We start from the raw sequence: 56,242 nt of genomic DNA, 5'->3' as shown, positions 1-56,242 counted from the left end.
TGGTAGTGTGGGGTTTCCCCATGTGAGAGTAGGTCATCGTCAAGATTCATTTCGCAAAACCCCTATCTGCGCGAGCAGGTAGGGGTTTTGTCTTTAAGTAGGAACCATAGAGATTCGCGGGTACGTCCACAGGACGGACCGGCACACAGAATTTCTTGACGACCATAGAGCATTGGAACCACCTGATCCCATCCCGAACTCAGCAGTGAAACGATGCATCGCCGATGGTAGTGTGGGGTTTCCCCATGTGAGAGTAGGTCATCGTCAAGATTCAAATCCAAAGCCCCTGTCTGCGCTGCAGACAGGGGCTTTGTCTTTTCCGGGTATGCGCGTAGCTTCGCCATGCGTCGTGCCTGCAACCGCTGGGCAGCCACATAATCAGCCTGCTGCGATAGTCGCTACAGCCTGTTGGCAAACGTCATGTGCAAGCCCTGCTTACTGAGCTGCCTGCTTGTCCAGGTAATTCCTGATAACCCGCGCGCCATTGTTCAGATGCTGCTCCAACACCCTCACGGCCTCATCGACCAGCTTGTCGTTGGCGGCATCCGCCAGCGCGTTGTGATCGTCCTGGGTCAACTTGCCCAGGCCCATCGACGACAGATGAAAACGCAAGAAGCGCTCCTCCTCGTTGAGCTCGTTCTCGATCAGCTGTAGGAGTTTCTGGTTCTGAGCCTTGCAGTACAAGGCCATGTGGAATAGCCGGTTAAGGCGGCCGATCTCGGCGTGGCGGGTCTCGCTTTCCAATTGCCGGATGTAACCACGTGCGCGGGCGATATCATCGGCATCTAGCAGGGGAATGGATTGGCGCAGCGCCTCGGACTCAAGCAGAACCCGCAATGCATAACTGTCGACCGCATCTTCGCCAATCAAGGGTGCCACAACCGCACCCTTGTGCATCTCCACCTTGAGCAGTGATTGCGCTTCCAGCTGGCGCAGCGCCTCACGCACAGGCATGCGGCTGACGCCATACAGGGTAGCCAGTTCTTGTTGACGCACGGCGGTACCAGGCGGCAGGCGGCCATCGAGTATGGCACTGCGTAAGCGTTCTTCGATCACGCCACGAGCCAGGTTTGCCGGTAGCTGTTCGCTCGCCAGCACATTGCTGAGTTTGATTTTCTCGGCCACGCGAAGTCTGCCTCGACGCCTAAAGTTGGATCCAATGACACTAGTAACACCCAAGGCCCCTTGTCAAACCAGCGCCCTCGGTGGGGCGAGCGAAAACAAGGCCTTGAGATATGGTGGAGGAAGACGCCTGGCAAAGGAAGCGACATATACAAAGCATTAACTGGAAAGTCTTGGGTACCCGACCACCGGAGGGATGATTGCAGGATGCCATTGTTTTTTATGCTGACAGGCCGCACCATCGCTGCTTTCGACTGGTCTGAGCAGGTCTTCGCAGTGGCGATACCCTCGGTAATCAAAACCGCCGCGCGACGTATCGGCCTTGCCGTTTTGCTGGGCAGCTTGCTGCTGGGCGGTTTGCGTGCGGATTGGGATTTTTCCGAGATCAGTCGCAAGTCGCAGACCCTGTATGGCCCACTGGGCGCTGGCAAAGGTCGCATCGATGCCTGGCAGAGGATGATGGCCACTCAAAACCAAGGCTCCGAGCTACAACGCTTGCAGGCAGCCAACCAGTTTTTCAACCAGCAGTTGCGCTATGTCGAAGACATCGACCTATGGCATGAAGTCGACTATTGGGCCACGCCCATTCAGGCCTTGATCAAGGGCGCTGGCGATTGTGAAGACTATGCTATCGCCAAATATTTCAGCCTGCGACGCATGGGCATTCCAAGTGAAAAGCTGCGCATCACCTACGTCAAGGCCTTGCGCCAGAATCGCGCACACATGGTGCTGACCTATTATTCAAGCCCACAAGCCCAGCCGCTGGTACTCGATAGCCTGATGGACGCGATCAAGCCGGCCAGCCAGCGTACTGACCTCTTGCCGGTCTACGCCTTCAATGGTGAAGGCCTCTGGTTGACCGGGGCTGCGGGTAACAAGAAAGTCGGTGACACCAAGCGTTTGTCCCGCTGGCAGGACTTGCTAAAGAAAATGCAGGCCGAAGGGTTCCCGGCCGAACCGGTTTACTGAAGGAGCACAGATGTCACTGTTCAAACAATTGCTGTTGGCCATTTGCCTGTTCCTGGTGGTCGCGTTCAGCGGCAGCTTCATGGTCAGCCTGGAGAGTTCACGCAGCCAGTACGTCAACCAGCTGCGCTCACATGCCCAGGATGCTGCCACGGCGCTGGCGCTTTCGTTGACGCCGAACATCGATGACCCGGCGATGGTAGAGCTGATGGTCAGCTCGATCTTTGACAGTGGCTATTATTCGAGCATCAAGGTCGTCGACCTAGGCTCGAATGCGGTGCTGGTGGAGCGTCACGCCGAGCCGGACCCTGGTGGTGTTCCAGCGTGGTTCATCCACTTGATCGGCCTCGAAGCCGCCGGCGGTGATGCCATCGTCAGCCGAGGTTGGCAACAAGCTGCGCGTGTCGAAGTCATCAGCCACCCGATGTTCGCCATCTCCAAACTTTGGCAGAGCGCTTTGGGCAGCCTGGGCTGGCTGCTGCTCTGCGGCGCAGCCAGCGCGGTACTCGGAGCCTTCCTGTTACGTCGCCAATTGCGGCCGCTGGACTACATGGTCGAGCAGTCCCACGCCATTGCCCGCCGCGAGTTCCTCAGCCTGCCTGAGCTGCCGCGCACGCCCGAGTTGCGTCGTGTGGTGCAAGCCATGAACCAGATGGTCGAGAAGCTCAAGGCCTTGTTCAACGAGCAGGCTGAGCGCAGCGAGCGGCTACGTACCGAGTCGTATCAGGACAGCCTGACCGGGCTTTCCAACCGCCGGTATTTTGAAATGCAGCTCAATACCCGAGTCAGCAACCTTGAAGAGGCGAGGGCCGGTTACCTGCTGTTGTTGCGTGTTCAGGACCTCACAGGCCTCAACGCCCGCTTGGGTGGCCAACGAACCGACCAGCTGTTGCAGGCGGTCGGCGTACAGCTGCAGCGTACCTGTGCCAAGTTCCCGGAGACCAACGACCTGATTTCCCGCAGCCGTGGCGGTGAGTTCGCTGTGCTTGCCCCAGGCATGGTGCACGAAGAGGCAGTACAGCTTGCCCAGGCCCTGGAGGCGACGCTACAGAGCCTGCACGAGACCGGCGCCACCGATGTCGACCCGGTAGCTTGTATCGGCCTTGCGCCATTCAGCCCGGGCGATGCGCCGCAAGCGCTGTTGAAACTTGCCGATGAGGCCCTGGCCCGGGCTGAAAACCAGCCGACACCCGGCTGGGTTTGCCTTGAGCAAGGTGCCGCGGCTATTGCTGGCGATAGCCATCACGACTGGCACACGCGGCTTGAGCAAGCCTTCGTCAACGGCCAGTTCGAACTGTTCTTCCAACCGGTTGTGGATTGCAAGGACGTGCAGTGCGTACTGCACTACAAAGTCATTTCCCGGCTGCACGATGATGACGGCGAGGCAGTCCCGGCCGGCCGCTTTCTGCCGTGGCTGGAGCGCTTTGGCTGGATGCCGCGGCTGGATGTTCTGGTGCTTGAAAAAGTGCTGGCGCACCTGCGTAGCCATGATCAGGTGCTTGCGCTCAACCTGTCGGCTGCGACCTTGGCCGACCCCAACGCTCTGCAGCGGGTATACGATCTGCTTGGGCAATACACTGCACTGGGGTCGCGCCTGGTCCTGGAAATCGGTGAGGAGCAATTGCCTGCGCAAGCCGTGCTCGAGCAGTTGACTCGACGCTTGCACGGGCTTGGTTTCGGGCTGGCGCTGCAGCGTTTTGGTGGCCGCTTCAGCATGATCGGCAACCTGGCGCACTTGGGCCTGGCGTACCTGAAGATCGACGGAAGCTACATCCGCAATATCGACCATGAGCAACACAAGCGTTTGTTCATCGAAGCCATTCAGCGGGCAGCGCACAGTATTGATCTGCCGCTGATTGCCGAACGGGTCGAGACCGAAGGAGAGCGACAGGTACTACTGGAAATGGAGGTTCAAGGTATTCAGGGGCAGTTGGTGGGTGAGCCCGCCCCGTGGCGCTGACTGCGCCAGAGAGAGCACGTGCAGCACCCACCTCAGGTGCTGCACGTGTGACAGTCAGCGTTCGCGCAGGGCTTCAGAGCGGGCCTTCATGATCGGTTTTAGCAGGTAGCTCATGATGGTCTTCTTGCCGGTCATGATATCCACCGTCGCTACCATTCCCGGGATGATCAGCAAAGGTTTCTCGTCGGTGCCCAAGTGGCTTTTTTCCGTGCGCAGCTTGATCAGATAGTACGTGGTCTTCTTGTCTTCATCGGTGATGGTGTCGGCACCGATCTGCTCCAGCGTGGCCTTCAAACCGCCGTATATGGTGTAGTCGTAGGCTGTGAACTTGACCGTCGCTTCTTGGCCGGGGTGCAAGAATGCGATGTCCTTGGGCAGGATCTTCGCCTCGACTACGAGGCTGTCATCCAGCGGCACGATCTCGACGATATCGCTGCCCGGCTGGATCACGCCACCGACAGTGTTCACCAGCAGCTGCTTGACGATGCCGCGTACCGGTGAGCTGACCATTGTGCGGTTGACCCGGTCATCCAGCGCCTTGCCCGTGGCGGTGGCCTTGTTCAACTCGGTACGTGCCTCGTTGAGCTGGGTCAGCGCCTCGCTGCGAAACTTGCCGCGGGTTTCTTCAATCTTGCTCTGCACTTCCTTGATAGCCGCTTCGGCGCGTGGAATCGCCAGTGCGGTGGAGTCCATCTGCCCGCGGTTTTCAACTTCTGCGCGGCGCAAACGTAGCACTTCCACCTGGGAGATAGCGCCTTGGGCTACCAGGGGCTCGGACATGGCAATTTCCTGGCGCAGCAACTGCAGGCTGTTGGCGTACTGTGCCCGCTTGGAGGTGAACTCGCGCAGTTCCTGCTGTTTCTGCACCAGTTGCTGTTCCAGGCCGCTGATCTCATCATGCAGCTGCTGACGCCGGCTCTGATACAGCGACTGCTCGCTGGCGGCCTGGTTCGGTGCGGCCTTGCGCAGCTCTTCATCGATTTGCAGCGGCTTGTCGTCCACTTCTGCGCTCAGGCGCTGCACCCGCAGGGCCATCGCCAGACGATCGGCTTCGGTTTCACCAACGTTGGACGCGAAGCGTGTTTCGTCCAGCCGCAGCAATGGCTCACCGACTTCGACGATCTGCCCCTCCTTGGCATAGATCTGCGCGACGATGCCCCCTTCCAGGTTCTGAATTTTCTGCACTTTGGAGGATGGAATGGCCTTGCCTTCACCGCGGGTAACTTCATCGATGGGAGCCACGCTGGCCCAGACGATCATGACCAGGAAGAAGGCGATGATGCCCCAGATGGTCAGGCGCACGATGCGCGGTGCGTCTTCGATCAGCGCTTTGTTGACCTCGGGCAGCGGTTGCCCGGCAAGGGATTCCGAGCCTTTGAAGTAACGGCGCAGGCTGTCCTTGAAACGCCCTATATCCAGCTTATGCAACACTGATCTGCCCCTTTTTCAGCGCATCCATGACGGCGGCTTTCGGGCCATCCGCAACAATCTGTCCTCGGTCGATGACGATCAACCGGTCCACCAGCGACAGCAAGGACGCCCGGTGGGTGACCAGCAAAACGGTCTTGCCTTCGATGACGGCAGCCAGGCGCTGCTTGAGGCGTTCTTCACCGGTGTTGTCCATGGCACTGGTGGGCTCGTCCAACAGCAGGATCTGCGGGTTGAGCAGCAGCGCCCGGGCGAGGGCGACGTTCTGCCGCTGCCCACCGGAAAGGTTCTGGCCGCGTTCGCCAACCTGCAGTTCGTAACCGTCGGGGTGCAGGCGAGCGAATTCATGCACGCCGGCCAGCTCGGCAGCTTGCAGGATCAGTTCGTCTTCAATGTAGCGGGCACCGCTGACAAGATTGTCGCGCAAGGTGCCTGCCAGCAATTGAATGTCTTGCGGGACATAGCCGACGTTATGGCGCAACTCACTGACGTCGATCTGGCGGATATCCACGCCATCGACCAGCAAGGAGCCATTGTCTGCCTCGTACAGGCCGACGATCAGCTTTGCCAGCGAGCTTTTGCCCGAGCCGCTGCGACCGATGATGCCGACCTTCTCCCCCGGGCGGATGTTCAGGTTGATACCTTTGAGCGCCATGTTCTGCTGATTGGGGTAGGTGAAATCTACCCCCCGGAATTCGACCGCGCCCTGCAGCACCTGACGGCTCAGCGGACGCTCTTCGAAATTGCGCTCCTGCGGTAGCTCCATCATCTGGTCGGTGGCCACCATGGTCACCTTGGCCTGCTGGTAGCGGGCCAGCAAACCGTTGAGCGAGCTCAGCGGGCCGAGGGCGCGCCCGCTGAGCATGTAGCAGGCGACCAGGCCGCCCATGCTCAGGTTGCCGTCGATGATCAGGTAAACCCCAACGCAGATCATCGCCACGCCCGCCAGCTGCTGGATGAGCAAGGTGATGTTCATGGCCAGGCTCGACAGCACCTTGACGCGCAGTTCGAGGCGGCTGAGGGTGCCAAGTGTCTGCTCCCACATGTACTGGCGTTCGCTCTCGGCGTTGTTGACCTTGACTGCGTCCAGGCCGGCCAGCGTTTCGATCAGGCTGGACTGGCGCTCCGATGCCAGCGCCATGGTGCGCTCCATGGTCGCCATCAGCGGCTTCTGCAGTGCATAGCCGATGCCCAATGCAAGCGGGAAGGCCAGGATCGGGATCCATACCAGATGCCCGCCGATGATGGCGATGACAAGCAGGATCAGCAGGGTGAACGGCAGATCGATCAGGGTGGTCAATGTGAGCGAAGCGAGGAAGTCGCGCAGGCCTTGGAATTCATGGATGTTCTGGGCAAAGCTGCCGACCCGCGCAGGGCGATACTTCATCGACATCCCGACGATCCGCTCGAACAGCGTCGCTGAAATGATCAGATCGGTCTTCTTGCCCGCAAGATCCAGACAGAGGCCGCGCAAGCCTTTGAGAATCAGATCGAATATGTAGGCAAAGCCGATGCCCACCGCCAGCACCCATAGCGTCGACGTGGCCTGGTTGGGAACCACGCGGTCGTACACATTCATCACGAACAAAGGCGCAGCCAGCGCAATCAGGTTGATCACCAGGCTGGCAGCGATGGCGTCGATGTACAGCCACTTGCTCCGCATCAGCGTGTCGCGGAACCACGAGCGGGCGCGCGGGATGAGATTGCCGTGGTTCACATCGAATTTGTGCTGCGGCTGGGCGAAGAACACTTTGCCGCTGTAGTCGCCCTGCAGCGCCTCGCGGCTCACGAGCATCTCACCGCCGTCGCTTTCACTGAGCAGCAAGCGGGCGGTGTCTTCGTTTTCCCAGCCCACCAGCACAGCGCTGCGGCCTTCTTTGAGCAGCAACATGGCCGGCATGGCGATGCTCGGGATCTGCTCGAGCTTGCGCTGAAGTAACCGCCCTTGCAGCCCGGCACGGGCAGCGGCGCGAGGCAGCAGATCGGGGCTCAGGCGCTGGGCCGGCAAGGGCAGGCCGGTAGTCAGCATGGCCCTGCTTGCAGGCTTCTGATGCAGAACACACAGGGTCAGCAGACTATCCAGCAACGGATCATCGTGCTGACTGCGTGGATCGTGGCTGAGGTTCACTCGACTGACTTCGGATTCCACGCGGCGCTCTCTTCATCCTTGCGGGTAGATGATGCGAGTGCGGCTCAGTTCATGCCTGGCAGGTTCACTCGCGGTTTCACGTCATTCTGCACAACGGTGGCCATCGGTGCTACGACACCCTGGCTCTTGAGCAGTTGGCCAATGGTCGCCTTGATTCGGTATTGAGTAAACAATTGTATGTTCTTCACCTCAACCAGACGGCGCTGAGCAGTGAAGGTTTCATTTTCACTGTCGAGCAAGTCGAGCAGCGTGCGTTCGCCAAGGCTGAACTGCTGCTGGTAAGCGCTGCGTACGCGGTTGCTGTGATCGACGTATTGCTGGGCGATTGGCAGCTGGGCGTTGGCGTTCTCTTGCGCATTCCATGCCAGGCCCAGTTCTTCGTTGAGCTGGCGCAGGGCGTTATTGCGAATATCCAGCGCCTGGTTGGCCAAGTATGACTTGGACTCCAGGTCAGCCTTGTTGCTGCCGCCGGCGTACAGGTTGAAGTTCATGCGCAGCATGGCCTGCCACTCATTGTTATGGCCGACAGTGCCATCGATGTTGTTATCGGCCGTTCGTCCGAGTTCTGCATCGAAGCGCGGATAGAAGCTCGACTTCGCTGCGTCGTACTGTTTTTCTGCCGCGGCGATGTCCGACTCTGCCGAGCGCAGTACTGGGCTGCTTTCTACCATCTGCGCGCGCGCTTCTTCCAGAGTCGCCGGCAGCAGGTCGATGAAAGGCGCCGGGGCGCTCAGCTCATCCGGCATCTGGCCTACCACGCTGAGGAAGTTGGTGTTGGCATCGGCAAGGTTGGTCTGCTCGGTGATCAAGTTGTTGCGCGCTTGAGCCAAACGGGCTTCGGCCTGATCAAGGTCTGCCAGACGGCCGACACCACGGCTGGTACGCAGCTTGATCTGGTCCAGGATGCGTTCGTGGTTGCGCAGGTTTTCCTCAGCAAGGCGGACCATCTCGCGGCGCGACAACACGTCCAGATAAACTTGGGCCACGTCGAGCGCGGTGCGCTCCGAGGTGTCCATCAGCGAGTAGGCGCGTGCATTAACGGTGGCTTGTTGACGGCCTACTTCACTGGAAGTGGCAAAACCGTCAAAAACCATTTGGCGAAGACGGATTGCTGACTCACCGCGATTGAGGGTTTCCCAACGGTTGCCGGTACTAGGGCTGTCAGTCCCCTCACGTCCGTAACCAGCGGTTACGTCTACCCGCGGCAAATAGCCGCCCTGGGCTGCACGCAACTGGTAATCGGCTGCCACCCGGGCGTTGACACCCGCCTGGATCTCCGGATGAACCTCGAGGGCTTTCTGCATGGCTTCGGGCAAGGTTTGTGCTTGTACGAAAGTGGCGGCAAAGGCGAATGGAAGAGCGGTAAACAGTGACGCACGCATTTTTACTGATCCCCGAGGGCGCTGTTGTCCTGAATCACGGTCGAAGCGGTTCAGGTCTGGAAAATGACAACCTGATTTGACCGATGAGCAACTTCCGACGGGGCACTGGTATTAGTACTAAAGGAAGGGATAGCAACCGTTCAAATATCAATGTGACATTACATTGCCAATTGTTTAGGATGACGACCAGAAGGTCAATACTTTGGCATAAAGTTAATAGCCGGCAGTTATAGACGATATTTTGACGTCAAGCATGCCGGAAACAGTTATCGACACACTTGCGTCTGCAGTGGCACGTAAACGCTGCTCGGAGCATGGAACCAGATCACATCGGGTAACCCGGAGAGTCCAATGAGCAGCGTTGTAGCCATCGTAAAAAGTATTGTTGGCCAAGTCATCGCAGTATCCCCAGAAGGCATCCGGCGTGTACTCATTGAAGGTGATCGCCTGTTGGCCGGTGAAGAAGTGCTCACCGGCCCGGGTGGTGCCGTCACCCTCGAACTGGCCGATGGTCGCTTGCTCGATCTGGGGCGTGATACCCAGTGGAGCGCTGATGCACCCGACAGCAGCACCGACTTGGGTCAGGCCACCGCGCAGGCCGCGCCGTCGGTGGAAGAGCTGCAACAAGCGATCGCTGCGGGCGTGGACCCTACCACCGAACTGGAAGCGCCGGCAGCAGGTCCTGCAGCGGCAGGTGGCGGTTCGGTTGGCGGAGGGCACAGTTTTGTGCTGTTGGAAGAAACAGCAGGCTCGGTGGACCCGACCATCGGTTTCCCGACTGACCCTCTGAGCTTCGCCGCCGACCTTGATGACGAGGAGGTCGGCGGGCTGGATACTGATGCCAACGACACCACCGCCGATACTCCGGCAACAGTCGCCACTGGCCTGACCCTCACCGCCACCCCTTCGATCTCCGAAGCGGGTGGCGTTATCGTTTATACCGCGACGGTCGGCCAGGCACCTACTTCCAATCTGACCGTAACACTGTCCAATGGGGCAGTGATCGTCATTCAGGCGGGCCAGACCAGCGGCACCGTGAACGTGACGATCCCGGCTAACGATACCCCATACGTCGATGGCGGCCAGATATCCGCCACCGTGACGGGAACCAGTGGCGGTACTGGCATCACCGTGACCTTGCCGCAGACGCCTGCGGTGACTCAGGTTACCGATACAGTAGACAACACGACTGCGACCCTTACCGCTTCGCCAAGCGTCACCGAAGGTGGCGTGATCACTTACACCGTAACCCTGAGCAACCCCGCCCAGACCCCGGTGACCGTGACGCTGTCGAACGGCCAGACCATTACCGTTGGCGCGGGCAATACCACGGGCAGCGTGGACTTCCAGACGCCGGCCAATGATGTTTACAACAATGGCTCGACAGTCACCGCCACCATCACCGGCGCCACCGGTGGCAATTTTGAGCAGTTGTCGATCAATCCCCAGGGCGCTGTAACCACTATCAGCGACAGCATTGACACGTCGACGGTCACCCTGACTGCAACCCCAAGCGTGGTCGAGGGCGGCACCGTGGTGTACACCGCCTCGGTGTCGGCGCCTGTTACTGGTTCGCCGCTGGTCGTGACCCTGGCCAATGGTCAGAGCATCACCATCGGTGTCGGCGAGTCGTCCGGTTCGGTCAACTTTGTTGCGCCGAACAACATTTACAACACCAATGCACCGCTGACCAACAGCATTACCAAAGTCGAGGGCGGGAATTACGAGAAGTTGGATACCGCAGGTACTCCAACCACCACGGTTACTGACAGCCCGGCTACCCAGGCGACCACCAATCTGGTGCTGAGCGCAACTGGCGATGTCGCTGAAGGCGGTCAGATCGTTTACACCGCGACCTTGAGCAACCCAGCGGGCACGGCGATGACCGTCACGCTGAGCAACGGTGCGACCATCAATATCGCGGCCGGCCAGACCTCCGGTACGGTCTCTGTTCCGGCACCGGCCGATGACGTGTACAAAGACGCCGGTCAGGTCAAAGTCACCGTCACCGGCACCACCGGTGGCGACTTCGAGAATCTTGCGGTCAATCCGGCTGAGGCCGTGACCAACGTCAGCGATACGCTCGACACGTCGACCGTCACGTTGACCGCTACACCAAGCGTGGTCGAGGGCGGCACCGTGGTGTACACCGCGTCCGTATCGGCCCCTGTCACCGGCAGCCCACTGGTGGTCACCCTGGCCAATGGTCAGAGCATCACTATCGGTGTCGGTGAGTCGTCCGGTTCGGTCAACTTCACCGCGCCGAACAACGTCTACAACACTAATGCACCGCTGACCAACAGCATCACCAAGGTTGAAGGCGGCAATTACGAACAGCTCGAAACCGCGGGCACCCCGACCACGACGGTCACCGACAGCACGGCTACCCAGGCGACTACCAACCTGGTGCTGAGCGCCACCGGCGATGTCGCCGAGGGCGGTCAGATCGTCTACACCGCCACGCTGAGCAACCCAGCCGGCACGGCAATGACCGTGACCCTGAGCAACGGCGCGACCATCAATATCGCGGCCGGCCAGACCACTGGCCAAGTGACCGTCGCTGCCCCGGCGGATGACGTCTACAAAGACGCTGGTCAGGTCAAAGCCACCGTCACCGGTACCACCGGTGGCGACTTCGAGAATCTTGCGGTCAATCCGGCTGAGGCCGTAACCAACGTCAGCGATACGCTCGATACGTCGACCGTGACCCTGACGGCCAATGCTTCGGTAATCGAGGGTGGCGTGGTGACCTACACCGCCTCGGTGTCGGCGCCTGTTACAGGTTCGCCACTGGTGGTCACCCTGGCCAATGGTCAAACCATCACCATCGGCGTTGGCGAGTCCTCCGGTTCGGTCGACTTTGTTGCACCGAATAACGTCTACAACACCAATGCGCCGTTGACCAACAGCATCACTAAGGTTGAAGGCGGCAATTACGAACAGCTCGAAACCGCGGGCACCCCGACCACGACGGTCACCGACAGTCCGGCTACTCAGGCAACTACCAACCTGGTGCTGAGCGCGACTGGCGATGTCGCTGAAGGCGGCCAGATCGTTTACACCGCGACCTTGAGCAACCCAGCCGGCACGGCGATGACCGTGACCCTGAGCAACGGCGCGACCATCAACATCGCGGCCGGTCAGACCACTGGCACGGTCTCTGTTCCGGCCCCGGCCGATGACGTCTACATAGACGCCGGGCAGGTCAAAGCCACCGTCACCGGCACCACCGGTGGTGACTTTGAAAACCTTGCGGTCAATCCGGCTGAGGCCGTGACCAACGTCAGCGATACGCTCGACACGTCGACCGTCACGTTGACCGCCACTCCAAGCGTGGTCGAGGGCGGTACTGTGGTGTACACCGCGTCCGTATCGGCCCCAGTCACCGGCAGCCCGCTCGTGGTGACCCTGGCTAACGGCCAAACCATCACCATCGGCGTTGGCGAGTCCTCCGGTTCGGTCGACTTTGTTGCGCCCAATAACGTCTACAACACCAATGCACCGCTGACCAACAGCATCACCAAGGTCGACGGCGGGAATTACGAGAAGTTGGATGCTGTGGGCACTCCAACCACCACGGTCACCGACAGCTCCGCTACCCAGGCGACCACCAACCTGGTGCTGAGCGCCACCGGCGATGTCGCTGAAGGTGGTCAGATCGTTTACACCGCGACCTTGAGTAACCCAGCGGGCACGGCGATGACCGTGACCCTGAGCAATGGCGCGACCATCAACATCGCGGCAGGCCAGACCACTGGCCAAGTGACCGTCGCAGCACCGGCCGATGACGTTTACAAAGACGCGGGCCAGGTCAAAGTCAGCGTTACTGGTACCACCGGTGGTGACTTCGAGAACCTTGCGGTCAATCCAGCTGAGGCCGTGACCAATGTCAGCGATACCCTCGATACGTCGACCGTGACCCTGACTGCCAATGCCTCGGTTGTCGAAGGCGGGGTGGTCACCTACACGGCGTCGGTTAGCGCTCCGGTCACCGGTTCGCCGCTGGTCGTAACCCTGGCCAACGGCCAGAGCATCACCATCGGTGTCGGCGAATCGTCCGGCTCGGTCGACTTCACTGCACCGAACAACGTCTACAACACCAATGCACCGCTGACCAACAGCATCACCAAGGTTGACGGCGGTAACTACGAGAAGCTGGATACCGCGGGTACTCCAACTACGACGGTCACCGACAGCCCGGCTACGCAGGCGACTACCAACCTGGTGCTGAGCGCCACCGGCGATGTCGCCGAAGGCGGCCAGATCGTTTACACCGCCACGCTGAGCAACCCAGCCGGCACGGCGATGACCGTGACCCTGAGCAATGGTGCGACCATCAATATCGCGGCCGGCCAGACCTCTGGCCAAGTGACCGTCGCTGCACCGGCTGATGACGTGTACAAAGACGCCGGCCAGGTCAAAGCGACCGTCACTGGCACTACCGGTGGCGACTTCGAGAACCTCGCAGTCAATCCGGCTGAAGCCGTGACCAATGTCAGCGACACGCTCGATACCAGCACGGTGACCCTGACCGCCACTCCAAGCGTGGTCGAGGGCGGTACCGTGGTGTACACCGCGTCCGTGTCGGCCCCAGTCACCGGCAGCCCACTGGTGGTCACCCTGGCCAACGGCCAGAGCATCACCATCGGTGTCGGTGAGTCGTCCGGCTCGGTCAACTTCACCGCACCGAACAACGTCTACAACACCAATGCACCGTTGACCAACAGCATCACCAAGGTTGACGGCGGTAACTACGAGAAGCTGGACACCGCCGGTACTCCAACCACGACGGTTACCGACAGTCCGGCTACCCAGGCGACTACCAGCCTGGTGCTGAGCGCCACCGGCGATGTCGCTGAAGGCGGTCAGATCGTCTACACCGCGACCTTGAGCAACCCAGCCGGCACGGCGATGACTGTCACCCTGAGCAATGGCGCGACCATCAATATCGCGGCCGGCCAGACCTCCGGTACGGTCTCTGTTCCGGCCCCGGCCGATGACGTCTACAAAGACGCCGGCCAGGTCAAAGTCAGCGTTACTGGTACCACCGGTGGTGACTTCGAGAACCTCGCGATCAATCCGGCTGAAGCCGTAACTAACGTCAGCGACACGCTCGATACCAGCACGGTGACCCTGACCGCCACTCCAAGCGTGGTCGAGGGCGGTACCGTGGTGTACACCGCCTCGGTGTCGGCGCCTGTCACTGGCAGCCCGCTGGTCGTGACCCTGGCCAATGGTCAAACCATCACCATCGGCGTTGGCGAGTCGTCCGGCTCGGTCGACTTCGTTGCGCCCAATAACGTCTACAACACCAATGCGCCGTTGACCAACAGCATCACTAAGGTTGAAGGCGGCAATTACGAACAGCTCGAAACCGCGGGCACCCCGACCACGACGGTCACCGACAGCACGGCTACCCAGGCGACTACCAACCTGGTGCTGAGCGCCACCGGCGATGTCGCCGAGGGCGGTCAGATCGTCTACACCGCCACGCTGAGCAACCCAGCCGGCACGGCAATGACCGTGACCCTGAGCAACGGCGCGACCATCAATATCGCGGCCGGGCAGACCACTGGCCAAGTGACCGTCGCTGCCCCGGCTGACGATGTTTACAAAGACGCCGGCCAGGTCAAAGCGACCGTCACTGGTACCTCCGGTGGTGACTTCGAGAACCTCGCAGTGAATCCGGCTGAAGCCGTAACCAATGTCAGCGATACGCTCGATACGTCGACCGTGACCCTGACGGCGAATGCTTCGGTAATCGAAGGTGGCGTGGTGACCTACACCGCCTCGGTGTCGGCGCCTGTTACTGGTTCGCCACTGGTCGTAACCCTGGCCAATGGTCAAACCATCACCATCGGCGTCGGCGAATCGTCCGGCTCGGTCGACTTCGTTGCGCCGAATAACGTCTACAACACTAACGCACCGCTGACCAACAGCATCACCAAGGTCGACGGCGGTAATTACGAGAAGCTGGATACTTCCGGTACTCCAACCACCACGGTTACCGACAGCCCGGCTACCCAGGCGACTACCAGCCTGGTGCTGAGCGCCACTGGCGATGTCGCCGAAGGCGGTCAGATCGTTTACACCGCCACGCTGAGCAACCCGGCAGGCACGGCGATGACCGTGACCCTGAGCAACGGCGCGACCATCAATATCGCGGCTGGCCAAACCACCGGCACGGTCTCTGTTCCAGCCCCGGCTGACGATGTTTACAAAGACGCCGGTCAGGTCAAAGCCAGCGTTACTGGTACCACCGGTGGCGACTTTGAGAACCTCGCAGTCAATCCGGCTGAGGCCGTAACCAATGTCAGCGACACCCTCGATACCAGCACGGTGACCCTGACGGCCAATGCCTCGGTTGTCGAAGGCGGGGTGGTGACCTACACCGCCTCGGTGTCGGCGCCTGTTACAGGTTCGCCACTGGTGGTCACCCTGGCCAATGGTCAAACCATCACCATCGGCGTTGGCGAGTCCTCCGGTTCGGTCGACTTTGTTGCACCGAACAACGTCTACAACACCAATGCACCGCTGACCAACAGCATCACCAAGGTTGAAGGCGGTAATTACGAACAGCTCGAAACCGCGGGCACCCCGACCACGACGGTCACCGACAGTCCGGCTACCCAGGCGACTACCAACCTGGTGATGAGCGCCACCGGCGATGTCGCCGAAGGCGGCCAGATCGTCTACACCGCCACGCTGAGCAACCCAGCGGGTACGGCAATGACCGTGACCCTGAGCAATGGCGCGACCATCAATATCGCGGCCGGTCAGACCACTGGCACGGTCTCTGTTCCGGCCCCGGCCGATGACGTCTACATAGACGCCGGGCAGGTCAAAGCCACCGTCACCGGCACCACCGGTGGTGACTTTGAAAACCTTGCGGTCAATCCAGCTGAGGCCGTGACCAACGTCAGCGATACGCTCGACACGTCGACCGTGACCCTGACGGCGAATGCTTCGGTAATCGAAGGTGGCGTGGTGACCTACACCGCCTCGGTGTCGGCGCCAGTCACCGGCAGCCCGCTCGTGGTGACCCTGGCCAACGGCCAAACCATCACCATCGGCGTTGGCGAGTCGTCCGCTTCGGTCAACTTCACCGCGCCAAACAACGTCTACAACACCAATGCACCGCTGACCAACAGCATCACCAAGGTCGACGGTGGTAATTACGAGAAGCTGGACACTGCCGGTACTCCAACCACCACAGTCACCGACAGCTCCGCTACCCAGGCGACCACCAACCTGGTGCTGAGCGCCACTGGCGATGTCGCCGAGGGCGGTCAGATCGTCTACACCGCTACGCTGAGCAACCCAGCGGGCACGGCGATGACCGTGACCTTGAGCAACGGCGCAACTATCAATATCGCAGCCGGCCAGACCTCTGGCACGGTCTCTGTTCCGGCCCCGGCCGATGACGTCTACAAAGACGCCGGCCAGGTCAAAGTCAGCGTTACTGGTACCACCGGTGGTGACTTCGAGAACCTCGCAGTCAATCCGGCTGAAGCCGTAACCAATGTCAGCGATACGCTCGATACGTCGACCGTGACCCTGACGGCGAATGCTTCGGTAATCGAAGGTGGCGTGGTCACCTACACCGCGTCGGTTAGCGCTCCGGTCACCGGTTCGCCGCTGGTCGTAACCCTGGCTAACGGCCAAACCATCACCATCGGCGTTGGCGAGTCCTCCGGTTCGGTCGACTTTGTTGCGCCCAATAACGTCTACAACACCAATGCACCGCTGACCAACAGCATCACCAAGGTTGAAGGCGGTAATTACGAACAGCTCGACACCGCGGGCACCCCGACCACCACGGTCACCGACAGTCCGGCTACCCAGGCGACCACCAACCTGGTGCTGAGCGCGACTGGCGAAGTCGCCGAGGGCGGTCAGATCGTCTACACCGCGACCTTAAGCAACCCTGCCGGCACGGCGATGACCGTGACCCTGAGCAACGGCGCGACCATCAATATCGCCGCCGGCCAGACCTCCGGTACGGTCTCTGTTCCGGCCCCGGCCGATGACGTCTACAAAGACGCCGGTCAGGTCAAAGTCACCGTTACTGGTACCACCGGTGGCGACTTCGAGAATCTTGCGGTCAATCCGGCTGAGGCCGTGACCAACGTCAGCGATACGCTCGATACCAGCACGGTGACCCTGACCGCCACTCCAAGCGTGGTCGAGGGCGGTACTGTGGTGTACACCGCCTCGGTGTCGGCCCCAGTCACCGGTAGCCCGTTGGTCGTGACCCTGGCCAACGGCCAGAGCATTACCATCGGCGTCGGTGAGTCGTCCGCTTCGGTCAATTTCACCGCGCCGAATAACGTCTACAACACCAATGCACCGCTGACTAACAGCATTACCAAGGTCGACGGTGGTAATTACGAGAAGCTGGACACTGCCGGTACTCCAACCACCACAGTCACCGACAGCTCCGCTACCCAGGCGACCACCAACCTGGTGCTGAGCGCCACTGGCGATGTCGCCGAGGGCGGTCAGATCGTCTACACCGCTACGCTGAGCAACCCAGCGGGCACGGCGATGACCGTGACCTTGAGCAACGGCGCAACTATCAATATCGCAGCCGGCCAGACCTCTGGCCAAGTGACCGTCGCCGCACCAGCTGATGACGTTTACAAAGACGCTGGCCAGGTCAAAGTCAGCGTTACTGGTACCACCGGTGGCGACTTCGAGAACCTCGCAGTCAATCCGGCTGAAGCCGTAACCAATGTCAGCGATACGCTCGATACGTCGACCGTGACCCTGACGGCGAATGCTTCGGTAATCGAAGGTGGCGTGGTGACCTACACCGCCTCGGTGTCGGCGCCTGTTACAGGTTCGCCACTGGTGGTCACCCTGGCCAATGGTCAAACCATCACCATCGGCGTTGGCGAGTCCTCCGGTTCGGTCGACTTTGTTGCGCCGAATAACGTCTACAACACCAATGCACCGCTGACCAACAGCATCACCAAGGTTGACGGCGGTAACTACGAGAAGCTGGATACCGCGGGTACTCCAACTACGACGGTCACCGACAGCCCGGCTACGCAGGCGACTACCAACCTGGTGCTGAGCGCCACCGGCGATGTCGCCGAAGGCGGCCAGATCGTTTACACCGCGACCTTGAGCAACCCAGCCGGCACGGCGATGACCGTGACCCTGAGCAATGGCGCGACCATCAATATCGCGGCCGGCCAGACCTCTGGCACGGTCTCTGTTCCAGCCCCGGCGGATGACGTTTACAAAGACGCCGGCCAGGTCAAAGTCAGCGTTACTGGTACCACCGGTGGTGACTTCGAGAACCTTGCGGTCAATCCAGCTGAGGCCGTAACCAATGTCAGCGATACCCTCGATACGTCGACCGTGACCCTGACTGCCAATGCCTCGGTTGTCGAAGGCGGGGTGGTGACCTACACGGCGTCGGTTAGCGCTCCGGTCACCGGTTCGCCGCTGGTCGTAACCCTGGCCAATGGTCAAACCATCACCATCGGCGTTGGCGAGTCCTCCGGTTCGGTCGACTTTGTTGCACCAAACAACGTCTACAACACCAATGCACCGCTGACCAACAGCATCACCAAGGTCGACGGCGGTAATTACGAACAGCTCGACACCGCCGGTACTCCAACCACGACGGTCACCGACAGTCCGGCTACTCAGGCAACCACCAACCTGGTGCTGAGCGCGACTGGCGATGTCGCTGAAGGCGGTCAGATCGTCTACACCGCCACGCTGAGCAACCCAGCGGGCACGGCAATGACCGTGACGCTGAGCAACGGCGCAACTATCACCATCGCGGCAGGCCAGACCTCTGGCCAAGTGACCGTCGCTGCACCGGCTGATGACGTCTACAAAGACGCCGGTCAGGTCAAAGCCACCATCACTGGCACCACCGGTGGCGACTTCGAGAAGCTGGCGGTCAACCCGGCTGAAGCCGTGACCAATGTCAGCGACACGCTCGATACCAGCACGGTGACCCTGACCGCCACTCCAAGCGTGGTCGAGGGCGGGGTGGTCACCTACACGGCGTCGGTTAGCGCTCCGGTCACCGGTAGCCCACTGGTGGTCACCCTGGCCAATGGTCAGAGCATCACCATCGGCGTCGGTGAGTCGTCCGGCTCGGTCGACTTCGTTGCGCCGAATAACGTCTACAACACCAATGCGCCGCTGACTAACAGCATTACCAAGGTCGACGGTGGTAATTACGAGAAGCTGGACACTGCCGGTACTCCAACCACCACAGTCACCGACAGCTCCGCTACCCAGGCGACCACCAACCTGGTGCTGAGCGCGACTGGCGATGTCGCTGAAGGCGGTCAGATCGTCTACACCGCCACGCTGAGCAACCCGGCGGGCACGGCGATGACCGTGACCTTGAGCAACGGCGCAACTATCAATATCGCGGCCGGCCAGACCTCCGGCACGGTCTCTGTTCCGGCCCCGGCGGATGACGTCTACAAAGACGCCGGGCAGGTCAAAGCCACCATCACCGGTACCACGGGTGGTGACTTTGAAAATCTTGCGGTCAATCCGGCTGAGGCCGTGACCAATGTCAGCGACACGCTCGATACCAGCACGGTGACCCTGACCGCCACTCCAAGCGTGGTCGAGGGCGGTACCGTGGTGTACACCGCGTCCGTGTCGGCCCCAGTCACCGGCAGCCCACTGGTGGTCACCCTGGCCAACGGCCAGAGCATCACCATCGGCGTCGGTGAGTCGTCCGGTTCGGTCAATTTCACCGCGCCGAACAACGTCTACAACACCAATGCACCGTTGACCAACAGCATCACCAAGGTTGACGGCGGTAACTACGAGAAGCTGGATACCGCGGGTACTCCAACCACGACGGTTACCGACAGTCCTGCTACGCAGGCGACTACCAGCCTGGTGCTGAGCGCCACCGGCGATGTCGCTGAAGGCGGTCAGATCGTCTACACCGCGACCTTGAGCAACCCAGCCGGCACGGCGATGACCGTGACCCTGAGCAATGGCGCGACCATCAATATCGCGGCTGGCCAGACCTCTGGCACGGTCTCTGTTCCAGCCCCGGCGGATGACGTTTACAAAGACGCCGGTCAGGTCAAAGCCACCATCACCGGCACCACCGGTGGTGACTTTGAAAACCTTGCGGTCAATCCGGCTGAAGCCGTAACCAATGTCAGCGATACGCTCGATACCAGCACGGTGACCCTGACCGCCACTCCAAGCGTGGTCGAGGGCGGTACTGTGGTGTACACCGCCTCGGTGTCGGCCCCAGTCACCGGTAGCCCGTTGGTCGTGACCCTGGCCAACGGCCAGAGCATTACCATCGGCGTCGGTGAGTCGTCCGGTTCGGTCAATTTCACCGCGCCGAATAACGTCTACAACACCAATGCACCGCTGACCAACAGCATCACCAAGGTTGACGGCGGTAATTACGAGAAGCTGGATACTTCCGGTACTCCAACCACCACGGTTACCGACAGTCCGGCTACTCAGGCAACCACCAACCTGGTGCTGAGCGCCACTGGCGATGTCGCTGAAGGCGGCCAGATCGTTTACACCGCGACCTTGAGCAACCCAGCCGGCACGGCGATGACCGTGACCCTGAGCAACGGCGCGACCATCAACATCGCGGCCGGCCAGACCTCCGGCACGGTCTCTGTTCCGGCCCCGGCGGATGACGTCTACAAAGACGCCGGTCAGGTCAAAGCCACCGTCACCGGTACCACCGGTGGCGACTTTGAGAACCTCGCAGTCAATCCGGCTGAAGCCGTGACCAATGTCAGCGATACGCTCGATACGTCGACCGTGACCCTGACGGCGAATGCTTCGGTAATCGAAGGTGGCGTGGTGACCTACACCGCCTCGGTGTCGGCGCCGGTCACCGGTAGCCCGCTGGTCGTGACCCTGGCCAACGGTCAAAGCATCACCATCGGTGTCGGTGAGTCGTCCGGCTCGGTCAACTTCACCGCACCGAACAACGTCTACAACACCAATGCACCGTTGACCAACAGCATCACCAAGGTCGACGGCGGTAACTACGAGAAGCTGGATACCGCCGGTACTCCAACCACCACGGTCACCGACAGCCCAGCTACGCAGGCGACTACCAACCTGGTGCTGAGCGCCACCGGCGATGTCGCCGAAGGCGGCCAGATCGTCTACACCGCGACCTTGAGCAACCCAGCCGGCACGGCGATGACCGTGACGCTGAGCAACGGCGCGACCATCAATATCGCGGCCGGCCAGACCTCTGGCACGGTCTCTGTTCCGGCCCCGGCCGATGACGTCTACAAAGACGCCGGCCAGGTCAAAGTCAGCGTTACTGGTACCACCGGTGGTGACTTCGAGAACCTCGCGATCAATCCGGCTGAAGCCGTAACTAACGTCAGCGATACGCTCGACACGTCGACCGTCACGTTGACCGCCACTCCAAGCGTGGTCGAGGGCGGTACCGTGGTGTACACCGCGTCCGTGTCGGCCCCAGTCACCGGCAGCCCACTGGTGGTCACCCTGGCCAACGGCCAGAGCATCACCATCGGTGTCGGCGAATCGTCCGGCTCGGTCGACTTTGTTGCACCGAATAACGTCTACAACACCAATGCGCCGTTGACCAACAGCATCACTAAGGTTGAAGGCGGCAATTACGAACAGCTCGAAACCGCGGGCACCCCGACCACGACGGTCACCGACAGTCCGGCTACTCAGGCAACTACCAACCTGGTGCTGAGCGCCACTGGCGATGTCGCTGAAGGCGGCCAGATCGTCTACACCGCGACCTTGAGCAACCCCGCGGGCACGGCGATGACCGTCACGCTGAGCAACGGCGCGACCATCAATATCGCGGCAGGCCAGACCTCCGGCACGGTCTCTGTTCCAGCCCCGGCTGACGATGTTTACAAAGACGCCGGGCAGGTCAAAGCCACCGTCACCGGTACCACCGGTGGCGACTTTGAGAACCTCGCAGTCAATCCGGCTGAAGCCGTGACCAATGTCAGCGATACGCTCGATACGTCGACCGTGACCCTGACGGCGAATGCTTCGGTAATCGAAGGTGGCGTGGTGACCTACACCGCCTCGGTGTCGGCGCCGGTCACCGGTAGCCCGCTGGTGGTGACCCTGGCCAACGGTCAAAGCATCACCATCGGTGTCGGTGAGTCGTCCGGCTCGGTCAACTTCACCGCACCGAACAACGTCTACAACACCAATGCACCGTTGACCAACAGCATCACCAAGGTCGACGGCGGTAATTACGAGAAGCTGGATACCGCAGGTACTCCAACCACCACGGTCACCGACAGTCCGGCTACGCAGGCGACTACCAACCTGGTGCTGAGCGCCACCGGCGATGTCGCTGAAGGTGGTCAGATCGTTTACACCGCGACCTTGAGTAACCCAGCGGGCACGGCGATGACCGTCACGCTGAGCAATGGCGCGACCATCAATATCGCGGCAGGCCAGACCTCCGGCACGGTCTCTGTTCCAGCCCCGGCTGACGATGTTTACAAAGACGCGGGCCAGGTCAAAGTCAGCGTTACTGGTACCACCGGTGGTGACTTCGAGAACCTCGCAGTCAATCCAGCTGAGGCCGTGACCAATGTCAGCGATACGCTCGATACGTCGACCGTGACCCTGACTGCCAATGCCTCGGTTGTCGAAGGCGGGGTGGTCACCTACACGGCGTCGGTTAGCGCCCCAGTCACCGGTAGCCCACTGGTGGTCACCCTGGCTAACGGCCAGAGCATCACCATTGGCGTCGGCGAATCGTCCGGCTCGGTCGACTTCGTTGCGCCGAATAACGTCTACAACACCAATGCGCCGCTGACTAACAGCATCACCAAGGTTGACGGCGGTAACTACGAGAAGCTGGATACCGCGGGTACTCCAACCACCACGGTCACCGACAGCCCGGCTACGCAGGCGACTACCAACCTGGTGCTGAGCGCCACCGGCGATGTCGCCGAAGGCGGCCAGATCGTTTACACCGCGACCTTGAGCAACCCAGCCGGCACGGCGATGACCGTGACCCTGAGCAATGGCGCGACCATCAATATCGCGGCCGGCCAGACCTCTGGCACGGTCTCTGTTCCAGCCCCGGCGGATGACGTTTACAAAGACGCCGGCCAGGTCAAAGCCACCATCACCGACACCACCGGTGGTGACTTCGAGAACCTCGCAGTCAATCCGGCTGAAGCCGTGACCAATGTCAGCGACACGCTCGATACCAGCACGGTGACCCTGACCGCCACTCCAAGCGTGGTCGAGGGCGGCACCGTGGTGTACACCGCCTCGGTGTCGGCGCCTGTCACTGGATCGCCGCTGGTCGTAACCCTGGCCAATGGTCAGAGCATCACCATCGGCGTCGGTGAGTCGTCCGCTTCGGTCAATTTCACCGCGCCGAACAACGTCTACAACACCAACACCCCGCTGACCAACAGCATCACCAAGGTTGACGGCGGTAACTACGAGAAGCTGGATACCGCGGGTACTCCAACTACGACGGTCACCGACAGCCCGGCTACGCAGGCGACTACCAACCTGGTGCTGAGCGCCACCGGCGATGTCGCCGAAGGCGGCCAGATCGTTTACACCGCGACCTTGAGCAACCCAGCGGGCACGGCAATGACCGTGACGCTGAGCAACGGCGCAACTATCACCATCGCGGCAGGCCAGACCTCTGGCCAAGTGACCGTCGCTGCACCGGCTGATGACGTCTACAAAGACGCCGGTCAGGTCAAAGCCACCATCACTGGCACCACCGGTGGCGACTTCGAGAAGCTGGCGGTCAACCCGGCTGAAGCCGTGACCAATGTCAGCGACACGCTCGATACCAGCACGGTGACCCTGACCGCCACTCCAAGCGTGGTCGAGGGCGGTACCGTGGTGTACACCGCGTCCGTGTCGGCCCCAGTCACCGGCAGCCCACTGGTGGTCACCCTGGCCAATGGTCAGAGCATCACCATCGGCGTCGGTGAGTCGTCCGGCTCGGTCAACTTCACCGCGCCAAACAACGTCTACAACACCAATGCACCGCTGACCAACAGCATCACCAAGGTCGACGGCGGTAATTACGAACAGCTCGAAACCGCGGGCACCCCGACCACGACGGTCACCGACAGCCCGGCTACGCAGGCGACTACCAACCTGGTGCTGAGCGCCACTGGCGATGTCGCCGAGGGCGGTCAGATCGTCTACACCGCCACGCTGAGCAACCCAGCCGGCACGGCGATGACCGTGACCTTGAGCAACGGCGCAACTATCACCATCGCGGCAGGCCAGACCTCTGGCCAAGTGACCGTCGCTGCACCGGCTGATGACGTGTACAAAGACGCCGGTCAGGTCAAAGCCACCATCACTGGCACCACCGGTGGCGACTTCGAGAAGCTGGCGGTCAACCCGGCTGAAGCCGTGACCAATGTCAGCGACACGCTCGATACCAGCACGGTGACCCTGACCGCCACTCCAAGCGTGGTCGAGGGCGGCACCGTGGTGTACACCGCGTCGGTGTCGGCCCCAGTCACCGGCAGCCCCTTGGTTGTCACCCTGGCCAACGGCCAGAGCATTACCATCGGCGTCGGCGAATCGTCCGGCTCGGTCAATTTCACCGCGCCGAACAACGTCTACAACACCAACACCGCGCTGACCAACAGCATCACCAAGGTCGACGGCGGCAATTACGAGAAGTTGGTCACCGCTGGCTCCCCGTCAACGACGGTAACGGATGTGGCAGGCACCAAGGACACCACGAGCCTTGTCCTGAGCGCGACGCCAACGGTCGCCGAAGGCGGCAAGATCACCTACACCGCAACCTTGTCCAACAAGGCCGGTTCTGACATGACCATCAAATTGAGCAATGGCGAGACCATCTCCATTGCCAAAGGTCAGACCGAGGGCAGCATCACCCTCAACGCGCCCGCCGATGACCCCTACATCGATGCTGGCTCGGTACAGGTCAAGATCGACGGCAGCACCGGCGGCGATTTCGAATTGCTCGCCGTCGACGGCGCTTACGCCGTGACCAAGGTCTCCGATACGATCGACAATACCAGCCTGACCCTCAGCGCCACGCCCACCGTCGCCGAAGGTGGCCAGATCACCTACACCGCCACGTTGAGCAACCCGGCGGGCACGGCGATGACGGTCACCCTGAGCAATGGCCAGACCATCAACATTGCAGCAGGTAAAACGTCAGGCTCGGTGATTGTCGCCGCGCCCGCCGAGGATGTGTACATCGATGCGGCGGACGTGTCGGCGAAAATTACCGGCACTTCAGGTGGCAACTTCGAAAACCTCGTCGTCAGTAACACGCCAGCGGTCACCGCCGTGACCGACACCATCCAGACGACTACCCTGAGCATCAGTGGTACAACCGCTGTTGCCGAAGGTGGCAACGCGACTTACACGCTGAACCTCAGCAACAATGCGCAAACCGATGTGACGGTGAAGCTTTCGTATACCGGCACCGCCACCAATGGCGCCGACTACACCGGTGTGGCCATCGTCACGATCAAAGCGGGCAGCAACTCAGCCACCTTCACCATCCCGACCATCAAGGACAACGTCACCGAAGGTACCGAGCAGTTCACCGTCAAGATCGACTCGGCCACCGGCGGCAACTTCGAAAACCTGGCGGTTAGCGGCAGCGCTGGTAGCGTCACCACCCAGATCTTCGAGCCGGCGCCCGTCCTGGACCTGGACGCCAACAATTCTAGCGGCAAGACCGGCGCCGACTACCAGACCACGTTCACCGAGAACCAGCCAGGCAGCGGTGTTTCGATCGGCGATATCGACGTGTCGATCACCGACTTCGACAGCTCGATGCTGACCGGCGCGACGGTGACCCTGACCAACCGCCAGCCAGGCGATGCCCTGAACCTGGGCAACAGCGTCAATGGCATCTCGATCAACGCCAACAGCACCGATGGCAAGGTGGTCCTGACCCTGAGCGGCAACGCTTCGCTGGCTGACTACATCCAGGCGATCAAGAACATCACCTTCATCAACACCAGTGAAGACCCGAGCACCGTCCCTCGGATCATCACGGTCACGGTGACTGACGGTGTGAACACCTCGAACACGGCCACCACCACGGTCAACGTCGTGGCGGTCAATGACCTGCCTACCACTACCGGCGGAGCGGTCACCGGCACCGAGGACACCGACCTGGTGCTGGGTTGGAGCGACTTCAACATCAGCGATGTCGACTCCTCGCTTAGCAGCCTAGGGGTGACCATCACCCAGCTGCCAGGGGCCGGTACCTTGAAGCTGTACAACGGCACCAGCTGGGTCGATGTGAAGGCAGGCCAGACCATCAGCCAGGCTGACATCGCCGCCGGCAAGCTCAAGTTCGTTCCCGTGGCTAACCAGTCGGGTGTCGACGGTTACGGTGGTACCGGTGTGGGCAACAAGCAGGCGGACTACGCGCAGATCAAGTACGCGCCTACCGATGGCAAGGGCACGGGCAGCGAAGCCACGCTCAAGGTCGATATCACGCCGATGGCCGACAAGCCGGACCTGAGCATTGGCAGCAACAACGTCAATTCGCTGGGCCTGACCAAGGAAACCTGGACCAGCCTCAACGGCCTGGGCACCAACGGCAATGGCATCACCGGTGACGCGCTGAAGAACGTGTTCGCCAACTCCGGCAGCGCCGGCAAGAGCGAGCAGGTGACCACGGTCGACACCACGGCCACCGTCACCCCGGGGTCGGGTTCGAAGACCTCAGGCCTGATCTACCTGGAGGCTGGCAAGACCTACACCTTCAGTGGCACCGCTGACGACAGCCTGCAAATCGTCATCGGCGGCAAGAACGTCGCCGGCGGCACCTGGGGCTCGGCCAGCGGCAGCATTTCCGGCAGCTACACCCCGACCACCAGCGGCTATTACACCCTGGAGATCTACAACGCCAACCAGGCCGGGCCAGGCAGCCTTGACGTCAACATCAAGGTGGGTAATGGCGCGGTCACAGACCTTAGCAGCGCCAACATCCCGATGTACCCGAACGTCGCTGCGCTGGCCAACGCCGGTGTCACGGTGTCCGACCTGCATGGCAGCAACGGCGTGGGTTACTACGACGGCTACAAGCTCAACGAAGGCGGCGAGAATGGTGCGCCGGTCAAGTTGGTAGGCATCAGTACCGCGCTGACCGACACCGATGGTTCCGAGAGCCTGAGCGTCAAGCTCAGCGGCATCCCGACAGGCTCGGTAGTGGCCGACAATGCAGGCCATACCTTCACCGTTGGTGCCAGTGCGGTGGATGTCACGGGTTGGAATCTGGGCAGCCTGACCATCAAGCCGCCGGCCTACTACTCCGGCCAGTTCGACGTGAAAGTCACTTCGACGTCCACCGAAAGCGTTGGCGGCAGCACTGCCACCAGCGAAGGCAGCATCAAGGTCACGGTCTACCCGCAGTCGTACACCACCAGCAACCTGTCGTCCGACAGCGATACCATCACCGGCACCGATGGCAATGACATCGTGGTCGCGGATGTCAGCGGCCTGCACGTGGTACCAGGCAAGGACTACAACATCGCCTTCATCGTCGACACCTCGGGCAGCATGGGCTCTGCGGGCGTCGATGCCGCGAAGCAATCGCTGGAGTCGGTGTTCAAGACCTTGGCTGCAAGCGTCAAGGGCGCACAGTCCGGGACGGTGAATATTCTGTTGGTCGACTTTGCCACCCAGGTCAAGAGCAGCGTATCGGTGACCCTCAACGATGCGGGCCTGAAAACCCTGCTGAGTGCGCTGGGCACGTTGAACTCCAATGGCGGCACCAACTATGAGGATGCCTTCAAAACGACAGCCAACTGGTTCGCCAACCTCAAGGCAGCAGGTAGCACCGGTAGTAACCAGACATTCTTCATCACTGACGGTGAGCCGACCTATTACCAGACCAGTGAACAGGGCAACCCGAACTTGGGCAACACCAACGTCAAGCTCGATACGTTCCTGTCGTCGATCAACTATAAGATGGGCGATACCGTTACCAACTATCAGTTGGATACCAACAACCGTCTCTCGATCGACAGCAGCGGCAAGTTGACCATGCAGGTTCGCGAGTTGGACTGGAGCTGGAACTCGGGTTACTACTACAAGTGGTCCACCCAGAGCACAGCCACTATACGTGCCGAGGGTAATGGGGGTTATGAGCTGTCGACCCGCGACGGCACGGGCAACTCGACTGACCGGGCAACCACCAACAACTCGACTGACAGCTTCAAGATCCTCGCTGGTTTGTCCGACGTCGAGGCGATTGGCCTCAACAGCGGCGTGAACAAGGATGACCTGAAGCCCTATGACTCCGATGGCAAGCCACAGGCCAACATCGACCCGAGCAAACTGGCAGATGCCATCCTCGGCCACACCGAAGTCACCCAGCCGGGCAACGACACGGTCAACGGTGGTGATGGCAACGACATCATCTTCGGCGACCTGCTGACCTTCCCGACGGTCGCCGGCACGGGTGTAGAGGCGATTCAGGGTTACGTGGCGAACAAGCTCGGTGTGGATGCGGGCGATGTCGACGCGCGGGCAATGCACAAGTACATCAACGAGCATTACACCGAGTTCGATATTGCGGGCAGCAATGATGGCGCCGACACCCTGATGGGGGGCGCAGGCAATGACATCCTCTTCGGCCAGGGGGGTAATGACACCCTCGATGGCGGCAAAGGTAATGACATCCTGCTGGGCGGCACTGGCAACGACACCCTGATCGGCGGCCAAGGCAACGACCTGCTGATCGGTGGCAGCGGTGCCGACACCTTCGTGTGGAAGTCCGGTGACATTGGCAATGACGTGATCAAGGACTTCAAAGTCAGCGAGGGTGACCGCCTGGACTTGCGCGACCTGCTGCAAGGTGAGAAGGCCAGCACTATCGACAACTTCCTGAAGATCACCACCGTCGATGGGTCCTCGACCTTGCAGGTCAGCACCGAAGGCAAGCTCAACGCAGCCGGTGGCCTGGCCAATGCCGATGTGTCTATCAAGCTGGAAGGGGTCAACTGGTCCAATACCACGGTCAACTCGTTGATCAGCGGTGCCGACCCCACCATCAAGATCGACAACGCCTGATCCCGTCTGCGCGGTGGCCAGCCCGGCCACCGCGCAGCGCGGTCTTTTCTGTCATCTTCGTGCAGCGCATACTTCTGCGCCGGGCTGTCATGCCCGATGAACTTTGCCTATGCTGCTGACTACCAACAAGGAACCATCGTGACGAGGGATGACGCCATGTTCTACGTGCAACGCGACGCCGAGGGCCAGTTGCTGCGGGTAGAAGCTGCACCTTATGCCGAACACACGGAGATCCTCCCAGCAGATCATGCCGAGATTCAGGAGTGGTTTGCTGACGATGTCGTCGAAAATAGCCTCAAGCAGCTGAAACAGAGCGACTTGGACATGATTCGGGTGCTTGAGGACTTGATCGAGGTGCTCACTGCCAAAGGTGTCTTCAGCATCACCGACCTGCCGCCTGGCGCCCAAGCCAAGCTGCTCAGTCGCTCCACCGCGCGAAAGGCGCTCGGCAGCTTGAACAACCTGATCGAGGAAGAGGAGGAGGGCGGGCTGATTTAATCCTCCACGCTTGTCTGCTTGGCCGGCAGACAACTGCCCTCTCATATCGTTATTCATTAAAGGTATTTAAATTATTTTTTTAATTACTTTATAGTCACTCCACTGCGTACCCGTCGACCAATCGATGCGCCGCACGACTTGAACCCACACGGGTAAACCCCCGTGCGTTTCTGATCGTTGCGCGTCATTGAAGTCGCGCACTGCGTGGGAGTGAAAAATGTCCGCCGCCTCGAACGCCTTGCCGTCCAACCACAGCGCTCAGCCGCAAACCTTTGAAATCCGCCCGTTCTCGGGTGCCGTTGGCGCCGAGATCATCGGCCTGGACCTGGCTAAACCGGTCAACGCCGAGGACTTCAGCCTCATTCATCGCGCCCACCTCGACCACCACGTACTGGTGCTGCGCGACCAGCGCATCAGCCCTGAACAGCAGATCGCTTTCAGCCGCCGCTTCGGCCAACTGCAGATCCATGTGCTGAAGCAGTTTCTGCTCACAGGCCACCCCGAGATACTGATCGTCTCCAACATCATCGAGAACGGCCAAAACATCGGCCTGGGCGATGCCGGCAAGTTCTGGCATTCAGACCTCTCATACAAAGCGCTCCCCAGCCTGGGGTCCATGCTGCATGCCCAAGAGTTGCCCAGCGAAGGTGGCGACACCCTGTTCGCCGACATGCACAAAGCCTGGGACGCGGTACCTCAAGCACTGCGCAAGCAGGTCGAGGGCCGCAGCGCCGCTCACTCCTACACCGCCCGTTATGCCGAGACCAAGTTCGAAGGCAACTGGCGCCCGACCCTTAGCGCCGAGCAGCTTGCACAGGTGCAGGAAGTGATCCATCCGGTGGTGCGTACCCACCCGGAAAACGGCCGCAAGGCCCTGTTCGTCAGCGAAGGGTTCACTACCCGGATCATCGGCCTGCCGGATGATGAAAGCCGCGATGTGCTGCAGCAGCTTTATGCCCTGAGCGTGCTCGAACACAACATCTATCGCCACCAGTGGCAACCACACGACCTGGTGTTCTGGGACAACCGCTCGCTGATCCACCTTGCCACAGGCTGCCCGGCCCACCTGCGGCGCAAGCTTTTCCGCACCACCATCCAGGGCGATGCCCCGTTCTGACGACTGAGGAAACCATCATGCGCAAATCCATCAGCCGCCTGGCGGCAAGTATCAGCCTGGGCGCAAGCCTGGTCGTGGGCGGCCTTGCGGCCCCCACCCTGGCCCATGCCGAAGGCAAGATCCGCATCGCCGAGCAGTTCGGCATCGTCTATCTGCTGCTCAATGTGGTGCGTGACCAACAACTGATTGAAAAGCACGGTAAGGAGCAGGGCATCGACATCGACGTCGACTGGGCCCAGCTATCTGGGGGCGCTGCGATCAACGACGCGCTGTTGTCCGGCTCGGTGGACATCGCCGGTGCCGGCGTTGGGCCATTGCTGACCGTATGGGACCGCACCAAAGGCCGGCAGAACGTCAAGGCAGTGGCCTCGCTGGGCAATTTCCCGTACTACCTGGTCAGCAGCAACCCGAACGTGAAGACCATCGCCGACATTTCCGATAAGGACCGCATTGCCGTGCCGGCCGTGGGCGTGTCGGTACAATCACGCTTGCTGCAGTACGCCGCTGCCCAGCAGTGGGGCGACACGCAATACAACCGCCTCGACAAGTACACCCTGGCCGTACCGCACCCAGATGCCACCGCCGCATTGCTCGCTGGCGGCACCGAGCTGAACGGGCACTTCTCCAACCCGCCGTTCCAGGACCAGGTTTTGGCCAACAAGGACGTGCACGTGGTGCTCAACAGCTATGACCTGCTCGGCCCCAACTCGCCGACCTTGCTGTTTGCCACCGAGAAATTCCGCAACGACAACCCCAAGACTTACAAGGCGTTCGTCGATGCCCTGGCCGAGGCTGCGGACTTTGCCCAGAAGGACAAGGCGGCGGCTGCCGATACCTATATCCGCGTTACCAAGGCCAAGATTGACCGCGATGTGCTGATCAAGCTGATCGACAACCCCCAGTACGAGTTCACGGTAACCCCGAAGAACACCTACAAGCTGGCCGAGTTTCTCTACCGGGTAGGCGCCATCAAGCACAAGCCAGAGTCGTGGAAGGACTATTTCTTCCAGGATGAACGCCCACTGCAGGGGAGCTGATCGACCATGACCGCCCCATTGCCAGGCCACACGGCCAGCAACCTTAGCCGTGTGGCCACACCGCCCTTGCTCAAGGTGGATAACCTGAGCCTCGAATACCGTACTGCGCAGCGCGTGGTGCGGGCCACCCATCAGGTCAGCTTCGAAGTCGACCGTGCCGACCGCTTTGTCTTGCTGGGCCCCTCGGGGTGTGGCAAGTCCACGTTGCTCAAGGCCGTGGCCGGGTTCATCAGCCCGCAACAAGGGCAGATCCTGCTGCAGGGCCAGCCGGTCAACGGCCCTGGCCCCGATCGCATCGTGGTGTTCCAAGAGTTCGACCAGCTGCCGCCGTGGAAGACGGTGAAGCAGAACGTCATGTTCCCGCTGCTCGTTTCCGGCCAGCTCAAGCGAGCCGAGGCCGAAGAGCGCGCGTTGCATTACCTCGACAAGGTTGGCCTGGCGGCGTTTGCCGACGCTTATCCGCATACCCTGTCGGGCGGCATGAAAGCACGCGTGGCAATTGCCCGTGCACTGGCCACGCAACCGAAGGTCCTGTTGATGGACGAACCGTTCGCTGCGCTCGATGCGCTGACCCGGCGCAAGATGCAGGAAGAGCTGCTGCTGCTGTGGGAGGAAGTGCGCTTCACCCTGTTGTTCGTCACCCATTCCATCGAAGAGGCGCTGGTGGTGGGCAACCGCATTCTGTTGCTGTCACCTCATCCGGGGCGGGTGCGGGCCGAGGTGCACAGCCATCAGTATGATCTCGGCAGCCTCGGCGCCAGTGACTTCCAGGCCAGCGCCCGGCGCATCCATCGGCTGTTGTTCGACGAGGCCGATGCCCCCGGGCCGGCCGAAGAGCTGGGTTTCAACGACATCCGCATCGCCTACTGACAGGAGCTTGAGCCATGACCACTACACCTGTACGACAGGAATACGAGGTGCAGCTCGAGCCGCTGCTCAGTGTGCCTCTGGAACGCAACCTGCCGCTGGCGCAACGCTTGTGGCAGCACGGCTGGTTACGCAAGGCGGTGATCCTGGTGGTGATCGCAGCATTGTGGGAGGCCATTGCCCGCTACCAAGGCAACGACCTGCTGCTGCCGAGCTTCTTGCAGACTACCGCAGCGCTGTGGGACGGCCTGCTCAGCGGTGAGCTGCCGGCCAAAGTCGGCGTGTCGCTGGTGATCCTGCTCAAGGGCTACGTGCTGGGTATCGTGCTGGCGTTCGGCCTTACCAGCCTGGCGGTATCCACCCAGTTGGGCCGTGACTTGCTCGGTACCTTGACCTCAATGTTCAACCCGCTGCCGGCGATTGCCCTGCTGCCTCTGGCTTTGTTGTGGTTCGGCCTGGGCGACAACAGCCTGATCTTCGTGCTGGTGCATTCAGTGCTCTGGGCGCTGGCGCTCAATACCTACGCAGGCTTTCTGGGGGTGTCGGAGACGTTGCGCATGGCGGGGCGCAACTATGGCCTAAAGGGGCTACGGTTGGTGCTGCACATCCTGGTGCCCGCGGCACTGCCGTCGATCCTGTCGGGGCTGAAGATCGGCTGGGCCTTTGCCTGGCGCACGTTGATCGCCGCCGAGCTGGTGTTCGGTGCCGGCAGCGGCAAGGGCGGGCTGGGCTGGTACATCTTCCAGAACCGCAACGAGCTGTATACCGACAAGGTTTTTGCCGGGTTGGCGGTGGTGATCCTGATCGGGCTGCTGGTCGAAGGGCTGGTATTCAATACTCTGGAACGGGCGACCGTGCGGCGCTGGGGGATGCAGCGCTGATCTGCAGTGGCCCCTAATTCTGGTACTGCGCAGCCGCCTTGCTCAGGGTCTGGGCAATCTCACTGCGCAGTTCATCCGGCTGTTCGACCTTCACGGCGTCCCCTTGGCTCAACACCCACCAGCGTAGCGTCCAGCCATCTTCCATCGTCGCCTGCAGCCGATGCCCATGCTCCAGGGCAGTCAGCTGCATGTCTGCACTCAACGGCTGATCGCGCAACTGCCGCGCCACCCTGTCGTTGACCCAGGCTTGCAGCACCAGCCCATCACCTTGCACCGGTTGTAGCGCCTCACCGCGCAAGTAGCCCTGCAGGTCGAAATTCCCGCGCAGCTCCCCCGCGGCGTTGACCGACCAGTGCCAGCCGAACGGAATGCTCTTGTCATTGCGCTCCAGCGGAAAGATCAACGACAGCTCATTGAGGTCGCGTTCAACCGTGCGTTTGCTGACGCTGAAACCCACATCGCGCAGGCGCCACACCAGTTCTGCGCTGGTAATGCCCGGGGAACGGCTGGGTAGCTGGCGCAACAGCGCCCACTGACGGCTGAGGGTGGCGCGGGTGGTGGCGAACGGCAAAAGGTAACGTCCTTGTCTAGGCTTGCCGCATCAGGATGGCGGCATTAGCGGGTCATGGCAATTAGCCACGATCCGATCAGATCAAGCAGCCGCCAATTGGTTGCCTGGCGTCGAATCGTTCGCGACAGGTTTTGACGTGACGTCGCGCAGAATCACGCCTCATCACAGCCGCAGTAAGGCCTGTGGGTCGTTCAATGAGGATGAACATGTCAGCTGTCAGCAATATCCACTCGCTGCTCGCCCGTCTTCTGCCTGAGCAGGTCATTCCCGCGCCGACCCCCGCTGGCAGGCGACAGCGGCTGTTCGCCGGGGTGGGGTTGCCCAGCCAGCGGGCGCTGCTGGTCAACCGCCTGGACGAAGCCGCGGACCTGCAAGCGGTGTATGCCGACCTGCGCCATCAAGCGCTGGCTGGCCATGTGGCGGCGCTCAATGACCTGGGTTGGGTCTGGCTCAATGGCAAGTACTGGCGTGCCGACACCGTGCTGGCCGGGCACCTGCTGCGCATGGCGGCCATGCAAGGCAATGCCGCCGCCTGGTTCAACCTGGGGCAGCAACACTACTTCGGCAAGGGTGTGGAGGTTTCCTACGCCCAGGCCGCAGAGTGTTATCGCCATGCTTTTGACCGTGGCCTGCTGCATGCCGCAGCCGCACTCGGCGATTTGTACGAAGAAGAAGTCTGCGATGCGCAACTGGGCTGGCAGGTCGATCTTGCGCAGGCTTACCAATGGTTTCTTCGTGGTGCCGAACTGGGCGAGGTGCGTTGCCGCTTCGAGGTGGGCTACCGCTTGTTGCATGGCTTGAGTGTGCAGGCCGATATCAAGGCCGGGCTGTATTGGCTGGAGCTGGCGGCGGCGACCGGGGTCATGCAGGCGGCCGAGGAGCTGGCCGTGCATTTCAGCCGTAGCGATGCGGCGCGCTATCTGGATTGGCGGGATCGGGCCGTGCAGATGGGCAGTACGCTGGCATTGGCGATGAAGTTGGAGGACCAGGTACAGCCTCGATGAACAACAATTCATGTACACCCCCCGTCGCCCGCGGTTGACGACAGGGGGAGGGCCAGGCGTATATTGATAGTTAGCAAACTATGAATATCCCTGGTTCTTTACATGACGCTTGATTCACTGCGCCTGCAAGTCAGCACTGGCATGATCGTTTCCGCTCGCCATTGGCGGCGCATCTGCCATACGGCGCTGACCAGTTACGGCATTTCCGAAGCCTGCGCCGCACCTTTGCTGATGATCGTGCGCCTGGGCGATGGAGTGCACCAGGTAGCCGTGGCTCAGGCCGCGGGCCTGGAAAGCCCGTCGCTCGTGCGCCTGCTTGACCAGCTGTGCAAGGCCGGCCTGGTATGCCGTAGCGAGGATCCGCTGGACCGCCGTGCCAAGGCCCTGAGCCTGACGGGCGAGGGCCGGGCTTTGGCCGAAGCCATCGAAGCTGAGCTGGTGCGAGTCCGCCACGAAGTGCTGCAGGGCATCGATGAAGCTGACCTGCATGCCGCCTTGCGCGTGCTTCGTGCCTTCGAGGCGGCAGGCCTTGGAAGCACTGGCGGGGTGGCATGAACGGTTTCTTCAGTTCCCTACCGCCGGCCCGCGATTGGTTCTATGGTGTGCGTACCTTTGCCGCGTCGATGATCGCGTTGTACATCGCACTGCTCATGCAGCTGCCACGCCCGTACTGGGCGATGGCGACGGTCTATATCGTTTCCAGCCCGTTCGTTGGGCCTACCAGCTCCAAGGCCCTGTACCGCGCCCTTGGTACGCTGCTCGGCGCTGGCGGGGCAATCTTCCTGGTACCGCCGCTGGTGCAGTCGCCATTGTTGCTGACCGTCGCGATCGCCCTGTGGACCGGCACATTGCTGTACCTCTCGCTGAACCTGCGCACCGCGAACAACTACATGCTGATGCTGGCAGGCTATACGTTGCCGATGATCGCCCTGGCGGTGGTCGACAACCCGCTGGCAGTGTTCGACGTTGCGTCTTCACGTGCTCAGGAAATCTGCCTGGGGATCGTCTGCGCCGCTGTGGTCGGCGCCATTTTTTGGCCGCGACGCCTGGCGCCTGTCGTGGTCGGCTCGACCGGCACCTGGTTCACCGAGGCGATTCGCTACAGCGATACCTACCTCGCCCGGGATATGGCTGCCGACAAAGTAGGGGGTATGCGCGGTGCCATGGTCACCACCTTCAACTCGCTGGAGTTGATGATTGGCCAGTTGGGCCATGAGGGGGCAGGCCCGCATATGGTAAAGAACGCACGCGAACTGCGTGGGCGGATGATCCACCTGTTGCCGGTCATAGACGCCCTCGACGACGCCCTGGTGGCCCTCGAAGGCCGCGCTCCTGCGCAGTTCGCCCAATTGCAGCCTGTGTTGGCCGCCGCTCGCGAATGGCTCAAGGGCACCGCCGACAGTGCCTCGGTAGCACGCTGGACCGCCTTGCATGAACAGATCGACCGCCTGCAGCCCGGAGCCGCCGCCCTCGACCAGCGTGCTGAGTTGCTGTTGTCCAATGCACTGTATCGCCTGACCGAGTGGGCCGACCTCTGGCAGGACTGCTGCACCTTGCAGCATGCCCTGCGCATGGATGACCCCAAGCCTTGGCGCGCAGTTTACCGCCACTGGCGCCTGGGCCGCCTGACACCCTTCTTCGACCGTGGCTTGATGCTGTATTCGGTAGTTTCCACCGTGCTGGCGATCATTGTCGCCTGCGGCCTGTGGATTGGCCTGGGCTGGAACGACGGCGCCAGTGCGGTGATTCTCGCCGCCGTGTCATGCAGCTTCTTCGCCGCCATGGACGACCCCGCACCGCAGATCTACCGGTTCTTCTTCTGGACCCTGATGTCGGTCATCTTCTCCAGCCTGTACTTGTTCCTGGTGCTGCCCAACCTGCACGATTTCCCGATGCTGGTGCTGGCATTCGCCGTGCCGTTCATATGCGTCGGCACCCTGACGGTGCAGCCCCGCTTCTACCTGGGCACCTTACTGACAATCGTCAACACCTCCACCTTCATCAGCATCCAGGGCGCCTACGACGCTGATTTCTTCACCTTCCTCAACTCCAACCTGGCAGGCCCGGCAGGGCTTCTGTTCGCGTTCATCTGGACCCTGGTGATGCGCCCCTTCGGGGTGGAACTGGCCGCCAAGCGCATGACTCGCTTCGCCTGGCGGGACATCGTCGAGATGACTGCACCGGCGACCCTGGCCGAACGTCGCCAGCTCGGCGTGCAGATGCTCGACCGCCTGATGCAGCACCTGCCGCGCCTGTCGCAGACCGGCCAGGACACTGGCGCAGCCCTGCGCGACCTGCGCGTGGGGCTGAACCTGCTCGACCTGCTGGCCTACCTGCCGCGCGCAGGCACCCAGGCCCGCGAACGCCTGCAAACGGTGATCGAGGAAGTGGGCGGCCACTACCAGGCCTGCCTGCGCGCCGGTCAGCGCCTGCATGCCCCTGCGGCGCTGCTGCGCAACATGGAGCGGGCGCGCCTGGTGCTGAACCTGGATGAGCTGTACGAACGCGGCGATGCCCGCACGCACCTGCTGCATGCCCTGAGTGGCCTGCGCCTGGCATTGCTGCCGGGTGTCGAGGTGATGCTCGAGCCTGCCGAACAACCGCAACTGCCCCCCGGCCTCGACGGAGCGCCCCTGTGATCGGTGAACTGGATATCAGCGGGGTGTTCCTGCCCACGCTGCTGGTGATGATGGTCTGCACTTACGTGCTGTTTCTCGGGGTGCACGCGGTGCTGGTGCGCCTGCACTTCTACCGCCTGGTCTGGCACCGGGCGTTGTTCAACGTTGCTCTGTATGCCGTGCTGCTTGGCGCGGTGGACCATTTTTGCCGAAGCCTGATGCTGCCATGAAAAAACCTTTGCTGACCCTGGGCCGTGTGGTCCTGACCTTGCTGGTAGTGACCTTCGCCGCTGTGCTCGTGTGGCAGATGGTGGTGTACTACATGTTCGCCCCTTGGACCCGCGACGGCCACATCCGCGCCGACGTGATCCAGATCGCCCCGGATGTTTCCGGGTTGATCCAAAAGGTCGAAGTGCATGACAACCAGACCGTCAAACGCGGCGACGTGCTGTTCACCATCGACCAGGACCGCTTCACCTTGGCGCTGCGCCAGGCCAAGGCGACCCTTGGCGAACGCCAGGAAACCCTGGCCCAGGCCTCTCGCGAAGCGCAGCGCAACCGTAAGCTGGGCAACCTGGTGGCAGCCGAGCAACTGGAAGAAAGCCAGTCCCGCGAGGCCCGTGCCCGTTCGGCGGTGAGCGAGGCCCAAGTGGCGGTCGACACCGCCCAGCTCAACCTTGACCGTTCGGTGGTGCGCAGCCCGGTGGACGGCTACCTCAACGACCGCGCGCCACGTAACCACGAATTCGTCACGGCTGGCCGCCCAGTGCTTTCGGTCGTCGACAGTGCTTCGTATCACGTCGATGGCTATTTCGAAGAGACCAAATTGGGCGGCATCCACATTGGCGATGCCGTGGACATCCGTGTGATGGGCGACAACACTCGCCTGCGTGGCCATGTGCAGAGCTTTGCCGCTGGCATCGAAGACCGCGACCGCAGCAGCGGCAGCAACCTGCTGCCCAACGTCAACCCGGCGTTCAGCTGGGTGCGCCTGGCCCAGCGGATCCCAGTACGCATCGCCTTCGATGAAGTGCCGCAAGACTTCCGCATGATCGCCGGGCGTACCGCCACGGTCTCGATCATCGAGGGCCCGCGCCCATGAAACAGCTGATCCTGGCTGGCGTTTGCCTGTCGCTTGGGGCCTGCATGATGGTCGGCCCGGACTATGAAGTGCCCAAGGATGCGGCAGTGCAGCGCAGCGACCTCAGTGGGCCACTGCGCCAGGATGCTGCCAGCGTGGTGTCGGCGCCGGTACCTGAGGACTGGTGGCAGCTGTATCAGGATCAACGCCTCAATGAGCTGGTGCGCCAGGCATTGAGTGCCAACACCGAACTGCGCGTGGCGGCGGCTAACATTGCCAAGGCCCGTGCGCAGGTCGAGGTCGCGCAGTCGCAGGGTGGCTTCAATGGCGGCATCAAGGCCGGCGCCCAGCGCTTGCAGGAGTCTGGCGAGGCTTTCCTGCTGACCGAGAAGGTGCCGGTGGCCAACATCGGCGAGGCGATCATCAGTGCCTCCTACCAGTTTGACCTCTGGGGCACCTTCAAGCGCGGCACCGAAGCCGCCAAAGCCAATGCCGACGCTGTGCAGGCCGCCGCCGATACTGCCCGCATCACGCTGGTGGCCGATGTGGTCAAGGCTTACACCCAAGTGTGTTCGGCCAACGAGGAGTACCACATCGCCCGTGAGTCGCTCGATCTGCAGCAGCAGAGCGTGCAGCTCAACCAGCGCCTGCGTGATGCTGGCCGGGGTGACGAAACCCAGGTCACCCGCTCGCAGACCCAGTTCAAATCGCTGCGCGCAGAGTTGCCGCGCTTCAAGGCTGAGCGGGAAACTGGCTTGTACACGTTGGCTGCGCTGCTGGCCAAGCCTGTGGAGCAACTGCCGGCCGGCACTGCCGATTGTGCCGAGCTGCCACATCTGAACCAGCTGTTGCCGGTCGGTGATGGCGCCGCGCTGCTCAAGCGCCGCCCCGACGTGCGCCAGGCCGAACGCCAGTTGGCGGCGTCTACAGCGAATATCGGCGTGGCCACGGGCGCGCTGTATCCCGACATCAGCATCGGCGCCCAGGTCGGTACCATCGGTATTCTCGAAAACCTGGGGGAACCTGCAACCAACCGGTGGGGCTTCGGCCCGCAGATCAGCTGGAGCATCCCCACCAACGGCACCCGTGCGCGCATTCGCATGGCCGAGGCCTCGACCCAGGCGGCACTGGCGCATTTCGACGGCGTGGTGCTCAACGCCATTCGCGAAACTCAGACCCGCCTGGCCCAGTACAGCGCCTTGCTGGACCGGCGTGATGCGCTGGCCGAGGCGGAAAAATCGGCGAAAGAAGCGGCGGACCAGACGCACCGGTATTACCAGGCGGGGCGTGAGTCATTCCTGGCGGACTTGCAGGCGACACGGACGTATACCGATATGCGTGCGCAGCTGGCTGCGGCCAACAGCCAGGTGGCGATGGGGCAGATCGGGGTGTTCCTGGCGTTGGGCGGTGGGTGGAAGGATACCGCCAAGCCTTGAGGCCCCATCGCCGGCAAGCCGGCCCACAGGAATTGCACTGAACCTGAGGGCAGCGCTTTACCTGTTGGAGCCAGGTGGCGATGTGGCCATGGCCGTCAAACCCAGATCGCGTCCCAATGCGGATAATCCCCCACCCGCTCAACCAGACCTGCGCGCTTAGGATTCATGACGATATACCGCGCCACAGCCTGCAAATCCTCTTCTCGCCGCAACGCCCTGTCATGAAAGCTCTTCTGCCAAAGCCGCCCATATCGCCCGAGATGGCGGTTGATGGCACAGGTGCTGCGCGACTTCACTCGGCGCATCAACGTTTTCAGGCTCACCGGCCCCAGCTCGATCAACCAGTGGAAATGATCAGGCATTACAACCCAGGCTAAAGACCGCGCCGCACCTTCTGCCTCGGCCTCGCGCATCTGGCTGACCAACAAGCGGGCCGAGTGAAACTCACCCAGCACAGGGGCCCTGTGCAATGTGGTGCTGGTGAGAAGGTACAACCGATGCCTTTCTGAGAACCGGCCAAGCCTTACCTGATTTGAATGGGGACGATCCATGTTCCCTGCCTCCTGATGGTTTGCTCATGAGGCTAGTAGCGACGGTTCCACTAGGTTGGGCTCAATTGGTACCTGCTGTTTCTGCAGGGCCATCGCCGACAAGCCGGCCAATGGGCTTCGGCAGTTCTTGAGGCTTGCACCGTATTTGTGGGAGCCGGCTTGCCGGCGATCGGGGGCGAAGCCCTCGCAGCCGCCGCAAAGCCGTAAGACATTTCCGAACCTGAAACCAAATGCTTCAGTTCTTTCACTCTGGCGACTTATCCTACGACGCCTATCGGAAGGTGCCGTCTTGGCTGGCAAGCGCTCCGGGAATAATGTCCTCGGGTCGCCCCACAAGGCGATCGGGCGTGAGACACCCGGTTCACATTCGGTAGCGCCGCTCCATGGCGGTCGTGCGCGGGCAGACTTCGGTCTGGCCGGGGTTACCGTATGTCCCGGGTCTCACCCCGTGCACGACTGCCACCCAAATCCGTGAGACGAGGAGGAAGGCAGGTCAGTCCAACATACGGAGATCCGCCATGAAAAAGCTCGTCCCAGACCCACCTCCATCCGCCCTGCTTCTTCTCGACCCTCCCGCCATCTCGCTCCCGGAACCGCCCAACACCCAAGAGTGCAACGCACTCATCTGCGCTTTGACCCTGACCATAAAACTGACCTCCAGCGTGCTGCTCGACAGCCCGCAAGGCCCTGTGCGTGACGCGATGGGCATGAACATCCGCCTGCTGTGCCGGATGATCAATGCGCTGAACAAGCACGTCGGTGCGCAAGGAGGGTCACAATGAGCGAGGGCCTCAACCAAGCATCAACGGCAGGCGTAGAAACCTTCGACCTGTTCAGCCTCAGGCCTGATGTCCCGTTCGATCATGCGTTCTCGCAGCTTTCCGTACTGCTCGGCTGCATCCGCCACCTCACCACCGAAGCGGAAATGGAAAACGACCGCATCGCTGGCAGCGCGGCGCGGATTCTCAGCGAAATGGCCAAGGCATTGATCGATGATCTGGAGCGGGGGATGAACAAGGCTCACTGAGGCCTTGCAGTCATGGCAGGCAGCGAGCGGCGTTACTGCTGCTTGCTCTGCGCACTCCACGTGGCCATTGAAATAGATGTGCCATTGCGTGTTTCTTTCGCCGGGACGAGTAACATGACCCTAGTCGCGCAAGGAGAGCGCAGGCTTGATGCCAGTCGTTAGGGTTTCGGGGCTGCTCTGCAGCCCATCGCCGGCAAGCCACCACCGGTACCTCGCCGCTCCTAAGCTGTGCGCGGTACCTGTGGGAGCCGGCTTGCCGGCGATGGGCCGCAAAGCGGCCCCAAATCGCTCGACTGAAGGGCATCGGGCACTGCCCCACCTGCTTCAAGAGGAAAAATGCAATGCGCATATGGATCGACGCCGACGCCTGCCCCAAGGCAGCCAAGGACCTGATCGTCAAATTCGCCCTCAAGCGCAAGCTCGAGGTGGTAATGGTGGCCGGGCAGGCCGTGGCCAAACCGGCCTTCGCCGTGGTGCGGCTGATCGTGGTACCCAGCGGCATGGATGCCGCCGATGATTACCTGGTCGAGCACGCCGTGCCAGGTGAGCTGGTCATCTGCAGCGATGTGCCGCTGGCCGACCGCCTGATCAAGAAGGGTGTAGCGGCACTGGACCCACGTGGCCGTGAGTTCGACGAGCGCAACATGGGCGACCGCCTGGCAGTGCGCAACCTGTTTACCGAGTTGCGCGAGCAGGGCCAGGTCGGCGGCGGGCAGGCGCCTTATGGCGAACGCGAGAAGCAGGCGTTCGCCAATGCGCTGGACCGTATTCTGGCCCGCTTGGCCAAGGGCTGATCAGTCAGCCTCGTGGGTCATTTCCAGCACACGATCCACCAACTTGTAAATGCCGCCAGCCGCCTCGCTGATCGACTGGGCCAGCATGTACGCCGGCGTAGTCACCAGCTTGCGCTGGGTGTCTTCGACAATGTCATGCACATCGCACTCTTCATGGGTGCCACCCATCTTGACCACCGCAGCAGCAGTATCGGCATCGTTGCCGATGGTGCAGACCACGCCAGGGCCGTAGATCTTCGCCGCCAGTGCCGGTGAAATGCACATCAGGCCAACCGGCTTGCAGGCTTCGGCAAAGGCTTCGGCCAAGGCCAGTACCTGAGGGTTGACCGTGCATTCGCTACCTTGGGTGGCAAAGTCGGACAAGTTCTTCGCCGCGCCGAAACCACCTGGCACGATCAGCGCGTCGAAGTCCTCGGCCCTGGCCTCGCTGATGTCCTTGACCTCGCCGCGGGCGATGCGCGCCGACTCCACCAGCACATTGCGCGACTCAGGCACCTGCTCACCGGTGAGGTGGTTGATCACATGCATCTGCGCGATGTTCGGCGCGAAGCACTGCACCTGTGCGCCGCGCTGGTCGAGGCGCAGCAGGGTGATCACGCTTTCATGGATTTCGGCGCCATCGTAGACGCCACAGCCGGAAAGAATCACCGCTACTTTTTTCGTCATGCTCATTACTCCAGTGTCGAGGCGCTAAATGTCCTCTAGTTTGGCAGATGTGGCCATAGGGGTTGCCATGGGAGCATCCTAATCTCTCTGGGTACCCTTGGAGGCAGCTGTCCATGGACCTGATTCTGCTGGCCGTACCGTTCTTTTTCGTGCTGATCGCGGTTGAACTGGTCGCCGACCGTGTGCGCGGCCAGCGTAATTTCACCGTGGCCGATTCGATCAACAGCCTGAGCACTGGCGTGCTTTCCACCAGCACCGGCCTGCTGACCAAGGGGGTAGGGGTGGTGACCTATGCACTGGCGTGGGAGCATCTGGCGCTGCTGCACTTGCCGGACCACGCCCTCTGGGTCTGGTTGCTGGCGTTCGTGCTGTACGACTTCTGCTATTACTGGCTGCACCGCTTGGGCCATGAGCGCAATGTGCTGTGGGCAGCCCATTCGGTGCATCACCAGAGCGAGGAGTACAACCTCACCACCGCGTTGCGCCAGACCAGCAGCGGTTTCCTCTTTTCGTGGATCTTCTACCTGCCGCTGGCGCTGCTCGGCGTGTCGCCCTGGGTGTTCATAACGGTGGCGTCGCTCAACCTGCTGTACCAGTTCTGGGTGCATACCCGGCACATTCCCAAGTTGGGCTGGCTCGAATGGATACTGATCACTCCGTCCAACCATCGCGTCCACCATGCGCAAAATCCTGTTTATTTGGATCGCAATTACGGCGGTGTGTTCATTCTTTGGGACCGTCTGTTTGGCACATTCAAGGAGGAAGATCCGGCCGAGCCCGTGGTGTTTGGCGTGACCACGCCGCTGGCCAGCTGGAACCCGTTATGGGCCAACCTGCAGTTCTATGCCCAGCTCTGGGACGATGCCCGGCGCACCGAAAGCCTGTGGGACAAACTGCGTATCTGGTTCATGCCCACTGGCTGGCGGCCGGCGGATGTGGCCGCGCGTTATCCACAGGCCAAGCAGAACCTGGCGCTGTTCCGTAAGTTCGCGGTGGCACTGGGGCGGGCGCAGCAGGTCTACGTGGTGCTGCAGTTCGCTGTTTACGTGGCATTGGGCAGCTACTTGATGAGCGTTGCCGAGCAGGTGCCGACAGCGGCCCTGGTGCTGGGCTGGGCAGTGATGGCGTTGGGCCTGTTTGCCTTGGGCGCGGCCTTGGAGAACCGGCCGTGGGCAGGGCGCCTGGAACTGGTGCGCCTGCTATTGAATGCGCCCGCACTGTATCTGGCTGGCGCTCTGGGCTTAGGGGTTGTCACGCCCTTGGTCTGGGCCATGCTCGCGCTTTACAGTTTGCTCAGCCTCGTCGGCCTGGGCTTGTGCGGCGGCCTTGCGCTCGGCGCGCAAGGTGCGAAAACGCCGGCGCAGCCACAGCAGGGCACCGAGCAGCAGCAGGCCACCGAGCACCCATAGCTCGTACTTCTTCACGTTGCCCAGCATGCCTTCCAGAATGGCGCCGAAGTGGTACGCGGCAGCGCCCAGGGCCAAGGCCCATACGGCTGCACCGATGCCGTTGAGCAGCAGGTAACGCCGGGGTGGGTAGCCAGACAGGCCGATAGCCACGGGCATCACCGTGCGCAGGCCATAGACGAAGCGGAAGCTCAGTACCCAGATGTCGGGGTGGCGGCGGATATGCTCCAGCGCCCGGTCGCCCATCGCCTGCCAGCGCGGCTTGCGCGCAAGGATCTTGCGCCCGTGCCGGCGGCCCATGAAGTACCACAGCTGGTCGCCGGCATAGCTGCCGAAGAATGCCACGATCACCACCAGGCTGATGTCCATGTACCCGCGGAACGCAAGGAATCCTGCAAGCACCAGGATGGTCTCGCCTTCAAAGAAGGTGCCTAGAAAAAGGGCAAAATAGCCGAAATCCTGCAGGAATTGTTGAAGCATTTTCTGAGGTGCTGGCGAAATGAACGCGCAGCCTACCCCTTCACGCGCGTTCGTGAAAGTGCCCAGGCGCGTCTCGACGTGAACAATTCGTAGAAGGACAATGGCTTGAGCCATAAGTCGCGGGCTTGCCTATAGATGTAACACAGACGTCATAATGGCCGCTTATCGTCCCGCTCAATTGATGATAGGGCGTTAACGTCCTCCAGGAACGCCAGATGAATAATGAAGTGCTAACCCCTGTCGCGATCAAGGATGCTCAGGCAGTCCCTGAAGAGATGGTGCAGACCCCGCCAGATCTGCCAGAGGCCCCGGAGCCTGCAGCAGAGGCCGCCACCCCAGCGCCCGTGCATGCTGCCCCCGCGCCGGCCATCGCCATCCCAAGCCTGGACGACAGCAGCCTGTACATTCATCGCGAGCTGTCGCAACTGCAGTTCAACATCCGCGTGCTGGAGCAGGCGCTGGATGAGTCCTACCCGCTGCTCGAGCGCCTGAAATTCCTGCTGATCTTCTCCAGCAACCTCGATGAGTTCTTCGAGATCCGCGTCGCGGGCCTGAAGAAGCAGATCAACTTCGCCCGTGAACAGGCCGGTGCCGACGGCCTGCAGCCGCATCAGGCGCTGGCGCGCATCAGCGAGCTGGTGCACACCGAAGTGGAGCGCCAGTACGCCATCCTCAATGACGTGCTGCTGCCGGAGCTGGAAAAGCACGCGATCCGCTTCATCCGCCGCCGTTACTGGACGCCCAAACTCAAGACCTGGGTGCGCCGCTACTTCCGTGACGAAATTGCGCCGATCATCACGCCGATCGGTCTGGACCCGACGCACCCGTTCCCGTTGCTGGTGAACAAGAGCCTGAACTTCATCGTCGAACTCGAAGGGGTCGATGCCTTCGGTCGTGATTCGGGCCTGGCGATCATCCCGGCGCCGCGCCTGCTGCCGCGGGTCATCCGTGTGCCGGAAGACGTCGGTGGCCCTGGGGACAACTACGTGTTCCTGTCCTCGATGATCCACGCCCATGCCGATGACCTGTTCCAAGGCATGAAGGTCAAGGGTTGCTACCAGTTCCGCCTGACCCGTAACGCCGACCTGGCACTGGATTCGGAAGAAGTCGACGACCTGGCGCGCGCCCTGCGCGGTGAGCTGTTCTCGCGCCGCTACGGTGATGCCGTGCGCCTGGAAGTGGCTGACACTTGCCCCAAGCACCTGTCCGACTACCTGCTCAAGCAGTTCAGCCTCAGCGAAAGCGAGCTGTACCAGGTCAACGGCCCGGTCAACCTGACCCGCCTGTTCAGCATCACAGGCCTGGACAGCCACCCGGAGCTGCAGTACACGCCGTTCACCCCGGCGATCCCCAAGCTGCTGGCCAACGCCGACAACATCTTCAGTGTCATCAGCAAGCAGGACATCCTGCTGATGCACCCGTTCGAGTCCTTCACCCCTGTGGTCGACCTGCTGCGCCAGGCCGCCAAGGACCCGCACGTGCTCGCTGTGCGCCAGACGCTGTACCGTTCAGGGGCCAACTCGGAAATTGTCGACGCGCTGGTGGATGCGGCACGTAACGGCAAGGAGGTCACTGCGGTGATCGAGCTGCGTGCGCGTTTCGACGAAGAGTCCAACCTGCAGATGGCCAGCCGCCTGCAGGCCGCCGGTGCCGTGGTCATCTATGGCGTGGTGGGCTTCAAGACCCACGCCAAGATGATGCTGATCCTGCGCCGCGAGCAGGGCGAGATCGTCCGCTACGCCCACCTGGGCACCGGTAACTACCACGCCGGTAATGCCCGCCTGTACACCGACTACAGCTTGCTGACCTCCGACGACGCCCTCACCGAGGACGTGGGCAAGCTGTTCAGCCAGTTGATCGGCATGGGCAAGACCTTGCGCATGAAAAAGCTGCTGCACGCGCCGTTCACCCTGAAAAAGGGCATGCTCGATATGATTGCCCGGGAAACTCAGTTCGCCCTGGAAGGTAAACCCGCGCATATCATCGCCAAGTTCAACTCGCTGACCGATGCCAAGGTCATCAAGGCCCTGTACAAGGCCAGCCAGTCGGGTGTGAAGATCGACCTGGTGGTCCGTGGCATGTGCTGCTTGCGCCCAGGTATTCCGGGGGTTTCGCATAATATCCAGGTGCGTTCGATCATCGGCCGCTTCCTGGAGCATACCCGGGTGTTCTACTTCCTCAACGGCGGCGACGAGCAGATCTACCTGTCCAGCGCCGACTGGATGGAGCGTAACCTCGACAAGCGTGTAGAGACCTGCTTCCCGGTGGAGGGCAAGAAGCTGTTGCTGCGGGTGAAGAAGGAACTGGAAGGCTACCTGACCGACAACACCCACGCCTGGACGCTGCAGCCCGACGGGCGCTATGTGCGCAGCACGCCGACCGGCAACCAGAACCCGCGCAGCGCCCAGGCGACCCTGTTGGAGCGCCTGAGCAACCCGGTACTTAACGTACGCTGAGGACGAAGTTGACCCGGGCCAGCCACTCCGCCTCGTTGGCGAAGTCGGCCTGGGTCAGCTGGTTCTGCTCCAGCCAGCCGGCCGGGAAGGCCACATCGAGGCTATTGTCTGCGGCCTGCAGTTGCACCTTCGGCATCTGTTGGGTGCCGCGGATGTGATGGAACAGAATGGCGAAGCGCAGCAGTACGCAAAGACGCAGCAGTTTCACCCCTTCATCGCCCAGTTCGGCGAACTTTTCCTTGGGGATGTTGCGCCGGTGGCCACGGACCAGCAGCGCCATCATCTGCTGGTCTTCGCGCGAGAAGCCCGACAGGTCGGAGTGTTCGATCAGGTAGGCGCCATGCTTGTGGTAGTGATAGTGGGCGATGTCCAGGCCGATTTCGTGAATTTTGGCAGCCCAACCCAGTAGATCGCGCCAGTTACCCTCTTCAAGGTCCCACGCCTTGGCCACCTGGTCAAAAGCGTGCAGCGCCTTGCGCTCGACGCGCGCAGCCTGGCCCTGATCGACGTGGTAGCGTTCCATCAGCGAGTTCAGGGTGCGTTCGCGCACGTCTTCGTGGTGGTGGCGGCCAAGCAGGTCGAACAGCACGCCTTCACGCAGCGCGCCATCGCAATGGTCCATGCGTTGCAGTTCCAGCGCGTCGAAGATCGCTTCGAGAATCGCCATGCCGGCTGGGAAGATGGCGCGGCGGTCGGGTTTGACCCCGTCGAAGTCGATCTTGTCGGTGTCGCCCAGCTTGAACAGCCTGCGTTTGACCCATGCCAGCCCCTCGGCGTTGACTTCGCCATTGCCCAGGCCTGCAGCCTTGATCGCGGCGCCGATGGCGCGGATGGTACCGGACGAGCCAATCGCTTCATCCCAGGTCAGGCGGTGCAGGGCGTTCTCGATGCTCATCAGCTCCAGGCGCGCTGCCGTGTAGGCCTGGGCGTAGCGGGCCGGGGTGATCTTGCCATCGCGGAAATAGCGCTGGGTGAAGCTGACGCAGCCCATCTGCAGGCTTTCACGCAGCAGCGGCTCAAAGCGCTGGCCGATGATGAACTCGGTGCTGCCGCCGCCAATGTCGGCGACCAGGCGTTTACCGGGGGTGTCGGCCAGGGTATGGGACACGCCCAGGTAGATCAGGCGTGCTTCTTCGCGGCCGGAGATCACTTCCACAGGGTGGCCGAGGATCACTTCGGCACGCTGGATGAATTCGTTGCGGTTGCGCGCCTCGCGCAGGGCGTTGGTGCCAACGATGCGCACGGCGCCTGCAGGCATGCCGTTGATCAGTTGGGCAAAGCGTTTCAGGCATTCCAGGCCCCGGACCATGGCTTCTTCACTGAGCATGCGTGCTTCGTCGATGCCAGCGGCGAGCTGAACCTTCTCCCCAAGCCGTTCCAGAATGCGGATTTCGGTATGGTGAGCCTTGGCCACGACCATGTGAAAACTGTTGGAGCCCAGGTCGATGGCGGCAATCAGGGACAGGTTCTTCGCTAAGGTATGCGGCATGATCTGAGTAGTCTCGGTCGGTAACCCGGCAATCGTGCCACGTTAGCAGGCTGTCGCCAACGCACGACTCGCCAGGGCTTGATGCAAGGCAATGTGCCAGTCGATGCTATGACACTTCTGTGACAGTTTCGATTCGTGGCGTCTTGCACAACTATAGTGACACTCAATCGTCCGTGACTTCCTGTAGCGCGTGGGTGCGGCTATGATGGGCCACGATTTTTGCTTACGACCCTGGAGATATCCATGAGCAGCGACCTTATCAAACACGTCACCGACGCCACCTTTGAGGCCGAAGTCCTGCAAGCCCAAGGCCCGGTGCTGGTCGACTACTGGGCTGAATGGTGCGGCCCATGCAAGATGATCGCTCCAGTTCTGGACGACATCGCCAGCACCTACGAGGGTAAACTGACCGTCGCCAAGCTGAACATCGACGACAACCAGGAAACCCCGGCCAAGCACGGCGTGCGTGGCATCCCGACGCTGATGCTGTTCAAGAACGGCAACGTCGAGGCCACCAAGGTCGGCGCCCTGTCCAAATCCCAGCTGGCTGCGTTCCTCGACGCCCACCTGTGATGTGAAAAAGCCCCGGAAATTCCGGGGCTTTTCTTTTCCAACCCACTAGACGTCTAAAAAAGCAAGTGTTACATTCGGCCTCGCACTGTTTCTCCAGTGCCCCCTGCACGCCGTCGCCGACGCACTCCTAATTAGAATCTGTGCGCGATCCTATCGCCTTCTAGCGGCGCGGCTTCATTAAGCCAGAAGCTTAATCCTCCCTTCATACATGATTACGTCATTCCCCTTATGAACCTGACTGAACTCAAGCAAAAGCCGATTACCGATCTGCTGGAAATGGCCGAACAGATGGGCATCGAAAACATGGCCCGTTCGCGCAAACAGGACGTGATTTTCGCCCTGCTGAAGAAGCACGCGAAAAGCGGCGAAGAGATCTCAGGTGACGGCGTGCTGGAGATTCTCCAGGATGGTTTCGGTTTCCTGCGTTCGGCTGATGCGTCCTATCTGGCCGGCCCCGACGACATCTACGTCTCGCCTAGCCAGATCCGCCGCTTCAACCTGCGTACCGGCGATACCATCGTCGGCAAGATCCGCCCGCCGAAGGAAGGGGAGCGTTACTTCGCGCTGCTCAAGGTCGACACGATCAACTTCGATCGCCCGGAAAACGCAAAGAACAAGATCCTCTTCGAAAACCTGACGCCGCTGTTCCCGAACAAGCGCCTGAAGATGGAAGCCGGCAACGGTTCCACCGAAGACCTGACCGGCCGCGTCATCGACCTGTGCGCGCCGATCGGCAAGGGCCAGCGTGGTCTGATCGTCGCCCCGCCGAAAGCCGGTAAAACGATCATGCTGCAGAACATCGCGGCCAACATCACCCGTAACAACCCCGAGTGCCACCTGATCGTTCTGCTGATCGACGAGCGCCCGGAAGAAGTGACCGAAATGCAGCGCACCGTGCGCGGTGAAGTGGTTGCTTCGACCTTCGATGAGCCGCCAACCCGCCACGTGCAGGTTGCCGAAATGGTCATCGAGAAGGCCAAGCGCCTGGTCGAGCACAAGAAGGATGTGGTCATTCTGCTCGACTCCATCACCCGTCTGGCGCGTGCCTACAACACCGTGATCCCGAGCTCCGGCAAGGTACTGACCGGTGGTGTCGATGCCCACGCCCTGGAGAAGCCGAAGCGCTTCTTCGGTGCTGCGCGTAACATCGAGGAAGGCGGTTCGCTGACCATCATCGCCACCGCGCTGGTAGAAACCGGTTCGAAGATGGACGAAGTGATCTACGAAGAGTTCAAGGGTACCGGCAACATGGAGCTGCCCCTGGACCGTCGTATCGCCGAGAAGCGTGTGTTCCCGGCCATCAACATCAACCGCTCGGGCACCCGCCGTGAAGAGCTGCTGACCGCCGACGACGAACTCCAGCGCATGTGGATCCTGCGCAAGCTGCTGCACCCGATGGACGAGATCGCCGCCATCGAGTTCTTGGTCGATAAGCTTAAGCAGACCAAGACCAACGACGAGTTCTTCCTGTCGATGAAGCGCAAGTAAGCGCTCAGATCGTCCAAGCAATGATTGGGGCTGCTTCGCACCCCATCGCCGGCAAGCCGGCTTCCACGGGTCCTCTGCGACCCTTGTGGCGGCCGGCCCGCCGGCGATGGGGCGCGAAGCGGCCCCAAGTCATTTTTGGCCATTGAGCACTGAACGGCGCTACACTCTGCACCCCGACCGATACGGCCAACACGAGGCTCATGCATGCAGTATCGCGACTTGCGCGACTTCATCCGTGGCCTGGAACAGCGCGGTGAACTCAAGCGCATCCAGGTTCCGATCTCCCCCGTCCTGGAAATGACCGAGGTGTGTGACCGCACCCTGCGTGCGAAGGGGCCGGCGTTGTTGTTCGAAAAGCCCACGGGCTTCGATATCCCGGTGCTCGGCAACCTGTTCGGCACCCCGGAGCGGGTGGCCATGGGCATGGGCGCCGAATCGGTCGAGGAGCTGCGCGAGATCGGCAAGCTGCTGGCCTTCCTCAAGGAGCCGGAGCCGCCGAAAGGCCTCAAGGATGCCTGGTCGAAACTGCCGATCTTCAAGAAGGTCGTGTCCATGGCACCGAAGGTGGTCAAGGATGCCGTTTGCCAGGAGGTGGTGGTCGAGGGCGATGACGTCGACCTTGGCCAGCTGCCGATCCAGCACTGCTGGCCGGGCGACGTGGCGCCGCTGATCACCTGGGGCCTCACCGTGACTCGCGGGCCGAACAAGGACCGCCAGAACCTGGGCATTTATCGCCAGCAGGTCATCGGCCGCAACAAGGTCATCATGCGCTGGTTGAGCCACCGCGGTGGCGCGCTGGATTATCGCGAGTGGTGCGAGAAGAACCCCGGCCAGCCGTTCCCGGTCGCCGTTGCCCTGGGCGCTGACCCGGCAACCATCCTCGGCGCCGTCACGCCGGTGCCCGATACGCTTTCCGAGTACGCCTTCGCTGGCCTGCTGCGCGGCAACCGCACCGAGCTGGTCAAATGCCGAGGCAGCAACCTGCAGGTGCCGGCCACCGCCGAGATCATCCTTGAAGGTGTGATCCACCCGGGCGAGATGGCCCCGGAGGGCCCCTATGGTGACCACACCGGCTACTACAACGAAGTGGACAGCTTCCCGGTGTTCACCGTCGAACGCATCACTCACCGGCAAAAACCGATCTACCACAGCACCTATACCGGTCGGCCGCCAGATGAGCCAGCCATCCTTGGCGTGGCGCTCAATGAAGTGTTCGTGCCAATCCTGCAAAAGCAGTTCCCGGAGATCGTCGACTTCTACCTGCCGCCGGAAGGGTGCTCGTACCGCATGGCGGTGGTGACGATGAAGAAGCAGTACCCGGGCCACGCCAAGCGCGTGATGCTGGGTGTGTGGTCGTTCCTGAGACAGTTCATGTACACCAAGTTCGTTATCGTCACCGATGACGACATCAACGCCCGTGACTGGAATGACGTGATCTGGGCCATCACCACGCGCATGGACCCCAAGCGTGATACGGTGATGATCGACAACACGCCGATCGACTACCTGGACTTTGCGTCGCCGGTATCGGGCCTGGGGTCGAAGATGGGCCTGGATGCCACCCACAAGTGGCCGGGCGAGACTACACGCGAATGGGGCCGGGTCATCGTCAAGGACGAGGCCGTCACCCGCCGCATCGATGAGTTGTGGGACCAGTTGGGAATAGATTGATGCAGGTAACGTTGCAGCCGTCCGGGGCGGTGCTGGCGCTCGAACCCGGGGAACGGATCCTGGATGGAGCGAGGCGGCTGGGCTATGACTGCCCGAACAGCTGTCGCAATGGCAATTGCCATGTGTGCGCCGCATTGTTGGTCGAGGGTCGCGTTCGCCAGAATGGTGAGGTACGCGACCATGGTGAGCTGTTCACCTGCATCGCCGAACCACTGGAGGACTGCGTGCTGCTCTGGGATGGTGTGCTGGCCCTAGGCGAGCTGCCAGTGCGTAAGCTGGCATGCAGCGTCACTGAATGCGTAGAGGTAGGTGGCGACGTCTGGCGCGTGCGCTTGCGTGCGCCGGCTGGCAAGCCCCTGCGCTATCACGCCGGGCAGTACCTGATGATCGAGCGCGAGGGCGGCAAGCCGGCGGCCTTCTCGCTGGCGTCTGCCCCCCACAGTGGGCGCGACCTTGAGCTTCACGTGCTGGTCCGCGAAGACAGTGCCAGGCAGCTGTTGGCGCAGTTGCAGCGCGACCCTGTCGCGCGCATCGAGATGCCATTCGGGGACACCCACCTGGCCGAGTTGCCCGATGGGCCCCTGGTGCTCATCGCTGCGGGGACCGGCATGGGGCAGATGCACAGCCTGGTCGAGCATTGCCGCGCCCAGGGCTTCAAGCACCCGGTGCACCTCTACTGGGGGGTGCGACGCCCTGAAGATTTCTACGCCATCGAGCACTGGGCCGAGTGGGAGCGCCTGCCCAACCTGTTCCTGCACAAGGTGGTGAGCGACTTGTGTGGCTGGGAAGGCCGTTGTGGCATGTTGCACGAGGCGGTATGCGAGGACGTGCAAGACCTCAATACGGTTCACGTTTATGCCAGTGGCTCGCCCAACATGGTTTATGCCACGCTCGACGCCCTGGTCGAGGCCGGTATGGATGCGCATCGCATGCGCGCTGATGTGTTTGCCTACGCCCCGCGTGGTTAATAACCGAAGTTCCAAGTACTGGGTATAAGGCGGTAATTACTGCCGCCTTGCCTAATAACTTTCACTATACTTTGCAGCAAGGCTCTCCAGTCGTCGGAAGTTCGCGTGAAACTCAGGCTCCAGGGCTTGAGTGTTGGCGCGCTTCTTCTTAAGGTGATTGCTGCCTCCAAGGGCATCGGCGCAAGCCCCGCCCTACAGGGCTTTTCGCGCTATCAGTAGTTCACAGGGAATAATGGCGGCAGCTTATGTCGGCACTTGAAAGTTTATCCTGGAAAAGCACTTATCCTCCGGCACTCGACTTCGGCCAGCAACTGACCCGCGAGCAATTGATCAACTCGATGCATACCACCATGTCGCGCCATCACGGCGGCCCGGTCTGGTTATTTGCCTATGGTTCGTTGATATGGCGCCCGGAGTGCAGTTCGGTTGAGCGCCAGCGTGCACGGGTGCATGGCTATCACCGTGGCCTTTATCTGTGGTCGCACGAGCATCGGGGCACGCCGGAAACGCCAGGCCTGGTATTCGGCCTCGACCGCGGCGGTTCGTGCAGCGGTTTTGCCTACCGCCTCGATGAAAGCAACCTCGACGACTCCCTGATGGCCTTGTGGCAAAGAGAGATGCCGTACCCGGCGTACCGGCCACACTGGCTCAGCTGCCGGCTGGGTGATGGCAACAAGGTGCAGGCCTTGGGCTTCGTGCTTGAGCGACACCTGCCGTGCTACGCCGGCAATTTGCCCGATACGCTGCTTAGCCAGATTCTTGCCAGTGCCAAAGGGCGCTATGGCACCACGCGTGAGTATGTCGAGCAGACGTTGAACGCACTGCGCAGCCACCAGATGCCCGACCGCAACCTCGAAGCGCGCTTCAGGCGCTGCCACAACCTGCGTGAGGTCTGATCGGGCGGTGCAGCGCTCTTCGCGGGCTCATCCGCGAAGAGCGCTGCGGGGTCAGCCTTTTCTCAAATGATCATCTGGCCTGTACCACCAACTTACCCACCGCTTTCCTTTGGCCCAGCTGCTCGATCGCCGCACCCGCCTCGGCCAGCGGGTAAGTCTTCGATACCAGCGGCTTCAGCTTGCCCTCGGCATGCCAGGCAAACAGCTGGCTGAAGTTGGCCGCATTGTCCTGCGGCTGGCGCTGGGCAAAGGCCCCCCAGAATACCCCCAACACCGCGGCGCCCTTGAGCAGTACCAGGTTGGCCGCCATCTGTGGAATCGTCCCGCTGGCGAAGCCGACCACCAGCAACCGCCCGTTCCACGCCAGCCCGCGCACGGCCTGGTCGAACAGTTCACCGCCGACCGGGTCATAGATCACATCTACCCCTTGGCCGCCGGTCAGACGCTTGATTTCCTCCTTGAGGCTGGCCTGGCTGTAGTCGATCAGCTCGTCCGCACCTGCAGACTTGGCCACAGCCAGTTTCTCGGCGCTGCTGGCAGCTGCGATCACCTTGGCGCCCATCGCCTTGCCGATCTCCACGGCCGCCAGGCCGACGCCACCGGACGCACCTAGCACCAACAGGGTTTCCCCTGGCTGCAACTGGCCGCGCTGCTTGAGCGCGTGCATCGAGGTGCCGTAGGTCATGCCAAAGGCGGCAGCGCTGGTGAAGTCCATGCTTTCGGGGATGGGCAGCACGTTGTAGAACGGCACGGCCACCTGTTCGGCGAACGCCCCCCAGCCGGTGAGGGCCATCACTCTGTCCCCGACCTGTAAGGCGCCGGCGCGCTCGCCGACAGCGGCGACGACACCCGCCGCCTCGCCACCTGGAGAGAACGGTAGCGGTGGCTGGAACTGGTATTTGCCTTCGATGATCAGGGTATCTGGGAAGTTGACCCCGGCCGCATGCACCTCGAGCAGAATCTCGTTTTTCTTCGGTACCGGGCTGGCCACCTCTTCCAGAACCAGGTTGCGTGCGGGCCCCAAGGTTTTACACAACACAGCTTTCATCGGGCTATTCCTTTGCGGGTAGTGGCCGATAAGTGTAGGAGGGCGACCTGCCGGGTCAACGAGCATGGCTCGCCCTGATGGGGTGGCATAAGCCCGGGCTTGGGTTTGGGTCGCATGCTGGGTAAGCTGGCGCCAATTGTTTTGAGGAGCGAATTCGTGAAAGCGTGGATCTTGATGGTGCTGGCCCTGATGCTGCCAGCGGCGGCTCTGGCCGAAGAAGCCAAGGAAGGAGCCCCCAAGGTCTCCTATATCAGCCTGAGCCCGCCCTTTGTAGGCAACTATGCCCTCGATGGTGGCCCCAGGTTGCGCGTGTACAAGGCTGACGTGGCCCTGCGCGTGACTGGCGACGAGGCAGCCAAGGCGGTCAAGCACCACGAGCCGTTGATTCGCAACCAGCTGGTGGCGCTGTTCACCCAGCAGGGTGTGGATAACTTGAGCAACGTAGAAGCGAAGGAAAAACTGCGCCAAGAGGCACTCAAGCAAGTGCAGCAGGTGATGGAAGCAGAAGAGGGCAAGCCGATTGTCGAGGATCTGCTGTTCAATAACCTGATCGT

34 protein-coding genes, 1 rRNA gene and 1 pseudogene (1 of these 36 only partly in view) are annotated in these 56,242 nt (G+C 61.6%); 26 read left to right on the top strand and 10 right to left on the bottom strand.

Annotation, left to right across the window (positions count from 1 at the left end; genetic code table 11):
• Positions 1-154: 154 nt before the first annotated feature.
• Positions 155-270, top strand: a 5S ribosomal RNA gene (rrf, locus tag ACIPZH_RS22830).
• Between the two features lie 165 nt (positions 271-435).
• On the opposite strand, the gene ACIPZH_RS22825 is transcribed toward rrf, so the two are convergent.
• Positions 436-1,125 (bottom strand): GntR family transcriptional regulator, encoded by a 690-nt coding sequence (locus ACIPZH_RS22825; protein WP_400637948.1) that lies wholly within the window; start codon positions 1,123-1,125, stop codon positions 436-438.
• Positions 1,126-1,329: 204 nt separating this feature from the next.
• Here ACIPZH_RS22825 and lapG point away from each other — a divergent pair, with 204 nt between their 5' ends.
• Positions 1,330-2,091, top strand: a complete 762-nt coding sequence (gene lapG, locus ACIPZH_RS22820; RefSeq protein ID WP_267824136.1) for a cysteine protease LapG — start codon at positions 1,330-1,332, stop codon at positions 2,089-2,091.
• 10 nt (positions 2,092-2,101) lie between these two features.
• A complete protein-coding gene (lapD, locus tag ACIPZH_RS22815; protein ID WP_400637946.1) occupies positions 2,102-4,048 on the top strand; it encodes a cyclic di-GMP receptor LapD in 1,947 nt (648 codons plus the stop codon).
• 54 nt (positions 4,049-4,102) lie between these two features.
• On the opposite strand, the gene ACIPZH_RS22810 is transcribed toward lapD, so the two are convergent.
• The 3 genes from ACIPZH_RS22810 to ACIPZH_RS22800 are packed head-to-tail and all read right to left on the bottom strand — an operon-like array spanning position 4,103 to position 9,007.
• Positions 4,103-5,479, bottom strand: a complete 1,377-nt coding sequence (locus ACIPZH_RS22810; RefSeq protein WP_241807203.1) for an HlyD family type I secretion periplasmic adaptor subunit — start codon at positions 5,477-5,479, stop codon at positions 4,103-4,105.
• Positions 5,469-7,625 carry a type I secretion system permease/ATPase gene (locus tag ACIPZH_RS22805; RefSeq protein ID WP_241807202.1) on the bottom strand — a complete coding sequence of 719 codons (2,157 nt, stop codon included), beginning with the start codon at positions 7,623-7,625 and terminating at the stop codon, positions 5,469-5,471. The genes ACIPZH_RS22810 and ACIPZH_RS22805 overlap by 11 nt, the downstream gene beginning before the upstream one ends.
• 44 nt (positions 7,626-7,669) lie before the next feature.
• Positions 7,670-9,007 (bottom strand): TolC family outer membrane protein, encoded by a 1,338-nt coding sequence (locus ACIPZH_RS22800; RefSeq protein ID WP_267819615.1) that lies wholly within the window; start codon positions 9,005-9,007, stop codon positions 7,670-7,672.
• Between the two features lie 351 nt (positions 9,008-9,358).
• Here ACIPZH_RS22800 and ACIPZH_RS22795 point away from each other — a divergent pair, with 351 nt between their 5' ends.
• From ACIPZH_RS22795 to ACIPZH_RS22770, 6 genes are all read left to right on the top strand, one after another.
• Entirely contained in the window at positions 9,359-29,065 is a 19,707-nt protein-coding gene (locus ACIPZH_RS22795) for an immunoglobulin-like domain-containing protein (RefSeq protein WP_400637944.1), read from the top strand.
• A 156-nt stretch (positions 29,066-29,221) separates the two neighbouring features.
• Positions 29,222-29,563 (top strand): tryptophan synthase subunit beta, encoded by a 342-nt coding sequence (locus ACIPZH_RS22790; RefSeq protein ID WP_241805699.1) that lies wholly within the window; start codon positions 29,222-29,224, stop codon positions 29,561-29,563.
• A gap of 217 nt (positions 29,564-29,780) precedes the next feature.
• Positions 29,781-30,680, top strand: coding sequence for a TauD/TfdA dioxygenase family protein (locus ACIPZH_RS22785; protein WP_400637943.1), 900 nt, complete (start codon positions 29,781-29,783; stop codon positions 30,678-30,680).
• Positions 30,681-30,697: 17 nt separating this feature from the next.
• A complete protein-coding gene (locus tag ACIPZH_RS22780; protein WP_400637942.1) occupies positions 30,698-31,717 on the top strand; it encodes an ABC transporter substrate-binding protein in 1,020 nt (339 codons plus the stop codon).
• Between the two features lie 6 nt (positions 31,718-31,723).
• The gene (locus ACIPZH_RS22775) at positions 31,724-32,587 is read left to right on the top strand and encodes an ABC transporter ATP-binding protein (protein ID WP_267819608.1); all 864 of its coding nucleotides are present in this window, start codon (positions 31,724-31,726) and stop codon (positions 32,585-32,587) included.
• Positions 32,588-32,601: 14 nt separating this feature from the next.
• Positions 32,602-33,465, top strand: a complete 864-nt coding sequence (locus ACIPZH_RS22770) for an ABC transporter permease (RefSeq protein WP_400637939.1) — start codon at positions 32,602-32,604, stop codon at positions 33,463-33,465.
• Between the two features lie 13 nt (positions 33,466-33,478).
• On the opposite strand, the gene ACIPZH_RS22765 is transcribed toward ACIPZH_RS22770, so the two are convergent.
• Positions 33,479-34,036, bottom strand: coding sequence for a WYL domain-containing protein (locus tag ACIPZH_RS22765; protein WP_400637937.1), 558 nt, complete (start codon positions 34,034-34,036; stop codon positions 33,479-33,481).
• 206 nt (positions 34,037-34,242) lie between these two features.
• Here ACIPZH_RS22765 and ACIPZH_RS22760 point away from each other — a divergent pair, with 206 nt between their 5' ends.
• The 6 genes from ACIPZH_RS22760 (at position 34,243) to ACIPZH_RS22735 (ending at position 40,175) form a co-directional block, all read left to right on the top strand.
• Positions 34,243-35,040: a tetratricopeptide repeat protein gene (locus ACIPZH_RS22760; RefSeq protein ID WP_267819601.1), complete on the top strand. Its 798-nt coding sequence runs from the start codon at positions 34,243-34,245 to the stop codon at positions 35,038-35,040.
• A 102-nt stretch (positions 35,041-35,142) separates the two neighbouring features.
• Entirely contained in the window at positions 35,143-35,595 is a 453-nt protein-coding gene (locus tag ACIPZH_RS22755) for a MarR family transcriptional regulator (RefSeq protein WP_349976023.1), read from the top strand.
• Positions 35,592-37,679 (top strand): FUSC family protein, encoded by a 2,088-nt coding sequence (locus ACIPZH_RS22750; protein WP_400637936.1) that lies wholly within the window; start codon positions 35,592-35,594, stop codon positions 37,677-37,679. The genes ACIPZH_RS22755 and ACIPZH_RS22750 overlap by 4 nt, the downstream gene beginning before the upstream one ends.
• Complete coding sequence (locus ACIPZH_RS22745; RefSeq protein WP_209862598.1) at positions 37,676-37,888, top strand: DUF1656 domain-containing protein; 213 nt, start codon at positions 37,676-37,678, stop codon at positions 37,886-37,888. The genes ACIPZH_RS22750 and ACIPZH_RS22745 overlap by 4 nt, the downstream gene beginning before the upstream one ends.
• Positions 37,885-38,760 (top strand): HlyD family secretion protein, encoded by an 876-nt coding sequence (locus tag ACIPZH_RS22740; RefSeq protein ID WP_241805469.1) that lies wholly within the window; start codon positions 37,885-37,887, stop codon positions 38,758-38,760. Before ACIPZH_RS22745 ends, ACIPZH_RS22740 begins: the two co-directional genes overlap by 4 nt.
• On the top strand, positions 38,757-40,175 hold the full coding sequence (locus ACIPZH_RS22735) for an efflux transporter outer membrane subunit (RefSeq protein WP_349976021.1): 1,419 nt from the start codon (positions 38,757-38,759) through the stop codon (positions 40,173-40,175). Before ACIPZH_RS22740 ends, ACIPZH_RS22735 begins: the two co-directional genes overlap by 4 nt.
• A 95-nt stretch (positions 40,176-40,270) precedes the next feature.
• Here ACIPZH_RS22735 and ACIPZH_RS22730 read toward each other — a convergent pair whose 3' ends face one another.
• Positions 40,271-40,726, bottom strand: a complete 456-nt coding sequence (locus ACIPZH_RS22730; protein WP_400637935.1) for an REP-associated tyrosine transposase — start codon at positions 40,724-40,726, stop codon at positions 40,271-40,273.
• Between the two features lie 518 nt (positions 40,727-41,244).
• Here ACIPZH_RS22730 and ACIPZH_RS22725 point away from each other — a divergent pair.
• From ACIPZH_RS22725 to ACIPZH_RS22715, 3 genes are all read left to right on the top strand, one after another.
• Positions 41,245-41,508, top strand: a complete 264-nt coding sequence (locus tag ACIPZH_RS22725) for a hypothetical protein (RefSeq protein WP_400637933.1) — start codon at positions 41,245-41,247, stop codon at positions 41,506-41,508.
• Entirely contained in the window at positions 41,505-41,753 is a 249-nt protein-coding gene (locus tag ACIPZH_RS22720) for a DUF3077 domain-containing protein (protein ID WP_012316799.1), read from the top strand. Before ACIPZH_RS22725 ends, ACIPZH_RS22720 begins: the two co-directional genes overlap by 4 nt.
• Before the next feature lie 341 nt (positions 41,754-42,094).
• Positions 42,095-42,547, top strand: a complete 453-nt coding sequence (locus tag ACIPZH_RS22715; protein ID WP_241805471.1) for a YaiI/YqxD family protein — start codon at positions 42,095-42,097, stop codon at positions 42,545-42,547.
• On the opposite strand, the gene elbB is transcribed toward ACIPZH_RS22715, so the two are convergent.
• Positions 42,548-43,213, bottom strand: coding sequence for an isoprenoid biosynthesis glyoxalase ElbB (gene elbB, locus ACIPZH_RS22710; RefSeq protein ID WP_267819584.1), 666 nt, complete (start codon positions 43,211-43,213; stop codon positions 42,548-42,550). It abuts the gene before it with no gap.
• 113 nt (positions 43,214-43,326) lie between these two features.
• Here elbB and ACIPZH_RS22705 point away from each other — a divergent pair.
• Positions 43,327-43,953, top strand: a pseudogene (locus ACIPZH_RS22705) (sterol desaturase family protein); the annotation flags it as partial.
• A gap of 501 nt (positions 43,954-44,454) precedes the next feature.
• On the opposite strand, the gene ACIPZH_RS22700 reads toward ACIPZH_RS22705, so the two are convergent.
• A complete protein-coding gene (locus tag ACIPZH_RS22700; protein WP_241805473.1) occupies positions 44,455-45,099 on the bottom strand; it encodes a DedA family protein in 645 nt (214 codons plus the stop codon).
• Positions 45,100-45,374: 275 nt separating this feature from the next.
• Between ACIPZH_RS22700 and ppk1 the strand changes: the two genes are divergently transcribed.
• On the top strand, positions 45,375-47,555 hold the full coding sequence (gene ppk1, locus ACIPZH_RS22695; RefSeq protein ID WP_400637951.1) for a polyphosphate kinase 1: 2,181 nt from the start codon (positions 45,375-45,377) through the stop codon (positions 47,553-47,555).
• Here the strand turns inward: ppk1 and ppx are convergent.
• Entirely contained in the window at positions 47,542-49,044 is a 1,503-nt protein-coding gene (ppx, locus tag ACIPZH_RS22690; protein WP_400629537.1) for an exopolyphosphatase, read from the bottom strand. The two genes, ppk1 and ppx, sit on opposite strands and share 14 nt — an antisense overlap.
• A gap of 243 nt (positions 49,045-49,287) precedes the next feature.
• Here ppx and trxA point away from each other — a divergent pair, with 243 nt between their 5' ends.
• From trxA to ACIPZH_RS22665, 5 genes are all read left to right on the top strand, one after another.
• Positions 49,288-49,617: a thioredoxin TrxA gene (gene trxA, locus ACIPZH_RS22685; RefSeq protein ID WP_009684153.1), complete on the top strand. Its 330-nt coding sequence runs from the start codon at positions 49,288-49,290 to the stop codon at positions 49,615-49,617.
• A gap of 228 nt (positions 49,618-49,845) precedes the next feature.
• On the top strand, positions 49,846-51,105 hold the full coding sequence (gene rho / locus ACIPZH_RS22680) for a transcription termination factor Rho (RefSeq protein ID WP_003253661.1): 1,260 nt from the start codon (positions 49,846-49,848) through the stop codon (positions 51,103-51,105).
• Between the two features lie 204 nt (positions 51,106-51,309).
• The gene (gene ubiD / locus ACIPZH_RS22675) at positions 51,310-52,776 is read left to right on the top strand and encodes a 4-hydroxy-3-polyprenylbenzoate decarboxylase (RefSeq protein WP_012316791.1); all 1,467 of its coding nucleotides are present in this window, start codon (positions 51,310-51,312) and stop codon (positions 52,774-52,776) included.
• Positions 52,776-53,744 (top strand): CDP-6-deoxy-delta-3,4-glucoseen reductase, encoded by a 969-nt coding sequence (locus ACIPZH_RS22670; protein WP_241805476.1) that lies wholly within the window; start codon positions 52,776-52,778, stop codon positions 53,742-53,744. Before ubiD ends, ACIPZH_RS22670 begins: the two co-directional genes overlap by 1 nt.
• 245 nt (positions 53,745-53,989) lie before the next feature.
• A complete protein-coding gene (locus tag ACIPZH_RS22665; protein ID WP_349976017.1) occupies positions 53,990-54,640 on the top strand; it encodes a gamma-glutamylcyclotransferase in 651 nt (216 codons plus the stop codon).
• Positions 54,641-54,710: 70 nt separating this feature from the next.
• Here the strand turns inward: ACIPZH_RS22665 and ACIPZH_RS22660 are convergent, their stop codons facing one another.
• Positions 54,711-55,688, bottom strand: coding sequence for an NADPH:quinone oxidoreductase family protein (locus ACIPZH_RS22660; RefSeq protein ID WP_400637931.1), 978 nt, complete (start codon positions 55,686-55,688; stop codon positions 54,711-54,713).
• 156 nt (positions 55,689-55,844) lie between these two features.
• Here ACIPZH_RS22660 and ACIPZH_RS22655 point away from each other — a divergent pair, with 156 nt between their 5' ends.
• Positions 55,845-56,242: the 5' portion of a flagellar basal body-associated protein FliL gene (locus ACIPZH_RS22655; RefSeq protein WP_241805479.1), read on the top strand. Its footprint extends 7 nt past the window's final position; 398 of the gene's 405 nt are visible here — the first part of the coding sequence; it begins with the start codon at positions 55,845-55,847; its stop codon lies beyond the right edge, outside the window.

Source organism: Pseudomonas sp. NPDC089758, assembly GCF_044748705.1.
GTDB classification, from domain to species: Bacteria; Pseudomonadota; Gammaproteobacteria; order Pseudomonadales; family Pseudomonadaceae; genus Aquipseudomonas; species Aquipseudomonas putida_X.
Note: the sequence above shows the minus strand (reverse complement) of the source record. Positions and strands in the feature narration are given on the sequence as shown.

What these genes read in the sequence shown, in the direction of transcription:
- ACIPZH_RS22750 (WP_400637936.1), top strand. Translation starts at nt 35,592, where the DNA reads ATGAACGGTTTCTTCAGTTCCCTACCGCCGGCCCGCGATTGGTTCTAT.
- ACIPZH_RS22770 (WP_400637939.1), top strand. Translation starts at nt 32,602, where the DNA reads ATGACCACTACACCTGTACGACAGGAATACGAGGTGCAGCTCGAGCCG.
- ACIPZH_RS22760 (WP_267819601.1), top strand. Translation starts at nt 34,243, where the DNA reads ATGTCAGCTGTCAGCAATATCCACTCGCTGCTCGCCCGTCTTCTGCCT.
- ACIPZH_RS22790 (WP_241805699.1), top strand. Translation starts at nt 29,222, where the DNA reads ATGTTCTACGTGCAACGCGACGCCGAGGGCCAGTTGCTGCGGGTAGAA.
- lapD (WP_400637946.1), top strand. Translation starts at nt 2,102, where the DNA reads ATGTCACTGTTCAAACAATTGCTGTTGGCCATTTGCCTGTTCCTGGTG.
- ACIPZH_RS22755 (WP_349976023.1), top strand. Translation starts at nt 35,143, where the DNA reads ATGACGCTTGATTCACTGCGCCTGCAAGTCAGCACTGGCATGATCGTT.
- ACIPZH_RS22720 (WP_012316799.1), top strand. Translation starts at nt 41,505, where the DNA reads ATGAGCGAGGGCCTCAACCAAGCATCAACGGCAGGCGTAGAAACCTTC.
- ACIPZH_RS22795 (WP_400637944.1), top strand. Translation starts at nt 9,359, where the DNA reads ATGAGCAGCGTTGTAGCCATCGTAAAAAGTATTGTTGGCCAAGTCATC.
- ACIPZH_RS22665 (WP_349976017.1), top strand. Translation starts at nt 53,990, where the DNA reads ATGTCGGCACTTGAAAGTTTATCCTGGAAAAGCACTTATCCTCCGGCA.
- ppk1 (WP_400637951.1), top strand. Translation starts at nt 45,375, where the DNA reads ATGGTGCAGACCCCGCCAGATCTGCCAGAGGCCCCGGAGCCTGCAGCA.
- elbB (WP_267819584.1), bottom strand. Translation starts at nt 43,213, where the DNA reads ATGACGAAAAAAGTAGCGGTGATTCTTTCCGGCTGTGGCGTCTACGAT.
- lapG (WP_267824136.1), top strand. Translation starts at nt 1,330, where the DNA reads ATGCCATTGTTTTTTATGCTGACAGGCCGCACCATCGCTGCTTTCGAC.
- ACIPZH_RS22715 (WP_241805471.1), top strand. Translation starts at nt 42,095, where the DNA reads ATGCGCATATGGATCGACGCCGACGCCTGCCCCAAGGCAGCCAAGGAC.
- ACIPZH_RS22800 (WP_267819615.1), bottom strand. Translation starts at nt 9,007, where the DNA reads ATGCGTGCGTCACTGTTTACCGCTCTTCCATTCGCCTTTGCCGCCACT.
- ACIPZH_RS22775 (WP_267819608.1), top strand. Translation starts at nt 31,724, where the DNA reads ATGACCGCCCCATTGCCAGGCCACACGGCCAGCAACCTTAGCCGTGTG.
- ACIPZH_RS22660 (WP_400637931.1), bottom strand. Translation starts at nt 55,688, where the DNA reads ATGAAAGCTGTGTTGTGTAAAACCTTGGGGCCCGCACGCAACCTGGTT.
- ppx (WP_400629537.1), bottom strand. Translation starts at nt 49,044, where the DNA reads ATGCCGCATACCTTAGCGAAGAACCTGTCCCTGATTGCCGCCATCGAC.
- ACIPZH_RS22725 (WP_400637933.1), top strand. Translation starts at nt 41,245, where the DNA reads ATGAAAAAGCTCGTCCCAGACCCACCTCCATCCGCCCTGCTTCTTCTC.
- ACIPZH_RS22670 (WP_241805476.1), top strand. Translation starts at nt 52,776, where the DNA reads ATGCAGGTAACGTTGCAGCCGTCCGGGGCGGTGCTGGCGCTCGAACCC.
- trxA (WP_009684153.1), top strand. Translation starts at nt 49,288, where the DNA reads ATGAGCAGCGACCTTATCAAACACGTCACCGACGCCACCTTTGAGGCC.
- ACIPZH_RS22700 (WP_241805473.1), bottom strand. Translation starts at nt 45,099, where the DNA reads ATGCTTCAACAATTCCTGCAGGATTTCGGCTATTTTGCCCTTTTTCTA.
- ACIPZH_RS22740 (WP_241805469.1), top strand. Translation starts at nt 37,885, where the DNA reads ATGAAAAAACCTTTGCTGACCCTGGGCCGTGTGGTCCTGACCTTGCTG.
- ACIPZH_RS22735 (WP_349976021.1), top strand. Translation starts at nt 38,757, where the DNA reads ATGAAACAGCTGATCCTGGCTGGCGTTTGCCTGTCGCTTGGGGCCTGC.
- ACIPZH_RS22785 (WP_400637943.1), top strand. Translation starts at nt 29,781, where the DNA reads ATGTCCGCCGCCTCGAACGCCTTGCCGTCCAACCACAGCGCTCAGCCG.
- ubiD (WP_012316791.1), top strand. Translation starts at nt 51,310, where the DNA reads ATGCAGTATCGCGACTTGCGCGACTTCATCCGTGGCCTGGAACAGCGC.
- rho (WP_003253661.1), top strand. Translation starts at nt 49,846, where the DNA reads ATGAACCTGACTGAACTCAAGCAAAAGCCGATTACCGATCTGCTGGAA.
- ACIPZH_RS22780 (WP_400637942.1), top strand. Translation starts at nt 30,698, where the DNA reads ATGCGCAAATCCATCAGCCGCCTGGCGGCAAGTATCAGCCTGGGCGCA.
- ACIPZH_RS22730 (WP_400637935.1), bottom strand. Translation starts at nt 40,726, where the DNA reads ATGGATCGTCCCCATTCAAATCAGGTAAGGCTTGGCCGGTTCTCAGAA.